This window comes from Aquimarina agarivorans, from assembly GCF_000218485.1.
Taxonomy (GTDB): domain Bacteria; phylum Bacteroidota; class Bacteroidia; order Flavobacteriales; family Flavobacteriaceae; genus Aquimarina; species Aquimarina agarivorans.
This window is the reverse complement of the sequence record NZ_AFPB01000087.1, coordinates 1-57,671: the sequence shown is the minus strand read 5'-3', so window position 1 is coordinate 57,671 and position 57,671 is coordinate 1. Positions and strand designations below refer to the sequence as shown.

Genomic DNA, 57,671 nt, shown 5'->3' with positions numbered 1-57,671 from the left:
GAAAATTATGGGACTTAGAGAAACATCAAAATCTGGAAGTACTGAAAGTTCAACAGGTGGCGCTACTTATTTTGATGAAAAAGCAATTGGATATGCAGGAGGTTTTAAAAGTAATGCTTTGAGTAATTTTGTTGAAGAACCTTTTGATGTATTAATAAATTTTTACGGAACAGATATTCCAAACTTAAATTTGGTTGCAGCCTCTTCAAAAGCAAAATTTAAAGTCGGATTTGCTGACGTGGATCACAGAATTAATGATTTGGTGATAGGTACACCAGCTGATAATATTGATTTATTTATTAGTGAATTAAGAAAATACCTGAAAATTTTAAATATCATATGAATAACTTTTTAGTTGGAACGGGAACAGCGTTAGTAACTCCATTTAAAGAAGATGGAGCAGTTGATTTTGATGGACTTACCAATTTGGTTGACTATTGCATCAACGGAGGAGTAGAATACCTGGTAGTTTTGGGAACTACAGGTGAATCTGTAACGCTTTCCAAACAAGAGAAACAGGAAGTAATTAATCATATTGTTAAAGTAAATGATAAGCGTTTGCCGCTAGTTTTAGGAGTAGGAGGGAACAATACAGCCTTGGTGGCTGAGGAGGCTTCTCAAGTAGATGCAAATGATTTTCAGGCAATTTTGTCGGTGGTACCCATGTACAATAAGCCTAGTCAGGAAGGAATTTATCAGCATTACAAGGCGGTTGCAAATGCGGCTTCGTTACCGGTAATTATTTACAACGTCCCTGGTAGAACAGGAGTTAATATGGAAGCGGCTACTACTTTGCGTTTGGCGGCACATAGTAATATTGTAGGGGTTAAAGAAGCAACAGGTGATATTACTCAGGTATTAAAAATTTTAAAAGATGCTCCTGAGGATTTCTATGTTATTTCTGGTGATGATATGTTAGCACTACCTTTAGTAACGGCAGGGGGACATGGTGTTATTACGGTAGTTGGTCAAGGTTTTCCTAAGGCATTTTCGGATATGATTCGATTAGGATTAAAAGGCGAAAATAAACCAGCTTATAATATCCATTATAAATTAATTCCTGTAACTGAATATGCCTTTGATGAAGGGAATCCAGTGGGTATTAAGGCTATATTAGCTGCTCAAAATGTATGTAGTGCTACGGTGCGTTTGCCTTTGGTTAAAGCTACTAAGGAATTACAACATAAAATTGATAGCTATGTAAATGATTTTTAAATGAATGAACGCGTTGAAGATCCTGGGGTAGGTGCTTTTTCTAAGGAAAAAGCAAAAAGATTCATAAATCAGGATGGTACTTTTAACGTAAAGCACATCAATAAAAAAAGAACAGTAAATGAGGCGTATACCTATTTAATAAGTATTGGTTGGCCTCATTTTTTTACTTTACTTCTTGTTGGTTTTATTTTTTTAAACCTATTTTTTGCTGTAAGTTACTTAATTATAGGGGTCAATTATATAGGGGTTCAGCGGCAATCAGTTTTTACTGATTTTTTTAGAGCATTCTTTTTTTCAGTACAAACTATAACAAGCGTGGGTTATGGTCGCTTTTCTCCGCAAGGGATGGCTGCAGGTTTAATTTCTAGCTTTGAAGCCCTGGTGGGGTTAGTTTGTTTTGCGTTTATTACAGGGTTATTGTACGGTCGTTTTTCTAAACCGCGTTCAAATATTAGGTTTAGTAAATCTATTTTATTATGCACGCACAAAGGGGCTGATGCATTAATGTTTCGCTTGGTGAGCAGAAGAAAAAGTTTGACCGTTTTGCCTAAAATTAAGGCATCGCTATCATTAAGTAAATTAATGGAAGATGGAAGCTATAAAAATAATTTTTTTGAATTGAAATTAGAAAGGGAAACCATTACCTATTTACCAACAACATGGACTTTGGTACATCAAATTGACGATGATAGTCCATTAAAAGGGTATTCTAGGGCTGAAATCCTCAAATTACAAGCAGAATTATTATTACTGTTTAGTTACCATGATGATTCTTTTAATCAGGAATTACACAGGGTACACTCCTATATATTTAAAAATATTAGAGCAGGATACAAATTTAAAAAGGCCTTTTATTTTAATGATGAGGGTAAGCTGGTTTTAGATCATGATTTAATAGATGAAATAGTGCCTGAGTAAATAGTTTTTACGTTGGTAGTTGTTAAAATGAATAATTTAACATCGGGAACGGTAAAAAATGTAACGCTGGTCAATATGAAACGTTGGTATTGTTGAAAATAATCTTTTTTAATAATACAGAAAAACTTACTTTTGCAAAATGTTTTTATTCCAAGTAAAAAAAATAGTACCATTTTTGTTAGCAGCCTTTTTGTTGGGATCTTGTAGTGAGTTTCAGCATGTTTTAAAAAAAGGAGATTTAGCTACAAAATTAAATACTGCTGAAAAATTATATAAAGAGGGTAATTACAAAAAAGCCTTGCGTGTTTTTGATTTAATTACTCCAGCATACAGGGGGAAGCCTCAAGCAGAGCGTGTACTTTTTTATGAGGCAGATACTTATTACAATTTGCGTGATTACTATATAGCTAGTTATAAAATGGAGCGTTTTGTAGCAGCTTTTCCTAAAAGTGATAAAGCAGAGGAGGCATCTTTTAAAGCAGCACGAAGCTTATACGAGCTTTCACCACGTTACAGTTTAGATCAAAAAGAAACTCTGGATGGTATTGATAAACTTCAAAATTTTATTAATGACTATCCTGAAAGTGAATATTTAGAGGAGGCAAATGCCTATGTGAAAGAATTGCAAACCAAGTTAGAGAAAAAGCATTATAGTATTGCCAAGCAATACCATCATAGAGAGTTGCACAAAGCAGCTATAAAATCATTTACTAATTATTTACTGGCTTATCCAGGTTCGGTATATGCCGAGCAGGCATTGTTTTACAGGTTAGATTCTGAATATACATTGGCAATAAATAGTTATGAGGAATTGATTCCTGAACGTTTACAGGAAGCAAAAGAATATTACGAAGCTTACGAAAAGCAAAGTAATGATGAAGATTTAAAAAAGAAAGCTCAGAAAATTTTTGAGGATATTACAAAAAGGCTACAAGCTATTAATTAATACAGCGTATGGATCTTAAACACAGTGCAGCATCAGTGAGTACATCAACAATTGATAAAAATTTAGTTGATGCACAAACCGATAATATTTATGAGGCAATTTCAATTATTGCTAAAAGAGCAACTCAAATTAATGCTGATATCAAAAAAGAATTAATTGATAAGTTGGATGAGTTTGCTACCTATAATGATAGTTTAGAAGAAGTTTTTGAAAACAAAGAACAAATTGAGGTATCTAAGTTTTATGAAAAATTACCTAAACCTCATGCATTAGCAGTTGAAGAGTGGTTGGATCAAAAAATCTACCACAGAAATACAGCGACAGCTGCCGAAAGTGACGAAGAAGTTTCAGGTGAAACGATCTAAGTTACTCTATGTCGATATTAAAAGATAAAAAAATTTTATTAGGAGTTACAGCAGGTATTGCAGCTTATAAAGCAGCAATGCTTGTTCGTGCTTTAGTAAAAAAAGGAGCAGAAGTTAAAGTGGTTATGACCCCTGCTGCCAAGGATTTTGTAACACCACTTACACTTTCTACACTTTCAAAAAATCCAGTTCATTCCACTTTTTATGAAAAAGAAGATGAAAATGAGCTTTGGAATAATCATGTGGATTTAGGACTTTGGGCTGATTATTTTGTTATTGCTCCTGCAACAGCAAATACATTGTCTAAAATGGCTTATGGTAAAAGTGATAATTTATTGCTTGCTACTTACCTTTCCGCAAAATGCCCAATTTATTTTGCTCCTGCAATGGATTTGGATATGTACAAACATCTATCCACAGCTGAAACTTTCAATAAATTGACCAGTTTTGGTAATGTAATGATTCCTGCTACATCGGGTGAACTAGCAAGTGGATTAGTAGGTCAAGGTAGAATGGCTGAACCAGATGATATTGTTACTTTTATTGAAAATGATATTTTAGGTAAATTACCTTTAAAAGGAAAGCATATTTTAATTACTGCGGGACCTACATACGAAGCTATTGATCCAGTTCGATTTATAGGAAATCATTCTACAGGTCGTATGGGTATCGAAATAGCAAAAACAGCTGCAAATTTAGGAGCTCAGGTTACACTTGTATTAGGACCATCAGTGCTAAAAGTGGCTAATAGTACTATAAAAGTGATTAATGTATTTGATGCAGCTTCCATGTTTGAAGCCGTTCAGCAAGTATATGCAACAGTTGATGTAGCTATTGCATCGGCTGCAGTAGCGGATTACAGACCTAAAAACAAGTCCGAGCAAAAGCTAAAAAAGAAAGAAGGCGAAATGTCTATTGCCTTAGAACGTACTACCGATATTTTGAATTGGATGGGGCAACAAAAAGATAAGCAGTTTTTAGTAGGATTTGCATTGGAAACTCAAAATGAAATTGAAAATGCTACATCGAAACTAAAGCGCAAGAATTTAGATTTGATTGTTTTAAATTCATTAAATGATAAAGGCGCTGGTTTTAAAAATAAAACCAATAAAGTAACTTTTATAAATCATAAATTAGAAACTAAAGCGTTTGATTTAAAAACAAAAGCCGAAGTTGCTGAAGATATATTAAAAGAAATACAAGAACTACATGATGCGTAATATTTTCTGTTTGTTATTTTTATGTGTTTCAGCACTTGTTGAAGCCCAAGAGTTTAATGCAAAAGTAACCATTAATGCCGAGCAAACAGGACAACCTAATTTAGCTATTTTTACCACATTAGGGACCGCACTTGAGGAGTTTATAAATAAAACAAAGTGGACGGATGTTGAATATTTACCACAGGAGCGTATTGATTGTAGCTTTTTTGTAAATGTAATTTCTTACAATAACAATTTTTTTGAAGCAACTGTTCAAGTGCAATCCTCAAGACCTGTATACAATTCAGGATATCAAAGTACTTTGGCTAATTTTAACGATAAAGATTTTTCGTTTGAATACCTAGAATTTCAACCTTTAATTTACAATCCCAATTCGGATCAAGGGAATTTGGTGGCTGTAGTAACCTATTACTTGTATACCCTTTTAGGGATTGAGGCAGATACGCTGCAACAATTAGGGGGTTCGGATCATTACGAAACTGCTAAACAAATAGTTGGAGTGGCACAATCAACAGGTAAAAAAGGTTGGAGAGCGGATTCAGGCACGTCATCGCGTTTTCGTTGGAATGAGGATATCCTTTCTGGAACGTTTAGCGAGTTCAGACAAGCTTTGTATATGTACCATTTTGAAGGTTTGGACACCATGGCCGAAAATCCTAAGCAAGCTAAAAAGAAAATTATTGAAGCCATTGATGTGCTTGGAAAAGTAAATAAAAAGCGTTCAAACTCATACGTAATGCGTACTTTTTTTGATGCAAAATCAATTGAATTGTCTCGTTTATTTTCAGGAGGACCTAAAGTTGATATTTCCAAAACACTCGATCTTTTAAATTTTATGGCACCTTCTTATAAAACAGAATGGGCAAAAATTGAAAATTAATATTCAATTACTCAATTCATAACTTCTCAGAATACTTTCTCAAAAAAATGAAACGAAAAAATGGTTCTTTTGTTTTTTTGTACCTGTTAAACTGTAGTATCTTTATGCGATAAATAATTTAAAAGAGTGCTTCAAACTTTAACCATTCAAAACTTTGCTTTAATTGAGTCGCTACACGTTAATTTTACGAGTGGCTTGTCCACCATTACTGGAGAAACTGGAGCAGGAAAATCATTACTACTTGGAGCTTTAGGTCTAATAATCGGGAAAAGAGTAGATACTTCTGTTATTAAAGATGCTGATAAGAAATGTATTGTTGAAGCACACTTTAATATAGCGGATTACAATTTAGTTTCATTTTTTAAAACAGAAGATTTAGATTATGAAGTGGAAACTTGTGTCCGTAGAGAAATTCTTCCTTCGGGAAAATCACGCGCATTTATTAATGATACTCCAGTTACTTTAAAAGTGCTTCAAAATTTAGGAGAAAAGTTAATAGATATTCATAGTCAGCACCAAACATTAGAGGTTACTCAAGCTGAATTTCAATTTTATATATTAGATGCTTTAGCTAAAACTCATAAGGAATTGGCGTCATTTACCAGAGGTTTAGCGCAGTTGAAAAAAGCACAAAAGGAACTTGATCAGCTAAAGCAAAACGAGTTACGATTTAAAGAAGAATACAACTATAACGCCCATTTATTAACCGAACTGGCTGAAGCAAAAATACAATCTGATGAGCAGGAAACGTTAGAGGAGACACTCGAAAAATTGAGTAACACCGAAGAAATTCAAGAGCGTTTGGGTTTTGTAATAGGGAGTATTAGTGCTGAAAATCATGGTGCCTTTGATCAACTTACTGAGGCTAAAAATAATATTCAAAAAATTGCTGGTTATGCAACAGTTTATGATGATTTGTTTAAGCGCCTGGAGAGTGTTTGCATTGAGTTAGACGATTTGCGGGCAAGTACGGAAGAGCATGCAGAATTGGTAGAAGCAGATCCGCAAAAATTAGCCACTGTAAATGATCGTTTACAGTTACTGTATAACTTACAGAAAAAACATAATGCGGTTGATAATTCAGCATTATTGGAGGTGCAAAAATCATTAGAAGAAAAAGTAGCAGTTACTGAAAATATTCAAGGTGAAATTGAAAAAGCTCAGTTTGCTATAACGGATATTGAAGGTAAGCTAAATAATTTAGCAAATAAAATCCATAGTAAAAGGTCAAAAGTAGTTAACGTATTGACAGATAAGTTAGAGGAAATTCTTGAGCAATTAGGAATGCAAAACGCCACTTTTAACCCAATACTTGAGCGTGTTGATGCTTTTAATTCATTTGGTGGCAATAGTTTTGAATTGTTGTTTTCTGCTAATAAAGGCGGACAATTCGGAACGTTGAAAAAAGTAGCCTCTGGCGGGGAGTTATCACGAATTATGTTAGCTGTAAAAATGTTGCTATCGCAGCATATAAAATTACCAACTATAATTTTTGATGAAATAGATACTGGCGTTTCTGGAGAAGTAGCACAAAAAATGGCAAACTTACTTTTTGAAATGAGTAACAAGCAGCAGGTTTTTAGCATTACTCACTTACCTCAAATAGCTGCAAAAGGGAAATTACAATATAAAGTATTTAAGCAAGATATTAATAATGTAACGCATACCCAATTAAAACAATTATCTGATGATGAAAGAATCGCAGAAATTGCTGAAATGATAGGAGGAAAACAATTGACCGAAGCAGCTCAGGCACATGCAAAGTCATTATTGACATTACCATAAATCAAGAAAAATATAAAGATTAAGAGTGTAGTGCTTTTACTATATTTGAATCATAAATTTGAGAATTATAACTTAAGATATCATGTCGTATAACTTATTAAAAGAAAAAAGAGGAATTATTTTGGTGCGTTGGATGAAAATTCAATCGCATGGAAAACAGCTGAGCGTGTTTTTGAAGAAGGTGGGTCGTTTGTGCTAACAAATGCACCTGTGGCCATGCGAATGGGCAAGATTAACGAGCTTGCTGAAAAAACAAACTCACAAGTAATTCCTGCTGATGCTACATCAACTGATGATTTGGAAAATTTAGTAGAAAAGGCTACTGAAATTTTAGGAGGTAAAATTGATTTTGTTTTGCACTCTATTGGAATGTCTGTTAATGTACGTAAGGGGCGTCATTATACTGATTTAAATTATTCTTTTAGCCAAAAAGGATGGGATGTTTCAGCGCTTTCATTTCATAAAGTAATGCAAACATTGTATAAAAAAGATGCCATGAGTGAGTGGGGAAGCATAGTAGCGCTAACTTACATGGCAGCGCAACGTGTATTTCCTGATTATAATGATATGGCGGATAACAAAGCTTATTTGGAATCTGTAGCGCGTAGCTTTGGGTACTTTTTTGGGAAAGAAAAAAATGTACGTGTAAATACCATTTCGCAGTCACCAACACCAACTACAGCTGGACAGGGTGTAAAAGGTTTTGACGGTTTTATTGCATACGCTGATAAAATGTCGCCACTTGGCAATGCTACCTCATTAGATTGTGCTAACTATACTGTTACGTTATTTAGTGATTTAACTAAAAGAGTAACGCTTCAAAATTTATATAATGATGGAGGATTTTCAAATGTAGGAGTGAGCCAACAAGTAATGGAGCATTTTGTAGAAGAGTAAACTTTTACTTGCAACATAAATATACTGCCTGCCACTTGCTTAACTGTAAGTGGTAGTTTTTTTAATAAACTATTGTTTAGATGTATGATTTTATCATTTCGAAAAAAATAGATAACTTATAGCGTTTCCGACATTAAATCAGAACCAGTATTTAGGTATTAAAATTAAACTAAAATGCGAAATTTATATTTTATTCATTTACTATTAGTTAGTATTTTATTAAGCATACCAAGTGCTGCGCAGCAAGTAAAAAATGAAACTTTTGGTGAAGTTGTAATAAAACTTAAAAAAGCTATTGATGATCTTACCGTACTAACTAATGGCGCGTGTAGCATAGCCGTTTCACCAAGCTACCAAGGACGTGTATTTACCAGTACTACCAGTGGGGATGAAGGTAAAAGTATTGGGTGGATTAATTGGAAGCTTATTAATGATGGGCAACACAACAATGCCTTTGCCTATTTAGGAGGAGAGAGCAGGTTTTGGTTAGCACCAGAGTTTGGTAAATTTTCAGTTTTTTTTGATCCTGGTGCCGCTATGATTATTAAAAATATGAGAGCGCCTAAGGATTTGGATAGTAAAAAATTTAATCTTTCCACCATTGATACGCATAGTTTAGTATCTAAAGGAACTATTCAAGTGCAAAATGCAAATGGATACGTTTTTAATTGTGGCGTGGAAAGAAAAATAACGCTTTTAACAAAGCCTCAAGTAGTATCAGCGCTTAAAATTACTTTACCTAAAACAGTCAATTATGTGGCTTTTAGTGCAGCAACAACTATATCAAATATGGGTACTGAAGTATGGAATAAGGAGAATGGTTTATTGAGTATTTGGGAGCTTGGTTGCATGCTAACTACGCCAAAGAATAAGGTAATAATCCCTATAATAAAAGAAACTGATGCTATAACTTCTTATTTTTTTCAAAAGCGTTTAAAAATGAAGAGCTAGTTGTAAAAGATAAAGTGGTTTACTTTACAGCTAATGCGTTGAAATTAGGTAAACTGGGCATAGCACCTGATTTAACATCTGATTTAATGGGCAGTTATTCTCCCGAAGATAATTTACTAAACATTGTGAAGTTTACCTTTGAAAATGATGCTATGTATTTAAATTCAATTTCAGGAAATACTACCCCTTATTCAGGAGATGTGATTAATATTTTTAATGGAGAAGTAAATAAAGAAAAAAATTACACCTGGCCATTTTATGAATTTGAATCTTCATCCAGTGCAAAAGAACTCAAAGTAGGGGAGCGTATTTACCACAAGCAGACGCTTTATCATTTTAAAGGAACAAAAGAAGATCTCAACAAAATTTCAAAAAAAGTTTTAGGGGTCAATTTAAATACTATTCCATTGTAAAATTATATAAAATACATTCAAAATGAGTTGATAAGATTACAAATAATAGTTTTATATACATCTTGTTTCTATTTATTTTGTTCTTGCGTTAATAAATGAAACCATAGTTAAAAAAACTATACTTAAATCTTTTGTCTTACTACTGGTTCTGATTTACAATGGGTAGTTTAATGCAGGAAACAGTATTAAACTGGAAAATATAAAATCAAACTTATTTTTACGAAATTCTTATCTGTAAATCGTATTCATTATCAAAAATCATTTTACTAACAGTTTTAATATATAATTAATACGGCTAGTAAAATGATGTAATGAGTTAACTGAGTTACTACTTATTGTTTTACGATTTTTATAGTAGTTTCATTATTAAGTGTTATAAAATAAAGCCCAGGTGAGTAGCTTTCTAAGTTAATAGTTTGACCAATACCTTTATCTAAATAGACACCATTTAAATCATATATTTGCCATTTAGCAGAATCTTTTAATACTACCTTATCATTTATTGGGTTAATATAACTATATACTTTTTCTGAAGAAATCAATACATCTGTTACACTTAAAGTGCTTGAGTCATCGCTACTCCAAACACTCGTATTATTGGCATTGATCCTCCCTGATCTAGTAAAATTACCAACCGTGTAAATGGAATTGGTTTGATTGGTATTAATTACAATACTATTCACTTTATTATCAATTCCAACTTCCGTATCACCTAAGGCAGACCAGCCATTGGTTTCATTCCAGCGCGCTATTCCGTTAACAATAAAGTTTTGATCATTAAAAGAAGCCAGAGTAAAAGAACCTCCAATAAATAAATTTTCATTATTGTAAACTAAACTTTTTACAATACTATCAACGCCATTGCCTACGGTATCCCAAGTTTGATTTGCTTTATTCCAGCTGGCTAGTCTATTTACTGTTTTTCCGCCAGCTATAGCAAAATTACCTCCAGCAAAAATTTCATTTTCAGTAGCTACTATAGCCTCAACAAAACCACTAGTTCCTTCGCCTAGATTACTCCACTTTTCCGTGGCATCATTCCAAATAGCAATTCTATTAGCGGTGATACCACCAGCAATATCAAAATTACCTCCTAAATATAAATTGTTGTTTACAGGATCAATCGATAAAACTCTAATTTCATTATTAGTACCTGCTTCATTAGTGGTGTTGTCAGTCAAAATACTCCAAGCAGATCCGTTCCATTTCGCAATATTTTGAGCGAGAGCTCCTGATAAATTCTCAAATACACCTCCGGCATACACTTGATTTGTGTTATCAATTGCTAATGCTTGTACTATGCCATCAATTTCATTTCCGATACCTACAGCTTGCCATTCAGTACCATTCCAAACTGCTATTCCATTGGCAGAAATATTGTCCACTTTAGTAAAAGCTCCTCCAATATAGACTAATCCATTACTATCAATTTCAATAGCATTAACGGTTCCATTGGTTCCAGCTCCAACAGCGCTCCAACCTGTAGTTTCGTTAAATACGGCTAAATTGTTGACTGAAATTGATCCTGCCTGATTAAAGCTACCTCCGTGGTAAACATCTCCATTAGGAGCAACAGCTATCGCGTTAACCTCACCGTTTGAAATACCGTTATCTAAATTATTCCAATTACCTTCTCCTTCAACATTGTTGCCAACAGCAGGGGCTACACCATCAATAATTTGGAAGATTTTGGCTTCATTTCCATAACTTGAAAAGTAAAGTTCGCCACTATTATCCAGTCCGAATGATGAAATAGCTTCACCGTTAGTTTTAAAAAGTTCGGTTTTGATTCCAGTATTATTTGAACTATCGAAATCCATTGACCAAACCCTTCCACTTATATAGTCTGCAAAAATATATTTTGAATTGATGTCAGGTAATGTACTTTTAATTTTTGAACCTCGGTATACATATCCTCCAGTAACTGAAAAATCACCGTTTCTGTGGTTGTAAAATAATATTGGGTTTTCTGTAGGACCTGAAACAGGAATATTATTTGCTACATCTTGTGCTTCAAAACGATTCCAACCGTAATTTTTACCATTTTTAATTAAATTTATTTCTTCAAATGCATTTTGACCTACATCGGCACCCCATAACCTACCCGTAGGAGCATCAAAAGAAAATTTCCAAGTATTTCTTATTCCGTAAGCAAAAATTTCGTCTAAGCCATTCCTACCTACAAAAGGATTGTCAGCAGGAATTTCATAACGTCCGTTAGGAAATTCCGGATTAGTTTCAACAGCATTATTACCATCTACATCAACATCAATACGACAAATGCTCCCAAATACATTGTTGATATTTTGAGCATTACGTTGTGGGTCATTTCCACCACCACCATCGCCAACAGAAATGTATAAATAACCGTCGGGACCAAATGCTATTTTACCTCCGTTATGATTACTATTATTTTGATTTTTATCAAATTGAAATATTACAAATTCACTATTGGGGTCGGCTATATTTGGGTTGGATTGCGAAGCTGAAAATCTAGAAACAATCATGCGGGGATTTCTACCATTTGCGGTAGTAGTGTAGTAAATATAAAAATAACCATTATCCTTGTAGTTTGGATGAAACGCCAAACCTAACAATCCGAGCTCAATACCAAAACGAAAACTTATTCTTGAGCTTATATCTAAAAATGTACTAACATCACTAGAAGTTACATTCTCGTTCCTATTAAAAACTTTAATTTTTCCTGGTTGTTCAACTACAAATAATCGGTCTGAGCCATCACCAGGATTTGTAATTTCTACAGGAAAATTGAACGATATATTTGGAAAAGCTGATTTGTAAGTAATTTGTGCATTTACCAGATTAATTATACCAGTAAAACAAAAAAGAATAATACAGTGTACTAATGTTTTCATTTATATGTTTTTTATAAGAAACGTGAACACAAGGTGAGTAGTATCTACGTGTGTAAAATATTACATTTTTTTTAGTGCTAAACCTATTCTTTTTCATTGTACGAAAACACGTATTGATTGTTTTTTTGAAACCGCTAATAGTCAAAGGCTAATAGCTAATTGCAAAAAACGGATGTTTAAAAAGTAATGACTTTTAGTCATAACCGAAATTATGGTGCTTTTAGTCCATTGTGGTTTATTTTAAAAGACTTTCGATTTTATTATACTACTGATTTTTAAAAAATAATACTAAAAACAGTGCCATTTTTTACGGAGGATTGAACTTTTAAATGCCCACCGTGGAGCTGAATAATTTGTTTGGAAATACTTAGACCAACTCCAGATCCATTTATTTTAGTAGTATAAAATGGCACAAAAATACGTTCCATTTCTTCATCGGTAATTCCAACACCATTATCTGTAATGGAGAGTATTTTTTTTGATTCATGATTTAATCCTGCCGATAGCTCAATTTTTGGATTTTGTTTTTCTTGAACAGAATGGATAGCGTTTTTGACTAAATTGAGTAGCACTTGCGTTATTTGTTGTTCATCTGCAAAAATGGTAAGATCATTTGGAGCATCAATGGTTAAAAGTACGTTAGTTTGTTGCAGCTGATTTTCAAAAAGCATTTCAATTTTTTCAAAAAGTGTTTTTACAGGAATCAGTTTTTTTTCAGGATTGGGAACGTTTAAAAAATTACGGTAGGACTGAACAAATCGAATGAGATCATCTCCTTGATTTTTTATTATTTGTAACCCTTTTCCCATAATATCAACTGAATTGAGATCATTTTGATTGGTTTCACCCTCAGAAACTTTGTTTTGCTGATGCTGTTTTAATAGTGATTCCGAAATGGACGTTATAGGAGCAATACTGTTCATCATTTCATGCGTCAGGACACGAATTAGCTTAATCCATGAGTCAGTTTCTTTAGTATCAAGTTCGGAGTTGATATCCTGTAAGGTAATTAGCTTTAATTGTTTTCCATTGAGTTGAATCGTATTGGCTTTGATAGCCAATTGCACACTTTCTCTTTCATTATTAATTTGAATAAGTTTGCGATTAAAGTTTAGTGTGTTGCTTAACAATTCATAAAGTGACGCGCTAATTTTATGAATTTGTTTTATATGAGTTAATGGTTTGTGATTCAATAATTTTTCTGCGCGCGGGTTGGCAAATAAAATGTGTCCCTCAGTATTGATGGTTAATACACCAATTTCGGCCTGTTTAATAAGTTCCTGATAATACCTTTCTTGTGTTTGATTATGCAAATGTGTGCTTTGAAACTTAGTATTTAATTTATTTAGATTGGCGTGGAGTTCCTTTACAGAAGAAATGCCTCGGGTTTCAGGGAATTCTATCGTAAAATCCTCGTTGAGCATCGCTTTAAAAAAGTAGGCAATTTTTTTATTACTGCTATTAAAAAAGCGAACCAATAGATTAGCCTGAAAAAATATGAATAAGCCAAAAAGGGACGTTAAAATATAGTTTTTCTCACTAAAAAAATACCCCATACCCAAAGCACTCAAACAAATTAAAAGGACTTTTGTAACTAAAATGTAGTAAAACCTTTTACTTATCATTGTGCGCTTTTTTTAATTTATTATAAAGCGTTTGTCTGGTAATTCCTAGTTGGTTAGCAGCCGCGCTGTAATTTCCATCGTGTTCATGTAGTGCTTTTTCAATCATTAAAAGCTCCATTTCGTCCAAGCGAATAGGGTTTTGCACTGAAAAATTATTGTTTTGATGAAAATTAAAATCAGCAGCACTAAGCGTATTTTCTGAATTTAAAATAACTGCACGCTCCATACAATGCTTCAATTCTCGAATATTACCAGGCCATGCATATTGCAATAGTTTATTTTTTGCATTGGCCTGCAAGTGTATTGTTGATTTTTGATACTTTCTAGTAAATTTTTCTAAATAATATTCGGCAAGCTCAATAATATCTCTGTCTCGGTGCCTTAACGATGGTACTTCAACGTGTATGGTATTAATTCGATATAACAAATCTTCTCTAAAACTCCCTTCGCGCACACGCTGTTCCAAATTACTATTAGTAGCGCAAATTAGTCGAATATCAATTGGAATTTCTTTGTTGGAACCTACGCGAACAATACACCTGTTTTGAATAGCTGATAATAATTTTGCCTGCATAGGCAAGGATAAGTTTCCAATTTCATCCAAAAATAAAGTTCCGCCATGAGCGGATTCAAATTTACCAATACGATCTTCTTTAGCATCAGTAAAAGCTCCTTTTGTATGTCCAAATAATTCACTTTCAAATAAATTTTCTGAAATTGAACCCATATCCACATTCACAAAAACTTTATTATTTCGCTTGGAGTTATAGTGTAATTCTCTAGCAAAAAGTTCTTTTCCTGTACCATTTTCGCCAGTAATGAGAACGCTTACATCAGTTTTTGCTACTTTTTGAACAATATGAACTACTTGTTGTAGTGCTTTGGAATTGCCAATAATTAAGGGTTTGTTACCAGTTAGTGCCGTTTTATTTGGTTGTGGTAGTTTTGATTGTGTTTTCTTTAATAAATAAGCAGCCTTTAAGGTTTCTAACAACTGTTCATTTTTCCAAGGCTTAAGTACAAAATCAGTTGCACCGTTTTTGATAGCAGTAACAGCAAGGTCAATAGCACCATAGGCGGTGATCATTATAACCTGTGTTTTTGGAGCTATTTTAGTAATTTCTTTTAACCAAAAAATACCTTCATTTCCGGATTTAACCGAGGCAGCAAAATTCATATCAAGTAATACCAAATCAAAAGTATCAAGTTGAGGGTAACTGCTAATTCTGTTAGGATCAGCTAATGTTTTTACGGTTTTGTATTCGCCTGAAAGTACTATTTCTAAGGCGCTTAATACATTAGGACTATCATCTATAATTAAAACTTTTCCTTGTAACATAATAGTGTTAATTCCTTGTAAAGCTACAAATCTACTTAAGTAAAGGCAGTATTGATGTCTATTTTTTTTACAGTATTTGTTTGAGGGCGAAATGAATACTTATTTTTAAAACAAATTCTGATTATAAATTACTTACATAAAATAAACTTTTCTGTTTAGACTCGAAAAAGCACACAAACGTAGCTATAGCTTCATTGTTTTTTTGTCAAGTAATTTTACAGCTTGTTGTTAATTTTTTTTACATAAAAATGGTCAAAAAATTTAATTAAACTCCGTAAAGCCAGTAGTGGTAAGGGTTCTGGTTTTTGGCACGCAAATAGTAATTAGTCAATTGTAAAAAAAAGTAAATGTTTAAATCAAGTGTATTTGTGGTCATTATGATGTCAAATTTAATTTTTAGCCAAAAAACATACACCTTAAACCAGTGTATTGAGCAAGCCTTAGCGGCCAACCTATCAGTACAAGTTAAGGAAGTGAATACGCAATTGGCACAAGAGCAACTAAAACAAAGCTATCGGAATTTATTACCTGTAATTAATGCAGGTTCGGATTACAGTATTCGATATGGACGTTCGGTTGACCCGAATACCAATGCAATTTCAACTACCGATTTCTTTACAAATAATTATTCCATTGATGCTTCTTTAACAATATTTCAAGGTTTTTTAAAGCACTATCAAATTAGTGTAGCTAAGTGGGCTAAGTTTTCCGCAGCTGCAGAAGGGAAGCAACAACGTTTTAAAGTAATTGAACAATTATTACCGGCTTTTTTTCAAGTAGCGTTTACCGAAAATTTGATAGCAGTGTCTGAAGAAGAATTAAAAATTGTAAAAGAACTGGCTGTTGTGACTCAAAAAAAGTTTAAATTAGGTAAGCAGTCGCAAGCAGATGTATATGATGTGAATGCCAATTTGCAGGAGGCACATTTAAATCTAGTAAAAGCTAAAAATAATTTTGCCAATGCAAAATTAAGGATGCAACAATTAATGAATATTAATTCCGAAAATTTTAAACTAATTGTAACTCCTTTTGCTACACAAAAGCCATCAAAAAACAACGAGGCAAACAATAAAGATTTGTTTGAGAAAGCACAAGAAGTTCTCCCAGAGCTTGAACAATTCTCTTTTACCCAAAAAGCACTAAAAAAGCAGTTGCATGCCACACAAAGCGAACTATTTCCTACAATAAATGTATTTGCTGGCTTCGGAACTGGATTTTTTAAAACCAATATTGATCCAGTAACAAATCGTACAATAGGGTTTAGAAGGCAATTGATAGATAATGCATCGCAATACGTTGGTGCTACTATCCAACTCCCCATTTTTAATCAATGGAATATACGATCAAGAATTAAACAACAGCGATTGGCATTGGTAGAAGGTGATTTAAATAGAAGACAAAAAGTACAGGAGTTATTTCAACTCACCAAGCAATTAAAACAACAGGAAAAGGCATTAAAAGAAACTGTATTATGGAGTGAAAAACGACAACAAGCAATAGCACTTTCTTACACAACAACTGAAAAAAAATATGGACATGGTTTAATTGCATTATTGGATGTACTGCAAGTAAAAAACGAGCTATTTAAGGCAAAAGTGGATTACAGGCAAGCAAAGCAACAGTTAGCGATGAATGCACAAATTATCAATCTGTATTCTGGAAAGTTTAACTCAATACTAGCAGTAGAGTAAATGGATATCAAAATCGAAAAAAAGAAAGGAATTAGACCGAAGCAGGTATTGATTTTATTAGGAGTAGGGTTACTACTTCTTTTATGCTGGAAACTGCTTACAACTGATTTTAAAAACGTACACATGGTTCAAAAAGAGCGGTTGTCTATAGGAGAGGTTGTTCAAGGTAAGTTTCATGATTTTATTACTGTTACTGGTCATGTGGCACCTATTCGAACTATTTATATGGATGCCTATGAGGGAGGTAGGGTTAAAGAAAAGCATATTGAAGAAGGCGCTTTTGTTAAAAAAGGAGATATTATTCTAACCTTGGAGAATAGAAATTTATACGAACAAATTTTAGCTAGCGAAAATAGTTTAGCATTAAAACAAAATGACCTAAGATCAACCAAATTGGCATACGATAGTCGCGAGATTAGTGGCAGGAAAGAACTGATTGATGCTAAATATGAATTACAAAAAAAGCAGCGTAATTTTAAACAGCAACAAGCTTTATTTAATGAAGGATTGATTGCTAAAGAGCTTTTTTTAGTAGCACAAGAAGATTTTGAGGCCACAAAAAAAAGATTTGATTTGATTTCGGAGCAAGTAACTAAGGATGGTATTTTAAAAGGAACCTCTTTAAAAGACTTAGATGGCGACTTGCAGCGTATGAAAAAGACATTAAGTATGGTATATGAGCGCTTGGACTATTTGAATGTAAAGGCTCCTTTTAATGGACAATTAGGTTTTTTAGATGCAGAAATTGGTCAAAATATTCAACAAGGTCAACGTATAGGTCAAATTAATGATCTTTCAAATTTTAAAATTGAAGCTGAAGTTGATGAACATTATATTGAACGTGTGCGTCGCGACTTAAACGCTTCAATTAATCGAAAAGATAAAAGTTACCCGCTGCGAGTTCGAAAAGTGTATCCCGAAGTTAGAAACGGTCGCTTTAAAATTGATTTGGTTTTTGAGGGTGATACACCTGAAACAATGCGAGCAGGTCAAAATTATACGATGCACTTACAACTCGGTGCTTCAAATGAAGCCTTACTGATCCCAAGAGGTAGTTTTTTCCAAAGCACAGGAGGACGACACATTTTTATCCTCAATGATGATGGAACAGAAGCTTTTAAAAAAGAAATAAAATTAGGCAGACAAAATTCAAAGTATTTTGAGGTACTTGAAGGGTTAAAACCTGGTCAAAAAACAATTATTTCAAACTATGATGCGTATAAAAATGTTGAACGGATTGTTTTTAAGTGAGCTGAAATTAGATTTGAGATGTGAGAAAATAGAAGAAAGAAAATAGAAGAAAGAAGAAAGATAAAATGAACTTCAACCTTCTACCTTTTGCCTTGGATTAGAAGTTTAGATGTTAGAAAATAGAAAACAAAAAATAGAAGAAAGAAGATAGATAAGATGAGTTTTAACCCTCAACCTTCTGCCTTCTACCTCTAAATACAAAATAGAATATAAAAGAGCTAAGGCTATAAGGTTGAGAATGCAATTAAAATTAGACAAAATGAGTAACAATTTTCAGCCTTTTGCCTTTACTACAAAAAAATACAAGAATGATACAAATTAAACAAGTAACTAAAAGTTTCAGAACGGAAGAGGTAGAAACCTTAGCCTTAAATAATATTGACCTACACGTTAAAAATGGGGAGTTTGTAGCGATCATGGGGCCATCCGGTTGTGGGAAGTCTACACTATTAAATATTATTGGATTATTGGACAGTCCTAGTAAAGGATTTTATCAATTTAATGAACAAGAAGTAGGTAAAACTAAAGAAAGCGAACGTACAAAAATTAGAAAAGGAAACATTGGTTTTGTGTTTCAAAGTTTTAATTTAATTGATGAGCTAACCGTATTTGAAAATGTAGAATTACCACTTATTTATCTAAAAGTTCCCAAAAAAGAACGAAAACCTAAAGTTACTGCTGTTTTGGAGCGAATGAAAATTGCACATAGAGAAAGTCATTTCCCCAACCAATTGTCTGGTGGACAACAACAGCGTGTAGCTATAGCAAGAGCCGTAATTACCAATCCGAAATTAATTTTAGCGGATGAACCTACTGGGAATTTAGATTCTAAAAACGGTATTGAGGTTATGAGTTTATTGACCGAATTAAATCAGGAAGGGACTACAATTGTAATGGTAACACATTCCGATCGAGATGCCAATTATGCACACCGAGTAATCAATTTATTTGATGGTCAAATTGTTACTGAAATTAGCAATCAGTTTGTTTAGGATTAGGTACACTTTACTTGAAATTTAATTAAAACGAAAATGTTACTAACTCAATTTAAAATTGCCTGGCGTAACCTTACCGCTAATAAAGGATATGCCTTAATAAATATTTTAGGCTTAGCCATAGGCATATGCGTTGCGATGTTGATTGCATTATGGGTATACGATGAACTTGAGCATAATAAAAATTTTGAAAATTACCCTCGTATTGCACAAATTTACCAATCACAAAATAACACAAACTCTAAAGACACTGGAAAATCTATTCCTAGGCCACTTGAAAATGAATTAAGAACCAACTATAACACACATTTTAAATATTTGGTAATGAGTTCTTGGCTTAACAGCGTAATTTTAAATTACAATAACAAAAGTATTTCTTTTTTAGGGTATTACATGCAACCTGATGCTCCTGAAATGTTTAGTTTACAAATGGAGGCAGGTAGCCGAGGTGGGCTAAAGGATATTCATTCAATTTTACTATCAGCGAGTACCGCAAAAAAGCTTTTTGGTACAGCTGATCCCATAGGTCAAACAGTAAAGTTTGATTTGCAAAATGATCTTAAGGTTACTGGGGTTTATAAAGATTTACCCTACAATTCTTATTTTTATGATACAAATTTTATAGTTCCTTGGGAGCTGATGCTTTCAGAAAGAGAATGGGTGCGTAAATCTGAAAAAATTTGGGACAATAATTCGTTTCAGCTTTTTATACAAATTGCTGATAATACCTCGTATCAAACTGTTGAAAATGCAATACGATGGGTAAAAAAAGAAGCTACAAATAATAATTACGACCTTGATGCGGAACTTCATGTAGTACCAATGCAGGACTGGAAGCTTAGGAATAACTTTGAAAATGGGAAGCAAGTTGGAGGACGCATAGAATATGTTATTTTATTTGGAAGTATAGGTATAATAGTACTGTTACTAGCTTGTATAAATTTTATGAATTTGGCTACTGCACGTTCAGAAAAACGAGCTAAAGAAGTAGGCGTAAAAAAAACAATCGGTGCGGCTCGGTTTCATTTAATACAACAATTTTATAGCGAGTCTTTTGTGGTAGTGTTTTTGGCATTTTGTATTGCTTTATTGTTATTACAGTTAAGTATTAATGGATTTAATTCACTTTCTAACAAACTAATTGAATTGCCTTGGCTAAATGTCAATGCTTGGACAGTAGCAGTTGTAATTTTAATTATTACAGCGCTTGTTTCAGGGAGCTACCCAGCAATTTATTTGTCGCAATTTAAACCTGTCAATGTGTTAAAGAGAACATTTATCAATAGTAAATTTTCGGGACTGTCGCGTAAAATACTAGTGATTTTTCAATTTGTATTATCCATAGTCTTAGTTATAGTTACTGTAGTCATCAACAGACAGATGGAGTATGTTAAAAACGGTACTAAAGGTTATGACATGAATAATTTAATTGAACTAAACGGTTGGCAAAAACCTTTTTATGGAAAATATAAAATAGTTAAAGAAGCTTTATTAAAGTCTGGCGCGGCAACAGCAGTGTCAGCTTCTTCAAGTCCAGTAACGGACATACAATCAAACCGTTCTTTTTTTGATTGGGAAGGGAAACCTGAAGGCTTTATGGATGATTTTGCTTGGGTGAGTGTAACGGAAGATTACGCAAACACCTTAAAAATGAAGCTCATTAAAGGAACTGATTTTTTTAAAAATAAAAATTCAGATTCCACAAAGTATATACTTATTAATGAAACTGCCCAGCATTATATGGGGTTAAAAGAACCTATCGGTAAAATAGTTAAAAATACTTACAATCAAGAAGAAGAAGCTGATCCTCCAATGGAAATTGTGGGGGTAGTTGCGGATATTGTTATGGGAGATCAAAACATACCACCAAAACAAACATTTTTTTCTTTAGAAAATGAAGATGTAGGTTATTATCAAGTACGCTTAAATCCTGAAAACGCCATACAAAAAAATATTTCGATAATTGCTGAAGAATGGAACAAATTAGCACCCAACGTTCCTTTTGACTACAATTTTGTAGATGCTGATTATGCTAAAAAGTTTGAAGAAGATGAGCGCATGATCGGTCTTGTGGGCATTTTCACTCTGTTGGCAATTTTTATAAGTTGTTTAGGATTGTTCGGTTTAACCTCCTTTGTAGCGGAACAACGCACCAAGGAAATAGGCATTCGAAAATCTATTGGAGCATCAGTTTTTCAAATATGGCAAATAGTATCAAAGGATTTTTTAGTGCTTGTTCTGGTAGCTAGTTTTATTGCAATTCCATTAGCTCATATATTAATTCAGCATTGGTTAAGCAATTTTAAAATTAGAATTTCAGTAACGCACTGGTATTTTTTAACAGGGATCGGCATGGCTGTATTGTTATCAATGCTAACGGTAAGTTATCATGCTATAAAAGCAGCAAATGCAAATCCGATTAACAGTTTAAAAACCGAATAAAATGATAGTAACTCATTTAAAAATTGCTTGGCGTAACCTTACAATTAATAAAGGATATGCTATAATGAATATTCTAGGTTTAGCCTTAGGCATGGCTGTAACTATACTAATTGCCCTTTGGTTGCATGACGAATTAAATTACAACAAAAATTTTGAGAATTATGATAGTATTGCTCAGATATATCAATCTCAAACTTTTGGCGATGGAATACAAACTGGTCCCGCAATTCCTTTGCCTTTAGAAAAGGTATTACGTGAAAAGTACAACGGACTGTTCAAGCATTTGGTGTTATCATCGTGGAATGATGAAAGTGTCCTAAAATTTGGTGAGCAAAGCATAAAGGCAGATGGTAATAGCATGCAGTCTGATGCCCCCAAAATGTTGAGTTTAAATATTATTTCAGGAGAACTGAATGGTTTAAAGGATATACACTCAATTATGCTTTCGGAAACATTAGCAAAAAAACTATTTGGTGATGTCAATCCAATTGGAAAAACTATTAGGTTTGATTATAACGCAGATTTAAAGGTAACGGGGGTGTATCAGGATTTGCCGTTTGAGTCTTCATTTTATGATTTAGAATGGATTGCTACCTGGGATTATTACGTTTCTCGGTTTGAATGGGTGAAAAATTCTTTAGATAAATGGGATAATAATTCCTGGCAATTATTTATGCAAGTTGCTGATAATACCAATTTTGACTCAGTAGATGAAGCAATAAGGTTTGTCAAAAAAAATCATTCTAAATTAGGAAGCATTAACCCTACATTACATGTTTACCCTATGTTTAAATGGAATTTGTATGATAATTTTGAAAATGGAAAACAAATAGGAGGCAGGATTGAATATGTATATCTATTTGCAGGTATTGGTATTATCGTATTGTTATTGGCATGCATAAATTACATGAATATTGCCACTGCAAGATCTGAAAAACGTGCAAAGGAAGTTGGAGTCAAAAAAACCTTGGGGGCACAAAAATACGACCTTGTGTATCAATTTTATTCTGAGTCCTTTCTACTTACTTTGTTCGCTTTTATAATTGCAATTTTTATGGTTTTATTGGTTTTAAATGGTTTCAATGAGCTATCTAATAAGCAGATTCATATTCCCTGGAGTAATTTGACCTATTGGGGTGCTGCATCGCTCATATTTGGGATTACTGTATTAATATCAGGGAGCTACCCAGCTTTATATCTGTCAAAATTTAATCCAGTACAAGTACTTAAAGGAACTTTTATTAAAAGTAACTATTCGGGAGTGTTCAGAAAATCTTTAGTCATATTTCAATTCGTATTATCAATTGCTCTTATCATCATTACGGTAATACTCAGTAAACAAATGCATTTTTTGAAAAACCAATCAAAGGGATATAATATGGATGCCTTAATTGAAATTTATGCCTGGTTTGATCCATTTATTGGAAAGTACGAAAGTATTCGCGAACAATTACTACAGTCAAAGACAGTAACTAATGTGTCAGCTTCATCCAGTCCTGTAAATTCAATATATTCAAATCAATCATCTTTTGAATGGAAAGGCAAACCTGATAATTTTGTTGATGATTTTGCTTGGGTAAATATTACCTATGATTACATACCTACTTTAAAAATGAATATTGTCGAGGGTAGAAATTTTTCAAGAGATTTCGTATCGGACAGTAATGCTATCATTATAAATAAAGCGGCTCAAAAATATATGGGTTTAACAGCGCCAGTTGGTCAGGTAGTAAAAAATGGTGAAGATACTAATTATTCTAACTTTACAATTATAGGAGTTGTAGATGATATAGCTATGGGTAACCCATATTCCCCAGTAAAACAAACTTTTTTTTCAATAAAAGAAACATTGGCTGATGATGGTGTTGGATATTACCAACTAAAGCTTAACCCTGAAAATTCATTAGCAAACAATATGGTTGACATAAAAAAGATATGGAAAGATTTTGATCCAGACTTTCCTTTTGATTATAATTTTGTAAATGACCTTTATGCTGAAAAATTTGAAGAGGAAGATCAAATGATTAGTTTGGTAGCAATATTTACAAGCTTAGCTATTTTTATAAGCTGCCTGGGATTGTTCGGTTTAACTTCATTTGTAGCGGAACAACGTACCAAGGAAATAGGCATTCGTAAATCCATAGGGGCTTCTGTTTTTCAAATATGGAAATTAGTATCAAAGGACTTTTTAGTGCTGGTTTTAATAGCAAGCGTTATTGCTATCCCGTTGGCTTATATCCTTATACAACATTGGCTAAGTTATTTTGAGTTAAGAATACCAATTACTGAGGGGTATTTTATCCTTGGAATAGGAGCTGCCTTTTTATTAGCCATTGTTACGGTAAGCTATCATGCCATAAAAGCAGCAAGTACTAATCCCATAAAGAGTTTAAAGACTGAATAAAATAATAACATGTTAAATAATAGGTGTTTAACCAATAGTATTAATAAATTGAACCATTAAAATACAAATTATGAAAACAATTTTTATCAAAACAAAACTGATTTTAATACTACTATTTTGCAGCAGCCAATTACAAGCACAATGGTGGTGGGGAAGTAAAAAGGTTGTAGGTAATGGAAATATTACTACCAAAACAGTAACAACAGCTGATTATAGTAGTATTCGATTACAAGGCAGTATGGATGTTCATTTGGAACAAGGAACTGAGGGTAAAATTCGGGTAACCACTGATGATAATGTGCATGAATATCTTAAAATTAAAGTGGAGGGTGATAAATTAATATTAGCATTTAAAGACAACATTAACTTGCGAACCAGAAAAGGGATTCACATTTATGTGCCATTTATGGATATTTCAGCCGTATCTATAACAGGATCAGGAGATATTGATGCCAATACGATTATCAAAACAAGTTCATTAAAAGCCTCTGTTACGGGTTCGGGGAACATTAAATTAGCCGTAGAAGCGTCATCGGTTAAAAGTCAAATTACAGGATCAGGAAATGTAGAATTAAAAGGAAGCACCCAAGAGTTGGAAGTAGGTATTACGGGTAGTGGCGATTTTAATAGTAAAGATTTAAAAGCCGATAATACCGAGGTGACTATTTCAGGTTCGGGTGATGCCAAAGTTGTTGCTCTGGAGCGTTTAACAACAAAAGTAAGTGGATCAGGAGATATTATGTATGCAGGTAACCCTAAAAATGTAAATTCAAAGACTAGTGGATCAGGAAGTGTAAGTTCATTTGAAAATTAAACTATGAAAAACTATCAATTCAAATTAAAAACAGCCCAATTTATTGGTTTTTTAGTCTTAGCGATCTTTTGTTATAATAGCAGTGTAGCACAACAAAAAAAATTAAAGTCGAATCCTTTAGCAAGGCAAGTATTCATCCGCATATTCAAGTTGATTTTGTGCAAGGCAAATCCAATAGCGTAGTTATTGAAAGTATGAGTGTAGCTGAAGAAAAGCTTACTGTAAAAGTTGAAAATAATACATTACAAATGTATTTGGAAGGGGCTAAGATTTTTACCAAAACTGAAAAAAGAGACTGGGATAAAGGTCGTAAAGCTATTTATAAAGGAACCATAGTTAAGGCTACAGTTACTTTTAAAAGTATTAAGGATTTATCCCTTAAGGGAGAAGAAAACTTCAGCTTTACCAACGGATTTAATACTAGTGAATTAAATGCCCACATCTACGGTGCCTCAACACTGTTATTTAAGGAAATTGACGTAGCTGATTTTAAAGCGGTAATTTATGGAGAAGCACAGCTGAAAATTGAAAAAGGACATGTTCAAAATCAAAAATATACCGTTTACGGTGAAGCTGAAATTGATGCTGAAAAAATGACAAGCAAGGTGACAAAAATTACTGCTTATGGTGAAGCTAAACTAAATGTTAATGTTTCCGAAACATTAAAAGTTAGTTCCTTTGGTGCCGCCTCTATATTTTACAAAGGCAATCCTAAAGTACAAAAAGGTATTAATTTTGGCGAAACTACGATTTCATCCATCAACTAAGTCATAAATAAATTAAACAAAGATTAGTGATTTAAGCTAAGTACATATTTAAATTATGTGCTTGGCTTTTTTTAGTCCAAAAGGCTAGTAATGAAATGTTTTAATACTGGTTGGAATATATTTTTAATGCATAATTCGAGTTGAAATGTTAAGCGAAAAAGAATCATTTTTAATGGGGTATTTAATGTCGACATTTGTGTAGTATTCATTTAAAAAGTTAATTTTTTTTAAAAAAACAAGCATTTATAATTAAATTAACAGTAAATACCTTTTTTATTTCTTTTTTGACAAAATAAGAGCGTTTTTTTTGCTTATTTATAACGCAAAAAAGAAATTAAAATTAATAAATTGACAATGAAAACCAACGCTGTATGTACACAAAATCCCCCATATTTTCTTCATATACTTTTGATGAAAAAATGTTAGATGAAGTATTTGACGATAACAACAATGTAAAAGAAATTTATAAAACTTTATTTGATTTATATGGAGAGCATAGTGTTGCCGATTTTGAAGCGTTAAATGAGTATGCAAAAACTTCTTTTTTTAACCAAGGCATCACTTTTCAAGTGTATGGCAATAATGAAACTAAGGAAAAAATTTTCCCTTTTGATCTATTTCCAAGGATAATTGATCATCAAGAATGGGATCACATAGAAAAAGGAGTGTTGCAACGAAGTAAGGCACTAAATTTATTTCTAAAAGATTTATACCATGACCAAAATATTATTAACGATGGTATTGTTCCAAAAAAACTCATAGAATCGTCAGCAAATTATTTGGAGCAAATGAAAGGCTTTGATCCTCCAGGAGGAATTTATAACCATATTTCAGGAACTGATTTAATTAAGCATTCGGACGGTAATTATTATGTGCTGGAAGATAATATTCGTTGTCCATCTGGCGTAAGCTATGTAATATGTAACAGGACAGCATTAAAAAGAGCTTTATTTGGGGTGTTTGATAAATACAAAATACACACAGTAACTGATTATTCTCAAAATTTACTCGAAATTTTAGAAACTGTAAAACCTCAAGGTGTTGATAAACCAACTTGTGTGGTACTCACGCCTGGTGTTTTTAATTCTGCTTATTATGAGCATTCTTATTTGGCAAAAGGAATGGGAGTTGAGCTGGTGGAAGGACGTGATTTGTTTGTAGACAATGATTTTGTGTATATGAAAACCATCAATGGTCCTGAACGCGTTGACATTATTTACCGTAGAATTGATGATGCTTTTATTGATCCTGAAGTTTTTAATTCGGATTCGGTATTAGGTGTACCAGGACTTTTCGCCGCCTATAAAGCAGGAAATGTATGTTTGGTTAATGCCCCAGGTACAGGTGTAGCTGATGACAAAGCCATTTACACCTACATGCCACAAATTATAGAGTATTATTTGAAGGAAACACCTATTTTAAAAAACGTACATACGTATCATTGCAGTAGGCCTGATGATTTGGAATATGTTTTAAAAAATATTCAAAACTTAGTAATTAAACCCGTTGATGAAGCTGGAGGTTATGGAATTTCCATTGGAAATAAACTTTCTGGAAAAGAAATTGAAGCAGTAAAAAAGTCAATTACTGAAAACCCAAGAAAATATATAGCTCAACCGATCATGTCATTATCCGTTCATGCCACCTACATTGAAAATGAAAAGTCTTTTGAGCCAAGGCATGTAGATTTACGTACGTATACTTTATTAGGTAAGGATGTTAGTTACGTATTGAAAAGTGGATTGACAAGAGTAGCACTAAAAAAAGGGAATTTGATTGTAAACTCATCACAAGGAGGAGGATCAAAAGATACCTGGGTATTAAAAAAATAACACGTATTTTATGTTAGCAAGAGTAGCCAATAATTTATTTTGGATGGGGAGGTATATTGAGCGTTCCGAACATGTAGCGCGTTACCTTTGCGTCAATTATTTTTCGTCATTGGATGCACCAAATGAATTATCACAATCCAGGCAGTTTGTTTTACGTTCATTATTATTTATGGTCGGTGATGAGGATAAGGACCTTCCAGATTTGAAAGAAACCGATGTATTGTACAATATTGGCTTAAACACTGATAAAAGCTATTCCATTATAAACTGTGTCAAACTTGCCAGGGAAAATGCAAATAGCGCTCGTGATCTTATTTCAACTGAATTGTATGAAGCAATTAATAAGTTTTATCATTTTGTATTAAATTATTCTTCGGATTATTTAGTAAAAAAGGGATTGTATGAGTTTACTACCAATGTTATGGAATTTACGGCAATTTTGAAAGCTAAAATCCGGAGCACATTGCTTTTTGATGATGTATTTTCCATTATTAAATTAGGTGTTAATATGGAACGGGCTACTCAGGTGATCCGAATCATCAATGCCAAGTATAACGATATTCAACTTATTGAAAACCGAAAAGGTGGCGCGCTAGTCTCTTCTACAGTGGAGTGGAGTACGCTGTTACGATGTGTGGAATCCTATGATATGATGAAACGTTATGATAACAAGGCTCCTAAAAGCATTAACACTTTGGATTTTCTTATATTAAACCCTAAATGTCCACGATCGGTAATTAACAGTTTAGCTCAAATTTCAACACACATTCAAGTATTATCAATTGAAAAAAAGCCTGAAAAGGACTCAACGGTGTTTTTAGTAAATAAAATTTATACTGAATATCAATACAAGTTTATTGAAGAAATTGAAGTTGATTTCCAGACTTTTATTGAAAAAATTCTAAATAGTTTGGTTAAAATTAGTAAAAAAATGGAGAAGGAATTTTTTTACATATAAAACGCACTATGAAAGAAGCATTACAACAACATCAAAAAGTATCCGAGGAAAATAGCGAAAGTATAAGACAGCAACAAGCTCAACAGCAGCAACAATAAATCCTGCTTACACATACTTTGTACGTTTTACGATTCTGTTTTGAAAAGTTAATTTTGTTTTCCTAAAAATAAAATCAAGTTGTAGTAACAGGTTCGCTTTCCAAAGCTCGGATATCTACTGAAACTTTAAGTGTACTGCTTCCTGAACTGTATACTACACCTTTTAGCGGCGGTACATCATAATAATCACGTCCCCAGCCGACAACTATATGTTGATTGTCAGGGATTTTATTATTAGTAGGATCAAAATCAACCCAGCCAAATCCTGGAATAAACACTGCAAACCATGCGTGTGATGCATCAGCTCCCACTAATTTAGGTTTCCCTGGTGGGGGTAGTGTTTCAATATAGCCGCTAATATATCGCCCTGGCAAACCAACACTTCGTAAACAGGCGATAGCAATTTGTGCAAAATCCTGGCATACTCCTTTTTTTTCTTCCATAACTACATCCAACGGCGTAGCCACATTGGTGGCACCTGATACAAAGCTAAAATCAATATAGATCCGTTGCATCAATTCATTTGCAGCTTCAAAAACTGAGCGGTTTGGTGTAAATGACTCAACTGCGTATGCCTTAATATTCGGTTTGCTATTTCGGATTAATATAGAATCTAAAATAAACTGTTTGTGTTCATAATTAGAAGGGTCTTTAGAGTCGTTTAAACGCGCTATCGCATTGTCCAAAGTGACCTCAGTACATTGTTTGGAGTAAAATCGCTCTTTTATTTTAGTGTAATTACGTGCTATTTTGCATGTTGAGGTTACCACTAATTTTTTATGCGCTTGCTGGATTGAAAATCGAGTAATATTATTTCCAAAAAAATCCAACCGCTCTGAGAACTCAGTGGTTTCAGGCGAAATTTCAATAGCGTATTCCAAAAGTTCTTGACCAGGAGATACTCTTGGTTTTAGCGTGGCAATATTATGACAAAACACTACTTCTTCACTGTAACTGTACTCGGTAATATGTTTAATTCTGAAATCCATAATTAATTAAATTTTTGAGAACTAAGTTGACTTTGATCATTAACATGATTAAAATACGTATCCGTAATGGCTTTTGAGGTATCAAAAAATAAAGTATTTAAATCAGTAAGTAATTGCTTTAAATTTGTACGTAAATAACTATCATTATCTGGAATTTCAGTTAAATGTGCTACAGAGGCTAATTTTAATTTTGAATAAGCTTCAAATACCGTTTTTTCGTAGTGCTGCATCGTTCCTTTTGCCTTTGAATGCGGCAAACGATCAATATCTTTTTTCAACCTCTTTACCAAATAAGTTAATGAACGGGCGTAATTATTATCCAATAAAATTAATGATAGTACGCTATCAATATTAATGTACGAACGGTAGCTGTATCGATAAATATTCAAACTTTCATGACTTTGTAGTATGGATTCCAATACATCGTATTGGATATATTCTTCTGTAGCGACAGTGAGCATGCTCTGAAAATTGGTTACAGTTAAAATAACTGTTTCCAAATTTAAACCAATGAAATAAAGTAGCAGCCCTTGGTCAACCAGTATACTTTCTTCAATAAGTCCCATAAATGCAATTAATCGGGTGATTAACTGATCTAATATTTTTATGATTTTTTTGAAGGTAATGCTTTCCAATGGTTCATCTAAAATGGGATTCCAAAGTTTGTGAATACTGTCAAAAACACGCCACATATCCATAGACCATAAATTTCTGATGGAGTAATAGGAGTTGCTAAACATGGATAGGGTATGGGCTAAACTCCCAGGTTTATTTTTGTCAATAACAACCGCAATTAACTCTTTTTTTACATCGGAAACACGAGATGCTTCATCCGTACCCACAAAACCAGGAAACGTATTAGTAAGCTGCGTTACGGATTGTAGTAAAATATTTAATTTGGTATTATCATAGGGACTTTCTGCGGAGGTATCATTGTTAGCCATTTGTTTTAACACCATTCGCAAATGTCGACTAGTGGTTAATGCCCTGCCAATATAACGCCCTGCCCAATATAAATTTTCTGCCGTAAGGCTAGGTAAATCATTTAAACCAGTAACAATTGAATTTGAATTATTTTGATATCGGGTGTTAATTAAATTTTTAGCATTTTCATCGATAATACAAAAATCCTTGCTGGTGCCACCACGTTGATTACTTACTCGTAAGGTTTCCTTTGCGGAAGAAACTCTAATTAAGCCCCCTGACATTACGCAATACGAATCTTTTTTTGCAATGGCGAAGGCACGGCATACCATATTCCGTGGCTCTAGTTTTCCTTTAGAAAAATTTGGTACGGTTGAAAATTTAATTTTTTCCTGTGCCACATATAAATAAGGTCTTTTGATGATTTTATCCTTAAGCTCCTGAAGTGCTTCGGGAGTTAAAAATTCGGCAAATACGATACTCTCTCTATTTGATCGATCAATACGTTTAATAACTAACTTAGAAATATTAGTCATCACATGTTTTAATTCTTTTTTTTGTCCGCACCACCAGGTAGCAATTTGTGGCAAAATTAGTTTTTCATTTAAAAAAAACTTGGCAATTGCAGGCATAAAGGGAATCAAGCCAGAGTTTTCAATTACGCCAACGCCAATTGGATTTACGATACTTACATTTTTACGACGCACAACATCTAACAATCCCGCAACGCCTAAAAAGGAGTCTTCTCTTAATTCCAAAGGATCTACAAAAACGTCATCTACTCTTCGGTATACTACATCTACCTGTTTTAATTCTTTTAAAGATTTAAGCCAAAGTTTACCATCCCTAACTACCAAATCACTACCTCGTACTAAAGGATATCCATAATGAGAGGCTAAGTACGCATGCTCAAAATACGTCTCATTATGTGGACCAGGGGTTAACACAACAATCGTTGGATTTTGGATTTTATTAGGCGCCGAATTCACTAATAATTGATCAAATTCGTTAAAAAACCGATGTTGTGGAGCAACATCAATTTTTTTATAAATGGTAGGAAGTACACGGCTGGCAATAGTTCTGTTTTCTAATGAATACCCCATGCCAGAAGGTGCCTGAGCCCGATCATGAACCACCCACATGCGACCATCAGGTCCGCGCGATAGGTCTGCAGCATATACGGATAAGTATTTTTCGGTGGTCAATTCAATATTATTGCATTGCCTTAAAAAACCGCGGTGTCCAAAAATTACTTCATGTGGGAGTATTCCATTTTTAAGTAATTCTCTTTTTCCGTAGATATCTTTGGCTACCAGATCAAGCAGGGTAGCCCGTTGTTGTAAGCCTCTTTGTACCTCATTCCATTCGCTTTTGGGCATAATGAAAGGTACAATATTTAAATTCCAAGGCCTGTTTAAACCTTTTGGATCGTTGTATACATTGTATGTTATTCCATTTTCCGAAATGTTCCAGTCAATTTCTTTTTGCCTGGCAATCAATTCCTCGCAGCCCAAAATTTTAAGATGATCATACATTTTTTTCCATGAATCTTTGATTTCCATATTTTGAGCAAACATTTCATCATATGTTTTGGCATCCTTGTAATCTTCAGTCAATGAGGTAATATCAATTTTCATTTGAAGGTATTTATTTCTTACGCAAATCTAAGGTATTTGGAAATTCAGAATCCACAGGAATTGTTTTAAATCTAAATTTTCTTTTACTGCCTTGTTCCTGAACCGTTCGGGTAGGTGCCGCAATATCACTTGCGGTAATTTCTTCAATAATATCTACTTCAGTTTGTGTTTCACCGATATCCCAAAAACGATTAATTCTTCTGGATTCTGCTTCAAAACTATTTACAGGAAAAGTATCATAGGACCTTCCGCCAGGGTGTGAAACAAAATATTTGCAACCGCCGATAGATTTTCTGTTCCAAGTATCCACAATATCAAAAACCAAAGGCGTATCCACACCAATAGTTGGATGCAATGCTGAATATGGATCCCAAGCTTTATATTTTACACCAGCAACATATTGTCCTTTTACTGAAGTAGGTTGTAGTTGTACTTTTACACCATTACATGTAAGCACATAGCGTTCCGTAGTAAAATTAGAAACTTTAACTTGAAGGCGTTCCAATGACGAATCTACGTAGCGTGAGGTACCGCCGCCAGTCATTTCCTCGCCCAACACATTCCAAGGCTCTATAGCAGCCCTAAGTTCCAGGTGAATCGTATTAATTTCAAGCATACCGTGCAACGGGAATCGGAATTCAAAAAAAGGATCAAACCAATCTTCCTGAAATTTGTAACCCGCCCTGTTCAATTGTTTGACTACATCTTTTATATCCTCCCTAACGTAGTGCTCAATTAAAAATTTATCGTGTAGCTCCGTGCCCCATCGTACTAAATCATGCTCATAAGGTTTTTTCCAAAACCAGGCTACTAATGCCCTTACTAATAGCATTTGTACCAAACTCATTTTAGGGTGCGGTGGCATGTCAAAACCGCGAAGCTCTAAAATACCTAACCTACCCGAGGAAGAGTCTGGAGAATATAATTTATCAATACAAAATTCTGCACGGTGTGTATTTCCAGTTAAATCCGTAAGCAAGTGCCTAAATAAACGATCAGTAAGCCAAAATGGAACTTCGCCGTCCTTAGGAATTTGACTAAAAGCAATTTCTAGTTCGTATAAATTTTCCATACGGGCTTCGTCAATACGAGGTGCTTGACTGGTGGCTCCAACAAAAGCTCCTGAAAATAAATAGGAAAGTCCTGGGTGGTGTTGCCAAAAAGTAAGTAAACTACGCAGTAAGCTAGGTTTACGTAAAAGTGGACTATCCGCAGGCGTAATTCCACCAAGGGTGACATGATTTCCACCACTTGTACCTGTATGTTTGCCATCCAACATAAATTTTTCAGTACCCAGTCGCGCTTTTTTTGCTTCATCATATAAAGTAAAAGTATTTTTTACCAAATCATCCCAATTAGCAATGGGATGTACGTTAACTTCAATTACCCCTGGATCAGGTGTAATTTTCATACTTTCGATTCTGTTATCATGCGGAGGATTGTAGCCTTCCAAAATTACTGGAATATTTAATTGTTTTGCCGTTGCTTCAATTGATGCTACTAAATCCAGAAAAGCGTCGGCGCTATCTAATGGAGGTAAAAATAAATAGAGTTTGCCTTCTCTAATTTCGGCACTAATTGCAGTACGCACAAAGTATTTTGGTTTATTAGTATCCAAACCGTTGCTGCAAAAATCTTTATAGCGAGTATTTACTAAGCGTTTGAAGCTAGGTAAGGCTTTTCTTTTTTTAAACAGATCAGGTTCATAAACAGGAAAGATTCCGTATTCAGGTTTTGTAGCCAAAGAATTTAAAGGAAGTCTCAATCCAATAGGGGAGGTTCCTGGAGTTAAATACATATGATTTCTTCGGAAAAGCCATTCGCTGGAAAACCATTTTGACCCTGTTTTATTTAAAGGAAGCACGTACCCGGCAGCTTTATGTGTACCTCTCTCCAGTATTTCGGCCAAACGCTGTCGTATAAGTTCTTCACTATTTTCCTTTGAAATATCGATGTCAACAGGCAAATTACCTTCTTCCCAAAGCATATAAAAGGCATCTTCATAAGTAGGTAAAATATAGTTTTGGGATACGTTAAGGTAATTACAAAGCGTATTTAAAAATAAAGAATCACTGCCTTGCGGTACAATAGGATTGGGTGCAAATGAAGATAATAACTTGGTATCATGCCAAATCTTTTTATCATCTTTACGCCAATACAACTGAATTTCCCATCGAGGTAAAGGTTCGCCAGGGTACCATTTTCCTTGGGCGTGATGTAACATACCGCCTTTTCCGATTTTATCAAGTAGTCGTTTAGTTAAGTCGTTGGCTAATTTTCGTTTATGAGGGCCGTCCGCATCCGTATTCCACTGAGCCGATTCCATATCGTCAATGGAAACAAAGGTAGGTTCACCACCCATGGTTAATCGGACATCGCCTTTTTGTAAATCCCTTTCTACTTTTTTACCTAATCGATCAATGGCTTTCCATTGCTCATCGGTATAAGGTTTGGTTACCCTTGGGGACTCTAAAATCCGGGTAACTGAATTACTGAATTCAAATTCAGTTTCACAAGGGTCGGACATTCCAGTTACAGCGGCAGCACTTTTGTAATGTGGCGTACAAGCTAGCGGAATATGCCCTTCGCCAGCTAAAAGACCGGAGGTGGAATCCAATCCAATCCATCCAGCACCAGGCAGATACACTTCGGTCCAGGCGTGTAAATCCGTAAAATCTTCAGCAGGGCCCGATGGTCCATCTAACGAAGGTTCATCAGATTTAAGTTGCACGATATATCCTGAAACAAAGCGCGCTCCAAACCCCAAATGCCTTAACACTTGTACAAATAGCCAAGCGTAATCCCTACAAGATCCAGTTTTGCTAGCCAACGTTTCTTCAGATGTTTGTACACCAGGCTGTAGGCGTATATTGTACTTTAAAAACTCGTATATTTTTCGATTTAAGTCAATTAAAAAATATATTGTTTTTCTGGGAGTGTAATCAATGGTTTTTAAAAACTCTTTCAGTAAATCGCCTGAATCATCTATTTCCAAATAGGGAGTCAGTTCTTTTTTTACTGTATTGGCATATTTAAAAGGGTATGTTTCCGCACTTTCATCTACGAAAAAATCGAAGGGATTAATTGTTTTTAGATCCGCTACAATTTCAACATCAATAGATAATTCATCTGTTTTTTCAGGAAAAACTACGCGCGCCTGATAATTTCCAAAAGGATCTTGCTGCCAGTTAAAAAAATGATTTTCTGGCTTTATTTTTAAAGAATAGGATTCTATGGGAGTTCTACTATGAGGAGCAGGTCGTAGCCTGAAAATATGAGGAGATAAACTTACACTGCGATCATATTTGTAAGCAGTTTTGTGTGAAATTACCACTTTTAATGCCATAGTACTATATTTTGTAAATACGCTTTTAGTTCAACTAAAGTTATTTTATAATTTTGAAGAACGAGACGATTTTACAAAAAAAAATACGCAAAAGAAGCATCAATTTGATAAATAATTATTAAATATTTTGCTATTTTATCTATTTTAGTTATCGATTTGATAATATTTCATGTGATTCAAAAACTTCTTACTTTGATACAAGTGAACTTTATACTTTAACTTAAATCAAATTCAAAATGCTTTGATCAATTTTAGCAGTAAGTCTTTCGTTTACGTTTACTTTTTTAGCATAAAATTTCCAGTTTTGAATGGTGGCGTTGATTTCCTGAATAAGTAGTACTGCTTTTTTAATATTCATGGATTTAGCTACTATTAATAAATCTTGTTTTGTGATGTTGTCTCGTTTTCCATTAACAGAAAGCGCGTGTTTACTTACCCAAATACTATCGGGCCTGTAAGCATGACAAATATCATACGCAGGACTTAATTCCCATTTTTTTCCTTGTTTTAATCGGAAAGCAAAATTTTTGGTATGGTCATCACAATTTCTGGCGATTACATTAAAAACCATACGCTTAAACATTTGTTCCGCTTGCGGATAGGGAAGCCGTAGCAAACGCATGGTTTGGAATAACTGCTCGTAACTATAAGCACCAACTTCATTAAAATTATAATGCTGCATAGCGCAAAGTGTTTGTATGTGATGTTTTGTACTTCCATTTTCGCGATCAAAGCGTTTGGTCATAAAATGAGCTCGATCATTTTCTTCTAACAATAAAGATGGCATCATTTCAATACCACAATCTACAGCCATTAAATAGTATGCCATTTCAACCCTGCCATATCCTTTAGTAGTGCCAAATTGGGCATCATCTACACCATCTAGTTTTATTAAATAATGTTCAAAACCGTCAGGAGCATTTGTTTGTCCTGATTTTACTACCCCAGTTTTTTCATTATAAGCAATAATAGCTTTAGCCCTGGCACCACCTGCTGAGGTACCAATAGTTAAAATATCCTGCATGGCTTTTAGTTCATTTTGCTTGATATTTGTGGTGAATTTTTCACGTTTATTCAGCATATCGGCGGCTACATTAATCAAACCATCCATTTCAAGATCAAAGGCATTTTGAGTTTTATTTGTAGCAGGTTCAAATTCAATGGCGCCCATACCTCTTGATCCTATAAAGCAGAGTTTTTCAATAGGGTTCATGCTATTTTCGGGCCTACCTTGTTGTGCCAGCCAGCTATTTAATAATCGATTTCCATAGCGATCTGGAAGGATGTCTGCCAGCAATCCAGGCAGTCCGTTAAATGTACTATCTAACGCCTCATTTTTGGCATTTAATTCAGGGAAATTGTAAATGGTACCCGCTTGCAAAGGCATTTTTAAAGGAGAAAGATCGTATCCTTTTAATACAAAATCAGGGGTATATTCAAAACTTGCCAATTGGGTAGTTTCGTTCCAAAGGACTGCTCCAGCTGTTATTCCCCATATTTTAACTATTGCGCTTTCAATCATTACCAATCACTTTGGGTTGCTGAATTGTTTGTAGAGGAGCCTCGTGCTCTTTTGCGTTCTTTCTTTTTTAGTTTTACTGCTTCAAGAGGGCTGAGCTGTTCCTGAAATGTAAAAGTATTGAATACATGCAACGCATCTAACGCACGCAAAATTTGAATAAGAGAGTTTAGATTTATAGCCTCGCCATTTTCAATTTGACTAATAGTCCATCGATTAATACCTGCATTGGTAGCAATTTCTGCTTGGGTCTTATTTTTTGCTATTCTACTTTTTTTTATAAAAATACCTAGCTCCATAATAATGGCATCATCAGTCATTGCAACCCAATTTTTATTGGTTTTTACCATCATAAAGTGAATTAATTGATAATAAAGTTAGTTAATACCATTATATAATGCAAATTTACTTTAATAATAATTAAATGTTTGAAAAAGCCATCTTTAAATAAATAACTAAAGTATAATGTTGGTAAAAACTATCATATTTGGATAGTTGATGAAATTCAAGAAAACATCAAAGGGAAGTTTAAGATTTGATGCTTAAAATATAGTCGCCTTTTAAAAAATAAAAATGAGTTTGAAAGGCAGCTGTATGAATTGATAAGAGGAGCTAATAATTGGTATCAAAAGCATTAATTTAAAAAATGTTTTAACTAAATTTAAGATCAAATCCTTAAAATTATAATTTTTAGAAAGCATTTTTAGTAAGGAATATTAAATAATAAGACTTAAATTATTATCTTTTAAAGTTCTGATACTATAATACCGTTTTCTAATATTAAATTACCCATTTAAAATGATGCCTTTTCGTTTGAAACTCTAAAATAAGAACAATACCGTGGCTAAGGCTATGCATATGTTTTCTTTATCATCCGAACGAAAAATTCTGGATTTTTATTTTGAATAATTTAAAATCGGAGTAAGTATAAAAACAGAATTATCTAAAACCAATTTATTGAAACGTCACAGAATATTATTTTTTATTGTTATTGCACAGTTTATGTGCACTTCGGTTTGGTTTGCAGTAAACGCTATAATGCCAGAGTTAGTATTGGCTTATGAAATACCTGAGAATAGTGTAGGTGTTTTTACTTCAATTATTCAATTTGGATTTATAATTGGAACGTTAATATTTGCAGTGTGGAGTATCTCTGATCGATTTTTAGCTACCAAAGTTTTTATGTACTGCGCATTAATTTCTGCGTTAAGCAATGCTGGATTATTGATACCCGTGAACAATTTTACATCAATTGCTTTGCTTAGATTTATAACAGGGGTGTGTTTGGCAGGAATTTATCCTGTAGGAATAAAATTGGCGGCTGATCATTTTAAAAATGGTTTAGGTAGGGCGCTGGGTCTTTTGGTAGGAACTTTAGTATTGGGAACTGCAATTCCACATTTTTTTAACTTTATTGCATTAAAAAATAGCCTGTATACGGTAGTGGGGTTAACCTCAGGATTGTCAATTATAGGAGCTTTACTAATTGGTTTTTTTGTTCCGAATGGAGCGTACAATAAGACTGGAGCTCAATTTCAACCTAAGGTAATTTTTGAAATGTTTAAATCAGTTGGATTTAAAAAAGCGTCATTTGGATATTTTGGACATATGTGGGAGCTGTATACTTTTTGGGCTTTTGTTCCCTTTTTTTTGGGGTTATATAACCGAATAAATAGTAGTGACTTAAACGTTAGTTTATGGTCATTTATAATTATTGGAATTGGATTTATATCATGTGTTTGGGGCGGTATTTTAACAGCTAAATACTCCAGTCAATTAATTGCAAAAGTAAGTTTAATTGGTTCATTAACTTGTTGTTTGCTATTTCCGTTATTTATAATAGCCCCATCGGTATTGTTTTTGCCATTTATGCTTGTTTGGGGAATGTTTGTCATTAGTGATTCGCCACAATTATCAACATTAGTGGCTCAATCGGCACCGTTAACTTACAAAGGAACTGCTATAACATTGGTAAACTGTATTGGGTTTTCAATAACAATTATTAGTATTCAAGTGTTAAGCTATTTGCAAACTCATTATTCAAGTCGATTAGTTTATTGGGTGTTAGCAATAGGGCCAATTTTAGGCTTGTTATATTTGAATTTGAAAAGTACTATTAAAAATACAGAATACTAGTGCTGTAATTAAAATACCAAATAAAAAATCACATTAAATAAATTATCAATATTAAAAACGGTTTAACTGCTTTTTTGTTTAGAAAAAAGTTAACTAAGCACCTTAGTTAATACAAAATTTATTAAATGTGCTTTTGTAACCATACTTTCAAGTCATAAAAGTTTTGCGGTGCTACACCATGTCCTACAGGATATTCTTTTAAGGTAATATTGAACCCTAATTTATTTAAAAATTCAGGTGTTTTTTGTGCCCATTCTATAGGAATGACTTGATCTACAGTTCCGTGTGAAATGAATATGTTTAGGTTAGAAAAATCAGCAGTTTCATAACCTGCAATCAACATATCAGGATCAATATAACCACTTAATCCAATAACGTTTTTGGCTAATGTTGGATAGCTTAATGCAGTAGCTAAACTAAGGATACAACCTTGTGAAAAACCTAAAAGTGTGATGTTGGCGGCATCTAAATTATAAGCTTCAATAGCTTCTTTTATAAATGCTGCAATTTTGTCTCTTGATGCTATGGCTTCATCAGTATCATTAAATTTCCCGTTTGAACCATCCCAATGAATAGTATACCAAGCATTGCCATAAGGCTGCATAGGTTGCGGTGCGCGGACAGAAATAATAAATAGTTCCTCAGGTAATTCTGCTGAAAAGCTAAATAAATCATTTTCATCACTTCCGTAGCCGTGGAACATGAATAAAGCAGCAGGTTTATCTTTTGTGCTATTAGCAGCTTTTGTTATGTGGTGTAGGGATAATTCTTTGGTCATAATTATTTAATAAAACTGAAAAGTTTTTGAAAAAGACCACCAACTATTGGCAGCGGGGTAGTTTGATTTTTTAAGGCTGTGGCAAATCCAAATATCCAAATTATAAAAAAGAATACAAGAAACCCTATTCCAGCAGCTGTTGAAGGGAATAAGCCCAGTAATGCACCAGTGGCATAAAAAAGCGTTTGTATGCTTAAGGATTGTCTGATATGAAAATTAGCGAATTCATGCTTCTCTTCTATATTAACAAAAAATGCAATGATGAGTCCAATAAAAGTAAAATAGGCTGCAATTGCACTAAACTTTGCATTTTCAGTAGGCGTTTTTTTATTCATTATTATATCTAGTCATTTAAAACTAATTGATTATTGGCATAAATACCATAAACTTTACCTTTCAATTTTTGGTTTAAAAAGGCTGAATTTTTGGATGTTGAATGGATATGCTTTTTTTCAAAGATGAATGATCCGTCAGGAGTAAAAAGACTTAAGTTGGCAGGAATTCCTTCGGCAATGGCAGTACTAATACTACAAAAGCGATTTCTGGCTGCTGTAAGCTTGTCAACAATCACTTCTAGCGGAAGCTTAGTTAGCAATGCAGAAAAAGCACTTTCAAGTCCAGTTGTACCATAGGCTGCGTTATCAAATTCTACCTGTTTATTTTCAATATCCATAGGGCAATGATCCGAGGTAATCATGTCAATTATTCCATCATTTAAACCGCTAATTAAAGCATCGCAATCTTTTTTTGTGCGCAAGGGAGGAGCTAGCTTAAAATTTGTATCAAAATCTTCCAACGCATTATCGTCAAAAAACAGATGGTGTACAGCAGCACTACAGCTTACATCGAGCCCCTTACTTTTAGCATCTTTAATTAATTCAACTGATTTTGCAGTGGAAATGGTTGGGATATGTAATTTACCTCCTGCATATTCTAAAATATAAAGATCGCGAGCTATTTGCAGTTCTTCCGCTAAATTTGGAATCCCCTTTAAACCTAATTTAGTGCTATTTTTATTTTCATTAACAACCCCTTTTCCTGCAACATCATTATTTTGTGGATAAGACTGCACCAAGCCTCCAAATCCCTGAGTATATTGTAACGCCAATTTTAATAAATTGGGATTTTTGATTGGCTGCTTATAATTACCAAAACTACAGGCGTGATGTGAATGCATATCAAAAAGTTCCGCTAAATCAATCCCTTTACCATGAAGTGTCAAACTCCCAATAGGGTAAATTTTAGTGGCAAAGCCAAGGCTTTTGTTTTTTACGTATGAAATTGCTGCTGCATTATCGGCAATTGGACTAGTGTTTGGTTGTAAAGCCAAGGCTGTAAATCCGCTTTTAGCTGCAGTATTTAGTCCGTTGCTTATAGTTTCACGTTCTTCGAAACCAGGTTCTCCAAAGCTAACACTACTATCAAACCAACCTTGGGATACGTGCAAATTTTGTAACTGAATTAGCTCAATATTTTCATCTGGTAACTCTAAGTTGCTTTTAATAGCTTTTATCTGTCCATTTATAATTAAAATATCAACTTTTTGGTTGTGAAATGTCGATTTAGGATCAATTATAATGGCAGATTTTAAAAGTATATTCATTTTAGAAATTTTAAAAGCAACAGTTCAATTGCTAAAAAAGCTAGTGCAAAAATAAGAAACCATTTCCATAATTCTTTAATTTTAAAACTGGCTTTTGCATTAGAAAAGTAAGTGGTTACTGAGGTGTTTGGCTTATTGTTTTTAAAGGTAGATAGGTCATCATAAACCAAATTACTTTCATTTGTTGGGTAATTGTAGCTTATATAGCTGATAATACTATCATTACTGGTTACTACGTAATTTCCGGCTTTATGAGGTAGATTTGTTGTTGAAATTTTGACATAATTCTTGTATAGCTGTTGCAACGGAATAAATTGTTCCAAATCATTCTTTATATGAAGAACTTTATCCTGATTTTGATCGGTAATATTGATATTAATATCATTGGGCTGATTTATACTATAGCTTATTTGTGAAGTCGGTGTGTTTTGCTTGGCAATATTAAAAAAGCAGGGAACTATCAATGGCGACTTCTTAAAATTAGTCGTTTGTTCGTTTAAAGGAGCTGAAAAAATATAAACATTATTTTTTTGCGCTAAAAAAATAGTATTGTCTTCAAGTCCTAATACTTTTTGAGCATTTTTGATTTGATAGTTTTCCTTAACCGTAGGATATTGAAAATTTTTTATTTGTTTTGAAAATACGTTTTTAAAAATAGGGTGTTCAAATGAAATTTGCGTTACTTTTTTTTCGGCGCTGTTGCGGTTCCTAAATTCTATATTATAAGACGATTTCAAAAAATTTTCAAGTTTATTATCATCGCCCTTAGCAGGAATCACAACCAATATACCTCCTTGATTGGTAAATGAAATTAAATTTTGTTTTAAAGCACTTGAAAGTTCATTTACTTCATTAATAATTATACAATTACTTGTGCTAATATCGGCATAGTTTAAATTGGCTAATGAGGTTCCTTTGAAAATAAACTCTTTACTCGTATAAATTTTTTGTAAAAATCTATTGTTATTGGGGCTACCTATTGCTAAAATGGCAGTTTTTGGAGGCGTATTAACACTAAAATAACGCGTATTATCATAAGTTAACCCAGGACTTACAGTTTGTACATAACCGTTAATATTAGTGTTTTTAGGTAACGGAATTTCTATTTTTTGAGTGTTAGTTTCAGAAAAATTAAGTTCAGCTTTACCAATTAAATTAGTTCCATTAAATACCGAAAGTGGCAAATTTTGTTTGAATTGATTGCTTGAGGCTAATATTTCGAGTATCAATTCATTGTTTTTGTTTTTTAGGTGCAAACTATCAATAACTACATTTTGAAACTGCTGCGGTGTAAGTTTGATGACATCAACTGCAAATTTATCTAAGTCTGAATAACTGGCATTTGTTAATTTTTGAAAATCAGAAATTGCAATGAAAGCCTGGTTTTTATTCCCTTTAGAAAGTTGTTTAAATTTTAGCGACAGTTGATCGGGAGATAATTGTTCCGCTACATAATCAATATCCATTAATTCATTTTGCGCTTCGGAAATGCGGATATTTTTGAAGACTTCATTATTTGTAAATAATGTAATAATCTGATTTTCGTTAATTTGTTCGATCAATTCCTGAATGGCCCTTTTAAGTAGTGGTCCGTTTTCGCCTTTTGCTTGCATGCTAAAGGAATTGTCCAAATAAATGATGTATTTTTCTGGTTGTTGTTTTTTTGAACTCGAGGGGAAATAAGGTTCTGCGAAAGCAAATATCAATCCAGTTAACAACAGTAAACGACTACCAAGAACAAGCCACTTTTTTAATTGCGAGCTTTTACGGGTTTGCAAACGTATTTTTTCAAGAAAAGCAACATTTGTAAATGCTGTTTTTTTAAATTTCCGAAGTTTGAATAAATGGATTAGTATAGGAATGAGTAATGCCAACAAGGCATAAAGGACTTTAGGGTGTTTAAATAGCATTCCAGATGTTTTGCTATCAAATATATCATTTTATAGTTAATGCAGTAGCTTTTTAGTTATTGAAATTGCGCAAAATAATTTAAAAAATGCACTTTTTTTTGTTGCTAGCTGTTCAAATTAGTCTTATTTAATTCATTTATTGTTAATTACTTAAATGCATTAAAGCTAAAATCAAAGTTAATGACGCAGCATTCTTTTGTTTATTAAAAGCAATTCACTTATCATTTTCAAATTACTTAAAATAGAAAGGCTATTAAAACTGTATTTCAATTTAGTATGGTGCGTAACGTTAATTTTACTATTCAATAGGTTTGCCTATTTTGTTAAGAAAGAAATCCTAATTTTTATTTGAGCAATTAAACATCAGACTATTATAATTTATTGTTGCTTTTGATATGTTTAAAACTAAAATATTTGTATTTCAACATAAAAAGCTACTTTTGACAAATATTACGTTTTGATGCTATTTAAAAGTCACTTTTTATTTATAATAACATATGTAACTGCTTTTGCAATAAAAGCGCAAGTTAACAACTTTCCTGTTTTTGATACCGCAAGTGAAATTGAAAAAACAGAAATGAATCCTAAATTATTTTCTTTATTACTAAATGTAAAGATTTCGCAGAATAAAGAAAATGCTAAATTTTATAAAAGTTTTATTGCAAGTTTGACTCATTTTGAAGTGTATTCTGATGAAAATAAATCAGGAAACGCTGCTTTAGTTACTAAAGTACAACAGTTTTTAGCAAATGCATCTTTTACCAAATTGAACGAAAACGGCTACGAGCGTTTAGCGCCAAATCAAAAAGAATTTGTACTTATTAAAAATGAACCTTCGGGGAAGTCTAAAGTATATGCATTTACTACTAAGCTAAATTTTACTGATGTACAACAAATTAATCTTTTATTGAATCAGCATTTTTAGCGGCTTTACTTAAATCTTTTAAAAGATATCCAATTAAGTATATATAGTAAAAAAGCAGTACAGTCCATAAGACTTGCACTGCTTTAAAATCCATTAACCCGCTATAAGCAAGTACTATAAAACCAATACAAATAATTGGTGTTAGCAAAAATACTAAGCGGTTATTGTATGGCTTTGTTTTCATTAAATACCTGTATAGTTACTAGGAGTAATTTGCTTAAGTTCATTTTTGATGGTATCCGAAACATCTAAAGTATCAATAAAATTAGCAATCGTATTTGCGTTTATTTTTTCATTAGTACGTGTTAATCCTTTTAATGCTTCATATGGATTTGGATAAGCTTCTCTACGCAAAATAGTTTGTATAGCCTCAGCTGCTACAGCCCAATTATTTTCTAAATCTTGCGCTAGTTTATCTTCATTTAATAGTAATTTATTTAGTCCCTTTAAGCTTGACTGAAAAGCAATTAATGTATGTCCTAATGGTACGCCAACATTGCGTAAAACAGTACTGTCAGTTAGGTCTCTTTGCAATCTACTTACTGGTAATTTGGCTGACAGATGCTCAAATAGTGCATTTGCTATCCCGATATTACCCTCACTATTTTCAAAATCAATTGGGTTTACTTTGTGTGGCATGGCTGAAGATCCAACCTCACCTTTTTTAATTTTTTGTTTAAAATAGTCCATTGATACATACGTCCAAATATCTCGATCTAAGTCTAAAATGACTGTGTTTATTCTTTTTAAGGCATCAAATAAAGCAGCCATATGATCGTAATGTTCAATTTGTGTGGTAGGGAAGGAGTGGTGTAAGCCTAAAGTTTCTTCAACAAATTTAGTTCCAAAAGCTTTCCAATCAATATCAGGATAAGCAACGTGGTGAGCATTAAAGTTCCCAGTTGCTCCTCCGAATTTTGCAGCATTTGGAATATTTTTTAACTGATCAAATTGTTGTTGTAAACGCATTACAAAAACATCTAATTCTTTACCTAAACGTGTAGGCGATGCCGGTTGTCCGTGAGTACGTGCTAACAACGGGATGGTGCTCCAATCCGATGCTAAAGCATCAATTTTTGATACTAAAGCATCAAAAGATGGATTGTAAACCTCCGCCATTGCTTCTTTAATACTTAAAGGTATAGCTGTATTATTTACATCTTGCGATGTCAATCCAAAATGGATAAATTCTTTATAAGCTTGTAATCCAAGGTTATCAAACGCCTCTTTAATAAAATACTCAACTGCTTTTACATCATGATTTGTAACGCTTTCAATTTCTTTGATCTTAATAGCATCTTGACTTGAAAACTCGGAATACAATTTTCTCAATTTGGGAAAAACCGTGGCATCAATTGTTTGTAATTGTGGTAAAGGAATTTCGCATAAAGCTATAAAGTATTCGATTTCTACTCGTACACGGTATTTTATTAATGCTTCTTCACTAAAAAATGCACTTAAGGCTTGAGTTTTTCCTGCATATCTACCATCAATTGGTGATATTGCTTGCAGCGCTGCAATTTGAGACATAAGATATTTTTGAATTTGCTGCAAATATACGCAAACTGTTTTGGGTATATGAAGGCATTTTTTTGAGATTTTAGGTATAATTAGAAAAATGAGAAAGATTCTTGAAATTAAATAAAGAAGACTTATAAAAAATTGATAATTTAAATACCAAATTGAACAATTCTTATAAAAAATACCAAATTATATGATTTTATAAGATCATAAAACAGTATTTTAGGAGAATTATTTAAAATTCACCTCATGTCATTAGGAATTCTTTTAGCTTTTATTTCAGCATTATTATTAGGCTTATATGCATTACCTTCAAAGTATACTCAAGGCTTTGCCTGGGAAAATACATGGGGAGGTTTTTTCTTTTTAGCCAATTTTGTTATACCAATAATTTTGACATTTACAATGGTAGATCATTTGTGGGAAATTTATGCTCAAATTCCGAGCTGGATATTTTTTACCATGTTTGGCTTAAGTTTTTGTTGGGGTATAGGAAATATGCTTTGGGGATACAGTATAAATTCTATTGGAATGGCGTTAGCTTTTAGTCTCTTTTTAGGCGTAATCACATCTATTGATACTATTTTACCTTTAATTTTAGTGCCTGAAGGTCAGGAAACAGTAATTGGAACTCATGTAGGAAATATTATGTTGACGGGTATTGCAATTATCGTATTCGGGATTGCTTTAAATGGATATGCCGGAATTTTACGAGATAAAAGTAAGGGACTTGATGAAAAAAATAGAGATTCAAAAACAATAAGGCAAGGGATTATTTTTTGTGTTATTGGAGCCATTTGTGCGGCAGGTTTTAATTTATCCTACCATACAGGAAACAATTTAGGAAAAATTGGAGAAGTAGCGGAATTACAATTTGGGAACGAACCTTGGATTGCTCGTTTAGCGGTTTTGCTACCCATTTTTATGGGAGGAACACTTTCAACAATGCTATTTTACGGATACCGCCTAACCAAAAATAATACTTGGAAAAATTATACAAAACCAGAGGTAATTACGGCAATTTTATTGGTCATTTTAATGGCAGTTTTCCATGATTCGGCACTAGTTTTATATGGATTAGCGGCTTATCATTTAGGCGAACTTGGAACTTCAGTTGGTTTTGCTATTTTGGAAACTGGGGCAATAATGATTGCAAATATTAATGGAATATTGACAAAAGAATGGAAGGGAGCTTCCAAAAAAAGCATTACCATTTTAGTGATTAGTTTATCAATTTTGTTTTTAGGAGTACTTATTGTAGCTAAAGGGAATTATATCAAAATTGAAAATGATAAGTTGCAAGAAACAACAGTTGAAGATGTATCAACCTCAACAAAAAGATAAAAAATGTTTCTAGTAGTAAAAGCAATTTTTAAATTTGAAACTTACTGATGTTAAGTTTTGAATGGCATTATCTAACTGAATTTTTGTGGTTCAAATACGTTTAATTTATTAGCTTTAACAACTATTTATAAAATAAACGTATGAAGCGCTATTCACTAATACTATTTCTTGTAATTTTATTTTCTAGCCTGTTTCAAAGCTGTAAAAAGAAAGTGGTTATTGAAGAAAAAGTTGATGGATTTGATGAATTTGTAAGTGCTTATCCTAATAAATTGGTGTCAACTTCCGAACCTATTACTTTTTATTTAAATAAGATCATAGAAAAAGAAGGAATTTATGCAAATGCGATTTCAATTTCTCCGAATATAAAAGGGTCAGTTACGTTAAAAGATAATACGATTGCTTTTGTTCCTAATCAAAAATTGGAAAATAATACCGAATATACGGTGACACTTCATTTAGATCAATTATACAATAATGTAAATGAAAAGCTAAAAAAAATGGTGGTACAAGTAAAAACAGTACCGCTGGATTTAAGCATATCGTTAAATTCCCCCTATTTATTATCAAAAGAGTGGTATAGTATTGATGGTGAAATAAAAGCTAGTGATTATATTGAGTATGGCAGCTTAGCAAAAATAGTATCCACATCCTATGATAATTATTCGCCTCAAATCCGTTTTACAAAAAGCGCAAATTTAAGTAAAAAGTTTAGTTTTAAAATTGATAGTATTAAACGTTTTGAAGCTGATAATATTTTAAAAATTAAATGGGATGGAAAAGCAATAAATTCCAAATCAAAAGGGAGTAGAGCGTTTGTAATTACAGGAAAATCAAATTTTAAGCTATTGGATATAAAGGTATTTAATGATGGGAAACAAAGTATCGAACTTAGTTTTTCTGATCCTATTGATACTTCTCAAAATTTAAAAGGACTAGTTCAATTTTTAAATACCACTCAAAGTGATTACACGTATAAGATTAAAAGTAATCTGGTCACTGTTTATCCTAAATCGTATCAAACAGAAAAGCTCGATATAGAAATTTTTAAAGGAATTAAAAATACAAGTGGGTATAATTTGAAAGATAGTATTGTCCGAACGGTCTATTTTAAACAGCTTGAACCTAGTTTAAATTTTATTAAAAGTGGTACACTTCTCCCAAATTCAGAAAATTTGAAAATCAATTTTCAGGCTGTTAATTTGAAAGCAGTTGATGTTTTAATATATGAGATTTACAAAAATAATGTATTACAATTTTTACAATCTAATAATTTAAACAATCAAGGGTCATTGCGTTACGTGGGGAGGCCTGTTTCTAAACACACCATTAACTTAGCCGACAAAGGACTGAATCTTCAAAAATTGAATTCCTTTTCTGTTGATTTAGCAGATTTAATTGCTGTTAAAAATGGAGTAATGTACCGTTTGGAATTAGATTTCAATCAGGATTACGCTACTTACACTTGTAATGGTGAAACATCAAATAAGCCTATACTGTACGGAGAAAAAGACATCGATATTACCCCCTTTAATCGATCAGATTACTATGGTGGTTATGATACTGAATTTAGATGGCGTGATCGCGAAGATCCATGTAAATATTCTTATTATCATAATAAAAGTATTTCAACTAATATTATTGCTACTAATTTAGGCGTTATTGTAAAAAAGGGAAGCAATGAAAACACCTTTGTTTCTGTTACTGATATCCTTACTACAAATCCAGTAAAGGATGCTACAGTAGCCCTCCTAAATTTACAACAACAAGAAATTGTTACAGCAACAACAAATAGTGAGGGTATAGTCCTGTTTGAAGCTATTGAGGGAGCCTTATTTGCGGTTGTATCCAAAGGAAATAGTACTACATACGTAAAACTTAATGATGGAAGCGCTTTGTCCATGAGTAAGTTTGATGTTTCTGGTGCTAAAATTCAAGAAGGAATTAAAGGATACATTTACGGTGAGCGTGGTGTTTGGAGACCAGGCGATCATATTTATGCAACTTTTGTGCTTAATGATAATAGCAATCCATTGCCATTAAATCACCCAATCGCATTTGAATTGATTGATCCAAAAGGAAACATTACAGCACAAAAAATTGTAAATAAAAATTCAATTAATCTGTATGCTTTTGCACCAAAAACAAATCAGGATGCGCTTACAGGAAATTGGTTGCTTAAAGTAAAAGTAGGTACTGCAATTTTTAGAAAGACCATCAAGGTGGAAACTATTAAGCCTAATCGTTTAAAAATTAAAACAAAAACTGCAGCTAATTTAATTAAAGCAGGAACTCCAATTTCAGGAGATGTATCGGTAAAATGGTTGCACGGCGCTATAGCTAAAGGGCTCAATTATGATATTGAAACTAAGTTTACGCAAACAACAACTACCTTTAGCAACTTCAAAAATTATCATTTTGATGATGTTACTCGATCCTATAACACTCAAAATGAAAGTTTAAGCAAGGGTAGTTTGAATGAAGCTGGTCAAGTTTATTTTTCTAAAAAACCTATTCTTAGCAAAAATGCGCCAGGAATGCTAAAGGCTAGTTTCATTACTAAAGTATACGAAAACGGAGGAGATTTCAGTACTGATGTGTTTTCCACAAAATTATCTCCCTATACATCTTACGCAGGAATACAAGTTGCAGAGGAAAAACAATCTAGAAACTATTTGTTTACTGATAAGGAATACAAGTTTGATGTAGCAGCTGTAAGTGAAGATGGTAAAGGGATTCAAAGCAATTTGGATATTAAAGTTTACAAGTTGAATTGGAGTTGGTGGTGGAGATCCTCAAGCAATGGATTATCACATTACGATGGTACTAAAGAAAATGTACATTATACCGCTAAAAAGGTAACTACAAACAATAATGGAAAAGGATCGTTCATTTTAAAAGTAAGTAAAAATGACTGGGGTAGATATCTTATTAAAGTAAGAGACAAGCGTAGTAACCATGTTACTTCAAAAATTATTTATTTTGATTGGCCTTCGTGGTATGGAAACAAAAAGAACAATCAGGATAAAACCAATGCAACCATGTTAGTCTTTTCCAGCGATAAGGCTACTTATGAAACTAATGAAAATGCAATTATAAAATTCCCTTCTTCTAGCGGAGGAAGGGCATTAGTTACAATTGAAAATGGTACCACAGTACTAGATCATTTTTGGGTGGAAACTAAAGATAAACAAACCGAATTTACGTTTCCAATACTTAAAAATTATACCCCAAACATTTTTATTAATGTTTCTTTATTACAACCGCACGCGCAAACTAAAAATGATTTGCCTATTCGAATGTATGGCGCCATACCTATTGAGGTATATAATAAAAAAACCAAATTAACACCTCAGATCCAATTGCCCAATGAGTTCCGACCCGAAACAAACGTTACCCTTAAAGTGAGCGAAAAAGAGGGAAAACAAATGTATTACACAATTGCAATGGTGGATGAAGGCTTACTCGATTTGACACGTTTTAAAACACCAAATCCATGGTTTACGTTTTATAAAAAACAGTCCTTAGGGGTAAAAACCTGGGATATTTTTGATGATGTCATAGGCGCTTATGGGGGTGAGGTACATCAAATTTTGAGTATTGGTGGGGATGAAGCTGAAGCAGGAAGTAAAAATAAAAAAGCAAATCGTTTTAAACCTGTAGTACGTTATTTAGGCCCCTTTAAATTGGAATCGAATGAAACCAAAACACACCAAATTGCTATTCCAAATTATGTAGGTTCGGTTAAAACTATGGTGGTAGCAGCTGATCCTGTAACAGAAGCTTATGGGAGTGTCGATAAAACTTCATTTGTTAGAAAACCGGTTATGGTGTTGGCTTCGCTACCACGTAAAATTACACCAAAAGAAAAAGTAGTGTTGCCAGTTACCGTGTTTGCTATGAAACCTCATATTAAACAAGTAAAGGTTCGCGTAACTACGGACGATAAAAATATGAATCTGGAAGGTAATGCCGAACAATTAATTCAGTTTGATACTCCTGGTGAAAAAATGGCCTACTTTACGTTAAACGTTAATGAAGTTAAAGGTATTGGTAAAGTAAAAGTAACGGCTACTTCGGGTAAGGAAAGTGCGAGTTATGAGGTTGAAATTGATGTTTATAATCCTAATCCGATAACTACCGAAACAACAGATTATGTGTTGCAACCTAACGAACAAAAACAAATAACATTTAAATCATTTGGTGCACCAGGTACTAATCAAGCCCAAATTGAATTTTCAACTGTTCCTCCAATGAATTTTACCAAACGTTTGGGATATTTAGTCAGGTATCCGCACGGTTGTGTTGAACAAACAACTTCAAGTGGTTTTCCGCAATTATATTTAGCTGATTTGTTTGATTTATCTCAAGAACAACAGCACGATGTGGAACGTAATATTAAGGCGACCATTGCTTTATTAAAACAATTTCAGTTATCCAATGGAGGATTAACTTACTGGCCAGGGAGTAGCTATAAAGCTAGTGTATGGGGGACTTCTTATGCAGGTCATTTTATGTTGGAAGCTGAAAAAAAAGGCTTTGCTTTACCTTTAGGTTTTAAATCAAATTGGCTCTCTTTTCAGAAACAAAAGGCAAAAAAGTGGCGTAAAAGGACAGACGAAACTTATTACGATAATAGTCTTTCTCAAGCTTATCGTTTGTATACCTTAAGTTTGGCAAATAGTCCGGACTTAGGTGCTATGAACAGGTTAAGAGAAACTTCGGGATTATCAAATGTTGCCAAAAAACGATTGGCTGCTGCTTATGCCCTAATAGGGAAAACAACCATTGCAGCACAAATAGTACGAAATCTTGATAATGATGAAAGTGACAAAAATTGGTATAACTATAGCTATGGTTCTGCAACTAGAAACAACGCAATGTCCTTAGAAACTTATGTGCTACTACAGGATCAGTTAAATGGAGTAAAACTAGCTAAAAAAATTGCAGCTAAACTAAACAGTAATGCATGGATGAGTACACAAACTACTGCATATAGTTTGTTAGCCATGGCAAAATTTGCGCTAAAAAATGGATCAAAAACAGGAATAATTACCAGTTACAACACAAATAACGCAAAAGCAGTTAACATTAATAGTTCAAAATCTTTATTTGTCGCAGATTTAGTAGGATTGAAAGATTCAAATGAATTAACGGTAAAAAACAACTCGTCAGGAGTGCTGTTTGCAAGTATTATTAATAAAGGTATTTTACCTGTGGGAAAGGAAAAAATTGTACAGAATAATTTACAAGCAGGGGTGTCTTACGTGACAAAAGATGGGACAATAATTTCACCAAATTCGATAAAACAAGGTACAAATTTTATTGCCGAAATTAGAATTAAAAATACCCGAGGGGCTACTATAGACAATGTAGCGTTAACCCATTTTTTACCATCGGGGTGGGAAATTATAAATACAAGATTTACTGATTTTGGTTCAAATACTGAATCTAGCGAAGTCGATTTTATCGATATCAAGGATGCTAATATCAATTATTATTTTTCATTAAAAAAGTTAGAGTCAAAAACATTTAAAATTCAGTTAAATGCATCCTATTTAGGTGATTATTATTTACCGGGTATTCAGGCAGAAGCTATGTACGATAATGATTTTATGGTAAGAACAAAAGGGGAGTGGATCAAAGTAGTTCAATAATAAAGAAACAAAAAACGTGCTTATTGCAAAAAATAAGACCACTATTTACAAAAAAGTACCTTCTTTTTATTAGTGTTGTTTTTTTTATTCTTTATTATTTTTCGCTGCCAAAGCAGTTGTTTAAAACACCTATATCAACTGTAGTTGAAGCTATTGACGGTCAATTAATTGGAGCTGTAATTGCAGACGATGGACAATGGCGATTTCCAGAATTAGATACTGTACCTAATAAATTTAAACAGTGCATTGTAGTGTTTGAAGATGCCTATTTTTACAAACATTTTGGTTTTAATCCTGTTTCAATTGTTAAAGCTATAAGGCAGAATCGAAAGGCAAAAAAAAATGTACGCGGCGGAAGTACGATTACTCAGCAAGTTATTCGATTAGCGCGTAAATTGAAAAAGCGAACGTATAGTGAAAAAATAGTAGAACTTATATTGGCTACCCGCTTGGAGTTCAAATATTCTAAAGACAAAATATTGAGCTTGTATGCTTCTCACGCACCTTTTGGAGGAAATGTTGTGGGTTTGGAAATGGCAGCCTGGCGTTATTTTGGGTTGGCACCAAATCAGCTTTCTTGGGCTGAAACAGCCACACTAGCAGTATTACCCAACGCACCTGCTTTAATTTATCCGGGTAAAAATCAAGGTAAGCTTAAGGCAAAAAGAGATCGACTATTACAAAAATTATATAAAAAATCGGTCATTGATAGTATTACATACGTTTTAGCATTAGAAGAGGTATTGCCTCAAAAACCGCATCAATTGCCAGTGTTGGCGCCACATTTTACTCAGGAGTTGATAAAAAAACATAAAGGAAAACGTATACATAGTTCGCTTGATTTTCACCTACAGGAAAAAGTAAATTCGATTGCTGAGCGTCATTATAATCGTTTAAAGCAAAATGAAGTTCATAATTTGAGTGTTTTAGTATTGGATGTGCAAGCTAAAAAAGTACTTTCTTATGTTGGTAATGCCCCAACGGATGTAAAGCATCAAAAGCATGTGGACAATGTAATGTCTCCAAGGAGTACTGGTAGTACATTAAAGCCATTTTTGTATGCCCATATGTTGCAGTCAGGAACATTATTACCAACCCAATTGGTAAAAGATATTCCCACCTATATTGCTGGTTACGTTCCTGAAAATTTTAGTTTGTCTTATGATGGAGCAGTACCTGCAAATGATGCGCTTACCAGATCGTTAAATATTCCTGCAGTACGTATGTTGCAGGAATATGGCTTGGAAAAATTCAGACAAAATTTAAGCGATTATAAGGTGAAACATATCGACAAATTGGCAAGCCATTATGGATTGTCATTAATATTAGGCGGCGGAGAGATTACCCTTTGGGATCTTTGTCGTTTGATGTTGGGGTATGCAGGCACGGTCAATCATTTTGATCAATTTGGTAAGCATTATATGTCAAAGGAATTTGAAGCACCTTCATATTTTCAGGATAAGAAATTAGATTTAGGTGTACCAAAAAAGCAATCAGAAATTATTGATGTGGCTGCTGCTTTTTTAACCTTGGATGCACTTACTAATGTAAACCGTCCGCAAATTGATCAGGCATGGCGTTATTATGATTCTTCGCAAAAAATAGCTTGGAAAACAGGTACGAGTTTTGGAAATAAGGATGCTTGGGCAGTGGGTACTACCCCTAAATACGTGGTAGGAGTTTGGGTAGGTAATTCCGATGGCGAAGGACGCCCCAACATTACAGGACTAAACAGTGCAGCACCTTTGATGTTTGACGTTTTTGATGCTTTACCTACATCTGACTGGTTTGTGGAGCCTAGTATGGGCTTGCGAGAAGAGGCTGTTTGTAGCACTAGTGGTCATTTGGCGCTACCGATTTGTCCATCGATAATAATGAAAATTCCTGAAAATGGACTTCGGAATACGCCTTGTCCTTATCATGAAGAGGTTTGGCTTGACAAGGGTAGGCAATTCAGGGTAAATTCAAATTGTGAATCAATTTCAGAAATGAAAAAAGAAATATGGTTTGTATTACCTCCCTTAGTAGCACATTACTATCAGCAAAAAAACTCCGAATACCGAAAATTGCCAGATTTTAAAGCTGGATGTTTAAATTCAATACACAATACAATTGAATTTTTATATCCAATCAAATTCGAAACTAAAATATCATTAACTAAGGGAACCAATGGTATCCAAAATCCTCTGGTGATAAAAGCAACGCACGCAAATCCTGAAGCTAATTTGTATTGGTACTTAGATAATGAGTACTTAAAATCAACTTCAGGAATTCATGAAATTTCTATTGCTCCAAACATCGGTAAACACGTCCTTACTGCAATTGATGATTTTGGAAATGAAGGCAAAAGAATAGTGGTTATTTACTAACTTTTAATAAATTAAAATCTCATTAGCTACCCATGCCCTCAGCAATAATCTGTTCTTTATGTAAACCTAATTCCTGTAAACTTTTAATAACCGCATCCATCATCGTCGGAGGACCACATAAATAGAAATCCTGAGTAAAATCTTCGATAGCATTTTTTAAAAATGTTTTATCAATCAATCCATAATAGTACTTATCTGTTTTTTCTTCCGATAAAATATGATTGACATTGTTACCAAACCACTCAGATAGTTGTTTTTCATAAATTATATCAGCAGTAGTTTTATTGGCGTAAATTAATTTGTTCCCATTGAGTAATCCTTGTTTAGCTAAATTTTTATAAATACATAAAAAAGGAGTAATTCCTGAACCAGCTGCAATAAACAATCCTTGATTTCTATAATGAATATACCCGTAAGGATCGTCCATTCCTAAAGTATCGCCAACCCTTAATTCCTTTAATTTATCGGTAGTACCGTTGTGCGAAGGATAAACTTTTATAACAAATTCCAAATGATGCTGCATGGGTAAGGAAGTAATAGTAAATGCACCTTTCTCGGTACTTGCTGAAGTATTTTCAATAAATAAATGCACCGCTTGCCCAGGTGTAAAACTTAGTCCATTGGGTTTAGTACATTTTAATTGTAATACATTATGATTTATGAATTGAATATTTTCAATAACTATAGTATGCTTTGCCATGATTTACTTTTTTAGTAAAATTATTTTATAACTATTTAGTATTCGGACTTAATTGACAAAAGGAATATCTCAAATAATAATATCGTTTCTGACATTACATTTCCTTCAAAAGTAATTTTTACTCTTAATACTTTAGTATAAAGTATCATTTCATCTAGGGTTGCACTTATATTTTTTTCTTGTTCTATTAAAAATGTCCCAATTGATTTAAGCTATTTAAAATCAAAATTCGCATCAGAGGTAATGTGATTGGAGAATTTACTGAGAAAAATTCAAATGCTGTACATGAAGTAACCTCAAAAATTATTACTTCAGGTAAAAAACTAACCGCTACTTCTTATTTTGGTGCTGCATATCAATTATAAAATTTTCTAATTTCTATTTTGAGTATTTAATGTTAGCACTAATACAATACTAAAATTTTAAGTTAATGAAATTTTTATTGGTCTCAGGTTTAGTTAAAACTATGCATTTTTAAAGTATTTCGCTTTTAGCTTCTAAAGATATTATAAGAGCTATTGGCAATTAATAATTAGCTGTTGGCTTTAAAATACTAATAGCCAAAAGCTAATAGCTAATTGCTAATTGCAGAAAACGGATGTTTAAAAGTAATGACTTTTAATCGTAACCGAAACTATGGTACTTTTAGTCCATAAAGGTTAATTCATGCTAAAATTGTATTCCAACCGATATTTTGTTTACTAAATCCGAAGTATTTTAATTTCATTCTTTTTTTATTGATTAAAAGCTATTTACAACAGTTCACTTTTTAAAATTTTTACAGGTATTAAGTGATTTCTTTTTACCTAATAATTTGATTATTAAATAATAAATCGTGACATTGCATAGTAAATTTGATATTTTTTAGATTTATTAGTGATATAATACTAATTTATGTGTCATTTTATTAGTAAAAACACATTTATTATATAATTTTTAATAAAAATGGTTAAAGTAGATAATTGCAATGAATTTTCGCAAGTTAGAGCACTTAGTACAGGCAGTGAAAAAGCATTTCAAAACATTTTTAACAGGTATTACACTCCAATTTATACATATACTAAAAATATTATAAAATCAGATGAATTTGCAGAGGGTATTGTACAGGAAGTTTTTATTAAAGTATGGGAAAATAGGCAATCCTTAAATCCTGAATTATCTTTTAAATCTTATATATATACTATAGCAAGAAACCTTTCATTTAACTTTTTGCAAAAGGCAGCAACAAACAAAAAATTGAGAGAAGAAATTTTTTACTTATCCAAAAAAGCTCATGATACAACTAATGACATGGTTTTTGAAAAAGAATTGCTAGAAATTAAAACTAAAGTAATTTCACAATTACCACCCAAACGTAGGCTTATTTTTGAAATGTCCAGAAACCAAGGTAAAAGTTACAAGGATATTAGTCAGGAACTAAATATTTCCATAAGCACAGTTAAAAATCAAATGAGTAAAGCTCTTGGAACCTTAAAACATTTAGTACAGCTACACGGTGGTATTTCATTAATAGTTACCATATGTATGATGAATTTAGCAGTCATTGTAATACACTGAAAAATTCTTATAAGTTTGATGGTTAAGAATACTTTTTACCCTAAATTATTAATAGTTTTTATAATTTTTGATGT

At 33.1% G+C, this 57,671-nt stretch carries 40 protein-coding genes and 1 pseudogene (1 of these 41 running past the window's edge); 26 read left to right on the top strand and 15 right to left on the bottom strand.

Annotated elements, in window-relative coordinates:
• The 11 genes and pseudogenes from GMC_RS0104565 to GMC_RS0104510 all read left to right on the top strand — a co-directional run.
• On the top strand, window positions 1-343 hold the 3' portion of the coding sequence (locus GMC_RS0104565; RefSeq protein ID WP_010521025.1) for a DUF6913 domain-containing protein. 185 nt of this gene lie to the left of the window's left edge; the window shows 343 of its 528 coding nt (coding positions 186-528); its start codon lies off the left edge, out of view; the stop codon is at window positions 341-343.
• Entirely contained in the window at window positions 340-1,215 is an 876-nt protein-coding gene (gene dapA / locus GMC_RS0104560) for a 4-hydroxy-tetrahydrodipicolinate synthase (RefSeq protein ID WP_010521024.1), read from the top strand. The genes GMC_RS0104565 and dapA overlap by 4 nt, the downstream gene beginning before the upstream one ends.
• Window positions 1,216-2,133 (top strand): ion channel, encoded by a 918-nt coding sequence (locus GMC_RS0104555; RefSeq protein WP_010521023.1) that lies wholly within the window; start codon window positions 1,216-1,218, stop codon window positions 2,131-2,133.
• A gap of 139 nt (window positions 2,134-2,272) precedes the next feature.
• Entirely contained in the window at window positions 2,273-3,079 is an 807-nt protein-coding gene (locus GMC_RS0104545) for an outer membrane protein assembly factor BamD (protein WP_010521022.1), read from the top strand.
• Between the two features lie 8 nt (window positions 3,080-3,087).
• Window positions 3,088-3,444, top strand: coding sequence for a DNA-directed RNA polymerase subunit omega (locus tag GMC_RS0104540; protein ID WP_010521021.1), 357 nt, complete (start codon window positions 3,088-3,090; stop codon window positions 3,442-3,444).
• Between the two features lie 8 nt (window positions 3,445-3,452).
• Complete coding sequence (coaBC, locus tag GMC_RS0104535) at window positions 3,453-4,664, top strand: bifunctional phosphopantothenoylcysteine decarboxylase/phosphopantothenate--cysteine ligase CoaBC (protein ID WP_010521020.1); 1,212 nt, start codon at window positions 3,453-3,455, stop codon at window positions 4,662-4,664.
• On the top strand, window positions 4,654-5,544 hold the full coding sequence (gene porD, locus GMC_RS0104530) for a type IX secretion system protein PorD (protein WP_010521019.1): 891 nt from the start codon (window positions 4,654-4,656) through the stop codon (window positions 5,542-5,544). The genes coaBC and porD overlap by 11 nt, the downstream gene beginning before the upstream one ends.
• Before the next feature lie 126 nt (window positions 5,545-5,670).
• Window positions 5,671-7,329, top strand: a complete 1,659-nt coding sequence (recN, locus tag GMC_RS0104525; RefSeq protein ID WP_010521018.1) for a DNA repair protein RecN — start codon at window positions 5,671-5,673, stop codon at window positions 7,327-7,329.
• An 82-nt stretch (window positions 7,330-7,411) separates the two neighbouring features.
• A pseudogene (locus tag GMC_RS19060) lies at window positions 7,412-8,226 on the top strand (enoyl-ACP reductase FabI).
• A gap of 174 nt (window positions 8,227-8,400) precedes the next feature.
• Entirely contained in the window at window positions 8,401-9,177 is a 777-nt protein-coding gene (locus GMC_RS0104515; protein WP_029489601.1) for a DUF6786 family protein, read from the top strand.
• Between the two features lie 14 nt (window positions 9,178-9,191).
• Entirely contained in the window at window positions 9,192-9,590 is a 399-nt protein-coding gene (locus GMC_RS0104510) for a DUF6786 family protein (protein WP_029489600.1), read from the top strand.
• Between the two features lie 332 nt (window positions 9,591-9,922).
• On the opposite strand, the gene GMC_RS0104505 is transcribed toward GMC_RS0104510, so the two are convergent.
• The 3 genes from GMC_RS0104505 to GMC_RS0104490 all read right to left on the bottom strand — a co-directional run bounded on the left by GMC_RS0104505 (window position 9,923) and on the right by GMC_RS0104490 (window position 15,430).
• Complete coding sequence (locus GMC_RS0104505) at window positions 9,923-12,466, bottom strand: PQQ-dependent sugar dehydrogenase (protein ID WP_010521016.1); 2,544 nt, start codon at window positions 12,464-12,466, stop codon at window positions 9,923-9,925.
• A 275-nt stretch (window positions 12,467-12,741) separates the two neighbouring features.
• Window positions 12,742-14,091 carry a sensor histidine kinase gene (locus GMC_RS0104495; RefSeq protein ID WP_010521015.1) on the bottom strand — a complete coding sequence of 450 codons (1,350 nt, stop codon included), beginning with the start codon at window positions 14,089-14,091 and terminating at the stop codon, window positions 12,742-12,744.
• On the bottom strand, window positions 14,081-15,430 hold the full coding sequence (locus tag GMC_RS0104490; RefSeq protein ID WP_010521014.1) for a sigma-54-dependent transcriptional regulator: 1,350 nt from the start codon (window positions 15,428-15,430) through the stop codon (window positions 14,081-14,083). The genes GMC_RS0104495 and GMC_RS0104490 overlap by 11 nt, the downstream gene beginning before the upstream one ends.
• A gap of 347 nt (window positions 15,431-15,777) precedes the next feature.
• Here GMC_RS0104490 and GMC_RS0104485 point away from each other — a divergent pair, with 347 nt between their 5' ends.
• From GMC_RS0104485 to GMC_RS0104440, 9 genes are all read left to right on the top strand, one after another.
• On the top strand, window positions 15,778-17,121 hold the full coding sequence (locus tag GMC_RS0104485) for a TolC family protein (protein ID WP_010521013.1): 1,344 nt from the start codon (window positions 15,778-15,780) through the stop codon (window positions 17,119-17,121).
• A complete protein-coding gene (locus GMC_RS0104480; RefSeq protein WP_010521012.1) occupies window positions 17,122-18,372 on the top strand; it encodes an efflux RND transporter periplasmic adaptor subunit in 1,251 nt (416 codons plus the stop codon). It abuts the gene before it with no gap.
• Window positions 18,373-18,680: 308 nt separating this feature from the next.
• The gene (locus GMC_RS0104470) at window positions 18,681-19,364 is read left to right on the top strand and encodes an ABC transporter ATP-binding protein (RefSeq protein ID WP_010521011.1); all 684 of its coding nucleotides are present in this window, start codon (window positions 18,681-18,683) and stop codon (window positions 19,362-19,364) included.
• A gap of 39 nt (window positions 19,365-19,403) precedes the next feature.
• A complete protein-coding gene (locus GMC_RS0104465; protein ID WP_010521010.1) occupies window positions 19,404-21,809 on the top strand; it encodes an ABC transporter permease in 2,406 nt (801 codons plus the stop codon).
• 1 nt (window position 21,810) lies between these two features.
• The gene (locus tag GMC_RS0104460; protein ID WP_010521009.1) at window positions 21,811-24,213 is read left to right on the top strand and encodes an ABC transporter permease; all 2,403 of its coding nucleotides are present in this window, start codon (window positions 21,811-21,813) and stop codon (window positions 24,211-24,213) included.
• A gap of 70 nt (window positions 24,214-24,283) precedes the next feature.
• Entirely contained in the window at window positions 24,284-25,027 is a 744-nt protein-coding gene (locus tag GMC_RS0104455; RefSeq protein WP_010521008.1) for a head GIN domain-containing protein, read from the top strand.
• Window positions 25,028-25,128: 101 nt separating this feature from the next.
• Window positions 25,129-25,794, top strand: coding sequence for a head GIN domain-containing protein (locus GMC_RS19055; protein ID WP_138940563.1), 666 nt, complete (start codon window positions 25,129-25,131; stop codon window positions 25,792-25,794).
• 371 nt (window positions 25,795-26,165) lie between these two features.
• On the top strand, window positions 26,166-27,626 hold the full coding sequence (locus GMC_RS0104445) for a circularly permuted type 2 ATP-grasp protein (RefSeq protein ID WP_010521006.1): 1,461 nt from the start codon (window positions 26,166-26,168) through the stop codon (window positions 27,624-27,626).
• A 10-nt stretch (window positions 27,627-27,636) separates the two neighbouring features.
• Window positions 27,637-28,584, top strand: a complete 948-nt coding sequence (locus GMC_RS0104440) for an alpha-E domain-containing protein (RefSeq protein ID WP_010521005.1) — start codon at window positions 27,637-27,639, stop codon at window positions 28,582-28,584.
• A gap of 172 nt (window positions 28,585-28,756) precedes the next feature.
• Here GMC_RS0104440 and GMC_RS0104430 read toward each other — a convergent pair whose 3' ends face one another.
• The 5 genes from GMC_RS0104430 to GMC_RS0104410 all read right to left on the bottom strand — a co-directional run bounded on the left by GMC_RS0104430 (window position 28,757) and on the right by GMC_RS0104410 (window position 37,450).
• On the bottom strand, window positions 28,757-29,671 hold the full coding sequence (locus GMC_RS0104430) for a transglutaminase family protein (protein WP_010521004.1): 915 nt from the start codon (window positions 29,669-29,671) through the stop codon (window positions 28,757-28,759).
• Between the two features lie 2 nt (window positions 29,672-29,673).
• Complete coding sequence (locus GMC_RS0104425) at window positions 29,674-32,232, bottom strand: circularly permuted type 2 ATP-grasp protein (RefSeq protein ID WP_010521003.1); 2,559 nt, start codon at window positions 32,230-32,232, stop codon at window positions 29,674-29,676.
• A gap of 10 nt (window positions 32,233-32,242) precedes the next feature.
• On the bottom strand, window positions 32,243-35,578 hold the full coding sequence (locus tag GMC_RS0104420) for a transglutaminase family protein (protein ID WP_010521002.1): 3,336 nt from the start codon (window positions 35,576-35,578) through the stop codon (window positions 32,243-32,245).
• Between the two features lie 220 nt (window positions 35,579-35,798).
• The gene (locus GMC_RS0104415; RefSeq protein WP_010521001.1) at window positions 35,799-37,100 is read right to left on the bottom strand and encodes a type II toxin-antitoxin system HipA family toxin; all 1,302 of its coding nucleotides are present in this window, start codon (window positions 37,098-37,100) and stop codon (window positions 35,799-35,801) included.
• Window positions 37,100-37,450 (bottom strand): helix-turn-helix domain-containing protein, encoded by a 351-nt coding sequence (locus GMC_RS0104410; protein WP_010521000.1) that lies wholly within the window; start codon window positions 37,448-37,450, stop codon window positions 37,100-37,102. The genes GMC_RS0104415 and GMC_RS0104410 overlap by 1 nt, the downstream gene beginning before the upstream one ends.
• A 604-nt stretch (window positions 37,451-38,054) precedes the next feature.
• Here GMC_RS0104410 and GMC_RS0104405 point away from each other — a divergent pair.
• Window positions 38,055-39,233, top strand: coding sequence for an MFS transporter (locus tag GMC_RS0104405; RefSeq protein ID WP_010520999.1), 1,179 nt, complete (start codon window positions 38,055-38,057; stop codon window positions 39,231-39,233).
• Between the two features lie 121 nt (window positions 39,234-39,354).
• On the opposite strand, the gene GMC_RS0104400 is transcribed toward GMC_RS0104405, so the two are convergent.
• From GMC_RS0104400 to GMC_RS0104385, 4 genes are read right to left on the bottom strand one after another with little or no spacing between them, the layout of a single operon-like run.
• Window positions 39,355-40,011 (bottom strand): alpha/beta hydrolase, encoded by a 657-nt coding sequence (locus GMC_RS0104400; RefSeq protein ID WP_010520998.1) that lies wholly within the window; start codon window positions 40,009-40,011, stop codon window positions 39,355-39,357.
• Between the two features lie 2 nt (window positions 40,012-40,013).
• Window positions 40,014-40,346: a hypothetical protein gene (locus GMC_RS0104395; RefSeq protein WP_010520997.1), complete on the bottom strand. Its 333-nt coding sequence runs from the start codon at window positions 40,344-40,346 to the stop codon at window positions 40,014-40,016.
• 8 nt (window positions 40,347-40,354) lie between these two features.
• Window positions 40,355-41,614: a dihydroorotase gene (locus GMC_RS0104390; protein WP_010520996.1), complete on the bottom strand. Its 1,260-nt coding sequence runs from the start codon at window positions 41,612-41,614 to the stop codon at window positions 40,355-40,357.
• Window positions 41,611-43,524, bottom strand: a complete 1,914-nt coding sequence (locus tag GMC_RS0104385) for a BatA domain-containing protein (RefSeq protein WP_010520995.1) — start codon at window positions 43,522-43,524, stop codon at window positions 41,611-41,613. The genes GMC_RS0104390 and GMC_RS0104385 overlap by 4 nt, the downstream gene beginning before the upstream one ends.
• 460 nt (window positions 43,525-43,984) lie before the next feature.
• Here GMC_RS0104385 and GMC_RS0104380 point away from each other — a divergent pair, with 460 nt between their 5' ends.
• Complete coding sequence (locus tag GMC_RS0104380) at window positions 43,985-44,449, top strand: hypothetical protein (protein ID WP_010520994.1); 465 nt, start codon at window positions 43,985-43,987, stop codon at window positions 44,447-44,449.
• On the opposite strand, the gene GMC_RS0104375 is transcribed toward GMC_RS0104380, so the two are convergent.
• Both GMC_RS0104375 and purB read right to left on the bottom strand, forming a co-directional pair.
• Window positions 44,421-44,633 carry a hypothetical protein gene (locus GMC_RS0104375; protein WP_010520993.1) on the bottom strand — a complete coding sequence of 71 codons (213 nt, stop codon included), beginning with the start codon at window positions 44,631-44,633 and terminating at the stop codon, window positions 44,421-44,423. The two genes, GMC_RS0104380 and GMC_RS0104375, sit on opposite strands and share 29 nt — an antisense overlap.
• Window positions 44,633-45,979: an adenylosuccinate lyase gene (gene purB, locus GMC_RS0104370; RefSeq protein WP_010520992.1), complete on the bottom strand. Its 1,347-nt coding sequence runs from the start codon at window positions 45,977-45,979 to the stop codon at window positions 44,633-44,635. The genes GMC_RS0104375 and purB overlap by 1 nt, the downstream gene beginning before the upstream one ends.
• Before the next feature lie 240 nt (window positions 45,980-46,219).
• Between purB and GMC_RS0104365 the strand changes: the two genes are divergently transcribed.
• The 3 genes from GMC_RS0104365 to pbpC all read left to right on the top strand — a co-directional run bounded on the left by GMC_RS0104365 (window position 46,220) and on the right by pbpC (window position 55,340).
• Window positions 46,220-47,314 carry an L-rhamnose/proton symporter RhaT gene (locus GMC_RS0104365; protein ID WP_010520991.1) on the top strand — a complete coding sequence of 365 codons (1,095 nt, stop codon included), beginning with the start codon at window positions 46,220-46,222 and terminating at the stop codon, window positions 47,312-47,314.
• Window positions 47,315-47,454: 140 nt separating this feature from the next.
• Complete coding sequence (locus GMC_RS0104360; RefSeq protein WP_029489598.1) at window positions 47,455-52,971, top strand: Ig-like domain-containing alpha-2-macroglobulin family protein; 5,517 nt, start codon at window positions 47,455-47,457, stop codon at window positions 52,969-52,971.
• 23 nt (window positions 52,972-52,994) lie between these two features.
• Window positions 52,995-55,340: a penicillin-binding protein 1C gene (gene pbpC, locus GMC_RS0104355; protein WP_238527921.1), complete on the top strand. Its 2,346-nt coding sequence runs from the start codon at window positions 52,995-52,997 to the stop codon at window positions 55,338-55,340.
• 22 nt (window positions 55,341-55,362) lie between these two features.
• On the opposite strand, the gene GMC_RS0104350 is transcribed toward pbpC, so the two are convergent.
• Complete coding sequence (locus tag GMC_RS0104350; RefSeq protein WP_010520988.1) at window positions 55,363-56,040, bottom strand: FAD-binding oxidoreductase; 678 nt, start codon at window positions 56,038-56,040, stop codon at window positions 55,363-55,365.
• Between the two features lie 945 nt (window positions 56,041-56,985).
• Here GMC_RS0104350 and GMC_RS0104340 point away from each other — a divergent pair.
• A complete protein-coding gene (locus tag GMC_RS0104340) occupies window positions 56,986-57,597 on the top strand; it encodes an RNA polymerase sigma-70 factor (protein ID WP_010520986.1) in 612 nt (203 codons plus the stop codon).
• Window positions 57,598-57,671: the final 74 nt, after the last annotated feature.

Coding starts and splice junctions, on each gene's coding strand:
- GMC_RS0104415 (WP_010521001.1), bottom strand. CDS start 37,100: ATGATTGAAAGCGCAATAGTTAAAATATGGGGAATAACAGCTGGAGCA.
- coaBC (WP_010521020.1), top strand. CDS start 3,453: ATGTCGATATTAAAAGATAAAAAAATTTTATTAGGAGTTACAGCAGGT.
- GMC_RS0104375 (WP_010520993.1), bottom strand. CDS start 44,633: ATGAAAACAAAGCCATACAATAACCGCTTAGTATTTTTGCTAACACCA.
- GMC_RS0104490 (WP_010521014.1), bottom strand. CDS start 15,430: ATGTTACAAGGAAAAGTTTTAATTATAGATGATAGTCCTAATGTATTA.
- GMC_RS0104385 (WP_010520995.1), bottom strand. CDS start 43,524: ATGCTATTTAAACACCCTAAAGTCCTTTATGCCTTGTTGGCATTACTC.
- GMC_RS0104545 (WP_010521022.1), top strand. CDS start 2,273: ATGTTTTTATTCCAAGTAAAAAAAATAGTACCATTTTTGTTAGCAGCC.
- GMC_RS0104540 (WP_010521021.1), top strand. CDS start 3,088: ATGGATCTTAAACACAGTGCAGCATCAGTGAGTACATCAACAATTGAT.
- GMC_RS0104380 (WP_010520994.1), top strand. CDS start 43,985: ATGCTATTTAAAAGTCACTTTTTATTTATAATAACATATGTAACTGCT.
- GMC_RS0104460 (WP_010521009.1), top strand. CDS start 21,811: ATGATAGTAACTCATTTAAAAATTGCTTGGCGTAACCTTACAATTAAT.
- GMC_RS0104445 (WP_010521006.1), top strand. CDS start 26,166: ATGTACACAAAATCCCCCATATTTTCTTCATATACTTTTGATGAAAAA.
- GMC_RS0104395 (WP_010520997.1), bottom strand. CDS start 40,346: ATGAATAAAAAAACGCCTACTGAAAATGCAAAGTTTAGTGCAATTGCA.
- GMC_RS0104365 (WP_010520991.1), top strand. CDS start 46,220: ATGTCATTAGGAATTCTTTTAGCTTTTATTTCAGCATTATTATTAGGC.
- GMC_RS0104480 (WP_010521012.1), top strand. CDS start 17,122: ATGGATATCAAAATCGAAAAAAAGAAAGGAATTAGACCGAAGCAGGTA.
- GMC_RS0104465 (WP_010521010.1), top strand. CDS start 19,404: ATGTTACTAACTCAATTTAAAATTGCCTGGCGTAACCTTACCGCTAAT.
- GMC_RS0104470 (WP_010521011.1), top strand. CDS start 18,681: ATGATACAAATTAAACAAGTAACTAAAAGTTTCAGAACGGAAGAGGTA.
- GMC_RS0104495 (WP_010521015.1), bottom strand. CDS start 14,091: ATGATAAGTAAAAGGTTTTACTACATTTTAGTTACAAAAGTCCTTTTA.
- GMC_RS0104455 (WP_010521008.1), top strand. CDS start 24,284: ATGAAAACAATTTTTATCAAAACAAAACTGATTTTAATACTACTATTT.
- GMC_RS0104425 (WP_010521003.1), bottom strand. CDS start 32,232: ATGAAAATTGATATTACCTCATTGACTGAAGATTACAAGGATGCCAAA.
- GMC_RS0104400 (WP_010520998.1), bottom strand. CDS start 40,011: ATGACCAAAGAATTATCCCTACACCACATAACAAAAGCTGCTAATAGC.
- GMC_RS0104485 (WP_010521013.1), top strand. CDS start 15,778: ATGTTTAAATCAAGTGTATTTGTGGTCATTATGATGTCAAATTTAATT.
- GMC_RS0104360 (WP_029489598.1), top strand. CDS start 47,455: ATGAAGCGCTATTCACTAATACTATTTCTTGTAATTTTATTTTCTAGC.
- purB (WP_010520992.1), bottom strand. CDS start 45,979: ATGTCTCAAATTGCAGCGCTGCAAGCAATATCACCAATTGATGGTAGA.
- GMC_RS0104410 (WP_010521000.1), bottom strand. CDS start 37,450: ATGATGGTAAAAACCAATAAAAATTGGGTTGCAATGACTGATGATGCC.
- GMC_RS0104420 (WP_010521002.1), bottom strand. CDS start 35,578: ATGGCATTAAAAGTGGTAATTTCACACAAAACTGCTTACAAATATGAT.
- GMC_RS0104440 (WP_010521005.1), top strand. CDS start 27,637: ATGTTAGCAAGAGTAGCCAATAATTTATTTTGGATGGGGAGGTATATT.
- GMC_RS0104515 (WP_029489601.1), top strand. CDS start 8,401: ATGCGAAATTTATATTTTATTCATTTACTATTAGTTAGTATTTTATTA.
- dapA (WP_010521024.1), top strand. CDS start 340: ATGAATAACTTTTTAGTTGGAACGGGAACAGCGTTAGTAACTCCATTT.
- GMC_RS0104390 (WP_010520996.1), bottom strand. CDS start 41,614: ATGAATATACTTTTAAAATCTGCCATTATAATTGATCCTAAATCGACA.
- GMC_RS0104350 (WP_010520988.1), bottom strand. CDS start 56,040: ATGGCAAAGCATACTATAGTTATTGAAAATATTCAATTCATAAATCAT.
- porD (WP_010521019.1), top strand. CDS start 4,654: ATGATGCGTAATATTTTCTGTTTGTTATTTTTATGTGTTTCAGCACTT.
- GMC_RS0104430 (WP_010521004.1), bottom strand. CDS start 29,671: ATGGATTTCAGAATTAAACATATTACCGAGTACAGTTACAGTGAAGAA.
- GMC_RS0104555 (WP_010521023.1), top strand. CDS start 1,216: ATGAATGAACGCGTTGAAGATCCTGGGGTAGGTGCTTTTTCTAAGGAA.
- GMC_RS0104505 (WP_010521016.1), bottom strand. CDS start 12,466: ATGAAAACATTAGTACACTGTATTATTCTTTTTTGTTTTACTGGTATA.
- GMC_RS0104340 (WP_010520986.1), top strand. CDS start 56,986: ATGGTTAAAGTAGATAATTGCAATGAATTTTCGCAAGTTAGAGCACTT.